At 73.0% G+C, this 53,766-nt stretch carries 49 protein-coding genes and 4 pseudogenes; 19 read left to right on the top strand and 34 right to left on the bottom strand.

Annotation, left to right across the window (positions count from 1 at the left end; translation table 11 throughout):
- The first annotated feature begins 223 nt into the window (after nucleotides 1–223).
- The gene (locus tag ACWERV_RS29665) at nucleotides 224–589 is read left to right on the top strand and encodes a hypothetical protein (protein ID WP_452938840.1); all 366 of its coding nucleotides are present in this window, start codon (nucleotides 224–226) and stop codon (nucleotides 587–589) included.
- Nucleotides 590–653: 64 nt separating this feature from the next.
- Here ACWERV_RS29665 and ACWERV_RS29660 read toward each other — a convergent pair whose 3' ends face one another.
- Entirely contained in the window at nucleotides 654–1,553 is a 900-nt protein-coding gene (locus ACWERV_RS29660) for a hypothetical protein (protein WP_452938838.1), read from the bottom strand.
- Nucleotides 1,554–1,678: 125 nt separating this feature from the next.
- Between ACWERV_RS29660 and ACWERV_RS29655 the strand changes: the two genes are divergently transcribed.
- Together ACWERV_RS29655 and ACWERV_RS29650 are read left to right on the top strand one after the other, a co-directional pair.
- Entirely contained in the window at nucleotides 1,679–2,095 is a 417-nt protein-coding gene (locus ACWERV_RS29655) for a VOC family protein (protein ID WP_452938835.1), read from the top strand.
- A 199-nt stretch (nucleotides 2,096–2,294) separates the two neighbouring features.
- Nucleotides 2,295–4,382: a protein kinase domain-containing protein gene (locus ACWERV_RS29650; RefSeq protein WP_452938832.1), complete on the top strand. Its 2,088-nt coding sequence runs from the start codon at nucleotides 2,295–2,297 to the stop codon at nucleotides 4,380–4,382.
- 101 nt (nucleotides 4,383–4,483) lie between these two features.
- Here ACWERV_RS29650 and ACWERV_RS29645 read toward each other — a convergent pair whose 3' ends face one another.
- The 7 genes and pseudogenes from ACWERV_RS29645 to ACWERV_RS29615 form a co-directional block, all read right to left on the bottom strand.
- A complete protein-coding gene (locus tag ACWERV_RS29645) occupies nucleotides 4,484–5,770 on the bottom strand; it encodes a geranylgeranyl reductase family protein (protein WP_031518812.1) in 1,287 nt (428 codons plus the stop codon).
- Nucleotides 5,771–5,911: 141 nt separating this feature from the next.
- On the bottom strand, nucleotides 5,912–6,484 hold the full coding sequence (locus ACWERV_RS29640; RefSeq protein WP_452938829.1) for a DinB family protein: 573 nt from the start codon (nucleotides 6,482–6,484) through the stop codon (nucleotides 5,912–5,914).
- Between the two features lie 113 nt (nucleotides 6,485–6,597).
- Nucleotides 6,598–8,400 carry a hypothetical protein gene (locus tag ACWERV_RS29635; protein WP_452938843.1) on the bottom strand — a complete coding sequence of 601 codons (1,803 nt, stop codon included), beginning with the start codon at nucleotides 8,398–8,400 and terminating at the stop codon, nucleotides 6,598–6,600.
- Nucleotides 8,401–8,586: 186 nt separating this feature from the next.
- Nucleotides 8,587–8,658 (bottom strand): annotated as a pseudogene (locus tag ACWERV_RS29630) (zinc-ribbon domain-containing protein); the annotation flags it as partial.
- A gap of 129 nt (nucleotides 8,659–8,787) precedes the next feature.
- Complete coding sequence (locus tag ACWERV_RS29625; protein WP_452938827.1) at nucleotides 8,788–9,486, bottom strand: demethylmenaquinone methyltransferase; 699 nt, start codon at nucleotides 9,484–9,486, stop codon at nucleotides 8,788–8,790.
- 49 nt (nucleotides 9,487–9,535) lie between these two features.
- Nucleotides 9,536–10,726: a cyclic dehypoxanthinyl futalosine synthase gene (gene mqnC / locus ACWERV_RS29620; protein ID WP_398192787.1), complete on the bottom strand. Its 1,191-nt coding sequence runs from the start codon at nucleotides 10,724–10,726 to the stop codon at nucleotides 9,536–9,538.
- Between the two features lie 81 nt (nucleotides 10,727–10,807).
- Nucleotides 10,808–11,668, bottom strand: a complete 861-nt coding sequence (locus ACWERV_RS29615; RefSeq protein WP_452938824.1) for a menaquinone biosynthetic enzyme MqnA/MqnD family protein — start codon at nucleotides 11,666–11,668, stop codon at nucleotides 10,808–10,810.
- A gap of 244 nt (nucleotides 11,669–11,912) precedes the next feature.
- Here ACWERV_RS29615 and ACWERV_RS29610 point away from each other — a divergent pair, with 244 nt between their 5' ends.
- Complete coding sequence (locus tag ACWERV_RS29610) at nucleotides 11,913–12,116, top strand: cold-shock protein (protein ID WP_452938822.1); 204 nt, start codon at nucleotides 11,913–11,915, stop codon at nucleotides 12,114–12,116.
- Nucleotides 12,117–12,235: 119 nt separating this feature from the next.
- On the opposite strand, the gene ACWERV_RS29605 is transcribed toward ACWERV_RS29610, so the two are convergent.
- The gene (locus ACWERV_RS29605) at nucleotides 12,236–14,131 is read right to left on the bottom strand and encodes an AMP-dependent synthetase/ligase (protein WP_452938819.1); all 1,896 of its coding nucleotides are present in this window, start codon (nucleotides 14,129–14,131) and stop codon (nucleotides 12,236–12,238) included.
- Nucleotides 14,132–14,250: 119 nt separating this feature from the next.
- Complete coding sequence (locus tag ACWERV_RS29600) at nucleotides 14,251–15,531, bottom strand: acetyl-CoA C-acetyltransferase (RefSeq protein ID WP_452938817.1); 1,281 nt, start codon at nucleotides 15,529–15,531, stop codon at nucleotides 14,251–14,253.
- A gap of 82 nt (nucleotides 15,532–15,613) precedes the next feature.
- Here ACWERV_RS29600 and ACWERV_RS29595 point away from each other — a divergent pair, with 82 nt between their 5' ends.
- Nucleotides 15,614–16,867, top strand: a complete 1,254-nt coding sequence (locus tag ACWERV_RS29595) for a 3-oxoacyl-ACP reductase (protein ID WP_452938814.1) — start codon at nucleotides 15,614–15,616, stop codon at nucleotides 16,865–16,867.
- A 1-nt stretch (nucleotide 16,868) separates the two neighbouring features.
- The gene (locus ACWERV_RS29590; RefSeq protein ID WP_452938812.1) at nucleotides 16,869–17,666 is read left to right on the top strand and encodes a MaoC family dehydratase; all 798 of its coding nucleotides are present in this window, start codon (nucleotides 16,869–16,871) and stop codon (nucleotides 17,664–17,666) included.
- Between the two features lie 234 nt (nucleotides 17,667–17,900).
- Here the strand turns inward: ACWERV_RS29590 and ACWERV_RS29585 are convergent, their stop codons facing one another.
- The gene (locus tag ACWERV_RS29585; protein ID WP_452938810.1) at nucleotides 17,901–18,359 is read right to left on the bottom strand and encodes a MarR family winged helix-turn-helix transcriptional regulator; all 459 of its coding nucleotides are present in this window, start codon (nucleotides 18,357–18,359) and stop codon (nucleotides 17,901–17,903) included.
- Between the two features lie 48 nt (nucleotides 18,360–18,407).
- Here ACWERV_RS29585 and ACWERV_RS29580 point away from each other — a divergent pair, with 48 nt between their 5' ends.
- Nucleotides 18,408–18,986, top strand: a complete 579-nt coding sequence (locus ACWERV_RS29580; protein WP_452938808.1) for a TIGR03086 family metal-binding protein — start codon at nucleotides 18,408–18,410, stop codon at nucleotides 18,984–18,986.
- Here ACWERV_RS29580 and ACWERV_RS29575 read toward each other — a convergent pair.
- Nucleotides 18,983–20,020 carry a saccharopine dehydrogenase family protein gene (locus tag ACWERV_RS29575; protein ID WP_452938805.1) on the bottom strand — a complete coding sequence of 346 codons (1,038 nt, stop codon included), beginning with the start codon at nucleotides 20,018–20,020 and terminating at the stop codon, nucleotides 18,983–18,985. The genes ACWERV_RS29580 and ACWERV_RS29575 overlap by 4 nt on opposite strands.
- Nucleotides 20,021–20,144: 124 nt before the next feature.
- On the opposite strand from ACWERV_RS29575, the gene ACWERV_RS29570 reads away from it, so the two are divergent.
- Complete coding sequence (locus ACWERV_RS29570) at nucleotides 20,145–21,095, top strand: helix-turn-helix domain-containing protein (RefSeq protein ID WP_452938802.1); 951 nt, start codon at nucleotides 20,145–20,147, stop codon at nucleotides 21,093–21,095.
- On the opposite strand, the gene ACWERV_RS29565 is transcribed toward ACWERV_RS29570, so the two are convergent.
- The 6 genes from ACWERV_RS29565 to ACWERV_RS29540 form a co-directional block, all read right to left on the bottom strand.
- Nucleotides 21,092–21,691 carry a TetR/AcrR family transcriptional regulator gene (locus tag ACWERV_RS29565; RefSeq protein ID WP_452938800.1) on the bottom strand — a complete coding sequence of 200 codons (600 nt, stop codon included), beginning with the start codon at nucleotides 21,689–21,691 and terminating at the stop codon, nucleotides 21,092–21,094. The genes ACWERV_RS29570 and ACWERV_RS29565 overlap by 4 nt on opposite strands.
- A complete protein-coding gene (locus ACWERV_RS29560; protein WP_452938797.1) occupies nucleotides 21,691–21,993 on the bottom strand; it encodes a DUF4229 domain-containing protein in 303 nt (100 codons plus the stop codon). The genes ACWERV_RS29565 and ACWERV_RS29560 overlap by 1 nt, the downstream gene beginning before the upstream one ends.
- Nucleotides 21,994–22,104: 111 nt before the next feature.
- Entirely contained in the window at nucleotides 22,105–22,626 is a 522-nt protein-coding gene (locus ACWERV_RS29555) for an N-acetyltransferase family protein (protein ID WP_452938793.1), read from the bottom strand.
- A gap of 46 nt (nucleotides 22,627–22,672) precedes the next feature.
- On the bottom strand, nucleotides 22,673–23,836 hold the full coding sequence (mqnE, locus tag ACWERV_RS29550; RefSeq protein ID WP_452938790.1) for an aminofutalosine synthase MqnE: 1,164 nt from the start codon (nucleotides 23,834–23,836) through the stop codon (nucleotides 22,673–22,675).
- A gap of 42 nt (nucleotides 23,837–23,878) precedes the next feature.
- On the bottom strand, nucleotides 23,879–24,340 hold the full coding sequence (locus ACWERV_RS29545) for an Lrp/AsnC family transcriptional regulator (RefSeq protein WP_452938787.1): 462 nt from the start codon (nucleotides 24,338–24,340) through the stop codon (nucleotides 23,879–23,881).
- A 50-nt stretch (nucleotides 24,341–24,390) separates the two neighbouring features.
- The gene (locus tag ACWERV_RS29540) at nucleotides 24,391–25,125 is read right to left on the bottom strand and encodes a UbiX family flavin prenyltransferase (protein WP_452938785.1); all 735 of its coding nucleotides are present in this window, start codon (nucleotides 25,123–25,125) and stop codon (nucleotides 24,391–24,393) included.
- 175 nt (nucleotides 25,126–25,300) lie between these two features.
- On the opposite strand from ACWERV_RS29540, the gene ACWERV_RS29535 reads away from it, so the two are divergent.
- Together ACWERV_RS29535 and ACWERV_RS29530 are read left to right on the top strand one after the other, a co-directional pair.
- Nucleotides 25,301–25,903 carry a rhomboid family intramembrane serine protease gene (locus ACWERV_RS29535; RefSeq protein ID WP_398192762.1) on the top strand — a complete coding sequence of 201 codons (603 nt, stop codon included), beginning with the start codon at nucleotides 25,301–25,303 and terminating at the stop codon, nucleotides 25,901–25,903.
- Nucleotides 25,904–26,011: 108 nt separating this feature from the next.
- Nucleotides 26,012–27,205, top strand: a complete 1,194-nt coding sequence (locus tag ACWERV_RS29530; RefSeq protein ID WP_452938782.1) for a hypothetical protein — start codon at nucleotides 26,012–26,014, stop codon at nucleotides 27,203–27,205.
- Nucleotides 27,206–27,241: 36 nt separating this feature from the next.
- On the opposite strand, the gene mqnP is transcribed toward ACWERV_RS29530, so the two are convergent.
- From mqnP to hemL, 9 genes are all read right to left on the bottom strand, one after another.
- Nucleotides 27,242–28,165: a menaquinone biosynthesis prenyltransferase MqnP gene (gene mqnP, locus ACWERV_RS29525; protein WP_398192760.1), complete on the bottom strand. Its 924-nt coding sequence runs from the start codon at nucleotides 28,163–28,165 to the stop codon at nucleotides 27,242–27,244.
- A complete protein-coding gene (locus ACWERV_RS29520) occupies nucleotides 28,162–29,613 on the bottom strand; it encodes a menaquinone biosynthesis decarboxylase (RefSeq protein WP_398192759.1) in 1,452 nt (483 codons plus the stop codon). Before ACWERV_RS29520 ends, mqnP begins: the two co-directional genes overlap by 4 nt.
- Nucleotides 29,614–29,649: 36 nt before the next feature.
- A complete protein-coding gene (gene ccsB, locus ACWERV_RS29515) occupies nucleotides 29,650–30,768 on the bottom strand; it encodes a c-type cytochrome biogenesis protein CcsB (RefSeq protein ID WP_452938779.1) in 1,119 nt (372 codons plus the stop codon).
- Entirely contained in the window at nucleotides 30,765–32,528 is a 1,764-nt protein-coding gene (resB, locus tag ACWERV_RS29510; RefSeq protein ID WP_452938776.1) for a cytochrome c biogenesis protein ResB, read from the bottom strand. The genes ccsB and resB overlap by 4 nt, the downstream gene beginning before the upstream one ends.
- A gap of 4 nt (nucleotides 32,529–32,532) precedes the next feature.
- Nucleotides 32,533–33,309 (bottom strand): cytochrome c biogenesis CcdA family protein, encoded by a 777-nt coding sequence (locus ACWERV_RS29505; RefSeq protein WP_452938773.1) that lies wholly within the window; start codon nucleotides 33,307–33,309, stop codon nucleotides 32,533–32,535.
- Nucleotide 33,310: 1 nt separating this feature from the next.
- On the bottom strand, nucleotides 33,311–33,922 hold the full coding sequence (locus ACWERV_RS29500) for a TlpA family protein disulfide reductase (protein WP_452938770.1): 612 nt from the start codon (nucleotides 33,920–33,922) through the stop codon (nucleotides 33,311–33,313).
- Nucleotides 33,923–34,028: 106 nt separating this feature from the next.
- On the bottom strand, nucleotides 34,029–35,321 hold the full coding sequence (locus ACWERV_RS29495) for a hypothetical protein (RefSeq protein WP_452938768.1): 1,293 nt from the start codon (nucleotides 35,319–35,321) through the stop codon (nucleotides 34,029–34,031).
- A gap of 461 nt (nucleotides 35,322–35,782) precedes the next feature.
- Complete coding sequence (locus ACWERV_RS29490) at nucleotides 35,783–36,472, bottom strand: histidine phosphatase family protein (RefSeq protein ID WP_398192753.1); 690 nt, start codon at nucleotides 36,470–36,472, stop codon at nucleotides 35,783–35,785.
- Nucleotides 36,469–37,776 (bottom strand): glutamate-1-semialdehyde 2,1-aminomutase, encoded by a 1,308-nt coding sequence (hemL, locus tag ACWERV_RS29485; protein ID WP_452938765.1) that lies wholly within the window; start codon nucleotides 37,774–37,776, stop codon nucleotides 36,469–36,471. The genes ACWERV_RS29490 and hemL overlap by 4 nt, the downstream gene beginning before the upstream one ends.
- 412 nt (nucleotides 37,777–38,188) lie before the next feature.
- On the opposite strand from hemL, the gene ACWERV_RS29480 reads away from it, so the two are divergent.
- A complete protein-coding gene (locus ACWERV_RS29480) occupies nucleotides 38,189–38,617 on the top strand; it encodes a hypothetical protein (protein WP_167987017.1) in 429 nt (142 codons plus the stop codon).
- A 91-nt stretch (nucleotides 38,618–38,708) separates the two neighbouring features.
- Here the strand turns inward: ACWERV_RS29480 and ACWERV_RS29475 are convergent, their stop codons facing one another.
- The 3 genes from ACWERV_RS29475 to ACWERV_RS29465 all read right to left on the bottom strand — a co-directional run bounded on the left by ACWERV_RS29475 (nucleotide 38,709) and on the right by ACWERV_RS29465 (nucleotide 40,662).
- Entirely contained in the window at nucleotides 38,709–38,972 is a 264-nt protein-coding gene (locus ACWERV_RS29475; protein WP_398192751.1) for a hypothetical protein, read from the bottom strand.
- Nucleotides 38,973–39,083: 111 nt separating this feature from the next.
- Complete coding sequence (locus ACWERV_RS29470) at nucleotides 39,084–39,938, bottom strand: SCO2400 family protein (protein ID WP_452938760.1); 855 nt, start codon at nucleotides 39,936–39,938, stop codon at nucleotides 39,084–39,086.
- Nucleotides 39,939–40,095: 157 nt separating this feature from the next.
- Nucleotides 40,096–40,662: a dihydrofolate reductase family protein gene (locus ACWERV_RS29465; protein ID WP_452938757.1), complete on the bottom strand. Its 567-nt coding sequence runs from the start codon at nucleotides 40,660–40,662 to the stop codon at nucleotides 40,096–40,098.
- A 219-nt stretch (nucleotides 40,663–40,881) separates the two neighbouring features.
- Here ACWERV_RS29465 and ACWERV_RS29460 point away from each other — a divergent pair, with 219 nt between their 5' ends.
- From ACWERV_RS29460 to ACWERV_RS29440, 5 genes are all read left to right on the top strand, one after another.
- Nucleotides 40,882–41,526 (top strand): cyclodeaminase/cyclohydrolase family protein, encoded by a 645-nt coding sequence (locus ACWERV_RS29460; protein ID WP_452938755.1) that lies wholly within the window; start codon nucleotides 40,882–40,884, stop codon nucleotides 41,524–41,526.
- 149 nt (nucleotides 41,527–41,675) lie between these two features.
- Nucleotides 41,676–42,560 (top strand): bifunctional 5,10-methylenetetrahydrofolate dehydrogenase/5,10-methenyltetrahydrofolate cyclohydrolase, encoded by an 885-nt coding sequence (locus ACWERV_RS29455; protein ID WP_452938753.1) that lies wholly within the window; start codon nucleotides 41,676–41,678, stop codon nucleotides 42,558–42,560.
- A gap of 75 nt (nucleotides 42,561–42,635) precedes the next feature.
- Complete coding sequence (locus tag ACWERV_RS29450; RefSeq protein WP_452938750.1) at nucleotides 42,636–43,139, top strand: hypothetical protein; 504 nt, start codon at nucleotides 42,636–42,638, stop codon at nucleotides 43,137–43,139.
- An 80-nt stretch (nucleotides 43,140–43,219) separates the two neighbouring features.
- Nucleotides 43,220–43,984, top strand: a complete 765-nt coding sequence (locus ACWERV_RS29445) for an SDR family NAD(P)-dependent oxidoreductase (protein ID WP_452938747.1) — start codon at nucleotides 43,220–43,222, stop codon at nucleotides 43,982–43,984.
- 256 nt (nucleotides 43,985–44,240) lie between these two features.
- On the top strand, nucleotides 44,241–44,726 hold the full coding sequence (locus ACWERV_RS29440) for a phospholipase (RefSeq protein WP_452938744.1): 486 nt from the start codon (nucleotides 44,241–44,243) through the stop codon (nucleotides 44,724–44,726).
- Nucleotides 44,727–44,781: 55 nt separating this feature from the next.
- Here ACWERV_RS29440 and ACWERV_RS29435 read toward each other — a convergent pair.
- Together ACWERV_RS29435 and ACWERV_RS29430 are read right to left on the bottom strand one after the other, a co-directional pair.
- Nucleotides 44,782–45,462 (bottom strand): annotated as a pseudogene (locus tag ACWERV_RS29435) (polysaccharide lyase family 7 protein); the annotation flags it as partial.
- 48 nt (nucleotides 45,463–45,510) lie between these two features.
- Nucleotides 45,511–45,966, bottom strand: a pseudogene (locus ACWERV_RS29430) (ricin-type beta-trefoil lectin domain protein); the annotation flags it as partial.
- 251 nt (nucleotides 45,967–46,217) lie between these two features.
- Between ACWERV_RS29430 and ACWERV_RS29425 the strand changes: the two are divergent.
- Genes ACWERV_RS29425 through ACWERV_RS29415 form a run of 3 tightly spaced genes read left to right on the top strand, consistent with a single transcriptional unit; the run spans nucleotide 46,218 to nucleotide 51,793 of the window.
- Entirely contained in the window at nucleotides 46,218–48,923 is a 2,706-nt protein-coding gene (locus ACWERV_RS29425) for an HYR domain-containing protein (RefSeq protein WP_452938741.1), read from the top strand.
- Nucleotides 48,924–48,962: 39 nt separating this feature from the next.
- A complete protein-coding gene (locus ACWERV_RS29420; protein WP_452938739.1) occupies nucleotides 48,963–49,700 on the top strand; it encodes a DUF4255 domain-containing protein in 738 nt (245 codons plus the stop codon).
- Nucleotides 49,697–51,793 carry an ATP-binding protein gene (locus ACWERV_RS29415; protein WP_452938736.1) on the top strand — a complete coding sequence of 699 codons (2,097 nt, stop codon included), beginning with the start codon at nucleotides 49,697–49,699 and terminating at the stop codon, nucleotides 51,791–51,793. The genes ACWERV_RS29420 and ACWERV_RS29415 overlap by 4 nt, the downstream gene beginning before the upstream one ends.
- Nucleotides 51,794–51,811: 18 nt before the next feature.
- Here ACWERV_RS29415 and ACWERV_RS29410 read toward each other — a convergent pair whose 3' ends face one another.
- Nucleotides 51,812–52,237 carry a hypothetical protein gene (locus tag ACWERV_RS29410; protein WP_452938733.1) on the bottom strand — a complete coding sequence of 142 codons (426 nt, stop codon included), beginning with the start codon at nucleotides 52,235–52,237 and terminating at the stop codon, nucleotides 51,812–51,814.
- Between the two features lie 46 nt (nucleotides 52,238–52,283).
- Nucleotides 52,284–53,766, bottom strand: a pseudogene (locus tag ACWERV_RS29405) (hypothetical protein); the annotation flags it as partial.

Below are 53,766 nucleotides of genomic sequence, written 5' to 3'. Positions count from 1 at the left end.
TCGAGCCGCACGAACCGCATGAGCCGCACGAGCCGTAGGGGCGCCTGGGCGCGGACCGGCCCCGGATCCGTACCCCGCGCATGGTCCGCAACCGGCCATCGGGGCGAGGGACGGTGCCCCCGGACGGGGCGTGATCGTTTGGGAGGGTGACGGCCGCGGGCGCTCGCGGCCGGGGTCCCCCGCGGGAGGCGGTGGGGGGAGCACGCGAGGAGGGCGGCGCCGCATGACCTCGACCGAAGTCCGTGTCATCTGCGGGGAGCGGGTCGGACTGCCCGCCGCCCTGGTGGGCGCCGCCCGGCGGCTCGCGCCCTTCGCCAGCACGGTGCCCGACGACGTGGAGAGGCAGTTGCGCTGCACGCTGGAACGGCACTCGCTGGGCGACCACCACGCCTTCGTCATGGAGCTGCCGGGCCGCGCGCACGGCGCGGTGTGGACGCGCTGGATCCGCGGACGGCGGCCCGCGACCGTCTTCGTCCTGCCCGACTGCACGGGCACCGGCCCGCCGCCCGCGTACGAGCCGTGCTGCGAGTTCGCCGCCCATCCGGGCGCGCACAGCTGGGAGTTGCGGGACGGGCGGGACTTCCGCTGACCGTGCGGCGGACCCCGGAAGGAGCGCCGGGCCCGCCGTCGACCCCCGCCGCGAGGTACCCGGTTCAGGCCCCCGCCAGCTCCGCCAGCCGCCGCGCCCGGTCCTCCGTCAGCGCCCGCGGCGGCTGCCCCGCCGCGACCTCGCGGTGCGCCTTCCAGCCGCGCGCCCACAGGCCCGCCGCCCAGGCCGCCGCGCGCTCGTCCGGGGTGAACTCCCGTTCCGCCGCGGCCTCGTACGCCGTGAGGAAGGCGGCGGTATCCTCGACGGAGGGGGCCACGTCCGCCGCCGCGAACCCGGCGAGCACCGCCTCGGGCGCCAGGACGAGGCTGTCCCAGTCGTAGGCGACGTACAGTTCCTCGCCGCGCCAGCGGAAGTTCTCTGGCAGCCATTCGCCGTGGCCGACGACGTACGGCTCCCGGCACGCCGCGAGGCGCTCACGGGCGCGGCGGCCCGCGTGTTCCAGCCAGTCGGGGCCGGTCACCGGGCCGCGGGCGGGGTCGGCGTCCTCGGCGGTCGGCCACACGCCGGGCTCGTCGTGGTCCCAGCGGTTCCAGGACGGCTTCGGGTCGAGGTCGGCGCGGGCGGCCGACGGGGCGGCGAGCCGCACCATCCGCGCGAGCGCGGCGGCGTACGGGCGGGGGTCGCGGCCCGAGGTCGGGGTGCGGCCACCGCCCTCGACGAGCGCCTCGACCGTGGCCGTCCACCGTCCGAGCGGGGTGGGCGGCAGGATCGGCTCGGGGGCCGGGAAGCCCGCGGCGTACAGCGCGCTCTGCACGGCGAAGCAGTGCGCGACGCGCGGGGCGGTCTCGCGGACCTTCACCACGACCTGCCGACCGTCGGCGAGTCCGGCGCCGACCACGACGGACAGCCGCCCGCCGCGGAACCGCTCGGCGGCGACCGGCGACGCGAGGTGGCGCGCGCACCACTGCGCGAGCAGCGCCGCGTCGACCCGGGGAAGCTCCATGGCGCGCCACCCTACTCACGCGGCGGCCCCCCGCGGGCCGGAAACGGAACGCGGCGGCGGAGGGTGCGGGGGGGCTCCGCCGCGCAGCGGGCGGATTGTCAGTGGTGGCGCGTAGCGTCGTCGGCATGGGTGCTCGTATCGATCTCACGCTCGACGCCGACGACGTCGCCGTGCTCACCGCTTTCTGGAAGACCGCGCTCGGTTACGTGGACGAGCCGCCGCCCGCGCCGTTCGCGACGCGTGACGAGTGGCTGGCCTCCTTCGGTATCGACCCGGCGGACGCCGCCAGCGAGGGGGCCTGGCTGTGCGACCCGGACGGGGCGGGCCCGCGGCTGTCGATCCTGCGCGTTCCGGAACCGAAGACGGCGAAGAACCGGCTGCACGTCGACATACGCGTGGCGGGCGGCCAGGCCGGGGTCGAGGCGGAGAAGGCCCGCCTGGTCGCCGCGGGGGCACGCGTGGTGAGGCAGGACGAGGACCACTGCGTGCTCGGCGACCCGGAGGGCAACGAGTTCTGCGTCGCGCCTGACCGCCGGCGCTGACCGGCGCGGCGGCCGACCCGTAGGGGGGAGGTCCGGACGGGCGGGGTCGGGACGGGGCGCGGCCCGTGCGGGAGCCGTGCGGTCCGTCACCGCTGAGTGCCTGTCAGGGCACAACTGGGAGACGGAGCACGGCTACCGGCCCCGTGGCCGGTAGTCTCCATGCCGCCAGGAGCAACTTCGGGGACGAGGCGGTCAGAGGATGAGCGGGGCGGGCGGGGCCGGAGGGTCCGGCGAGGTTTTCCAGCCACTCGAGGCGGACGATCCGGCGTCGGTGGGGGCGTATCGGCTGGCGGCGCGGCTCGGCGCGGGCGGGATGGGCAAGGTCTACCTGTCCCACACGCCCGCTGGGCGGCCCGTCGCCGTCAAGGTGATCCGGCCGGAATTCGCGGAGGACGCGGAATTCCGCCGCCGGTTCAAGCAGGAGGTGCAGGCCGCGCAGCGCGTGCAGGGCCTGTACACCGCGCCGGTCATCGACAGCGACGCGGACGGTACGCGGCCGTGGCTGGCCACCGCCTTCGTGCCGGGGCCGACGCTGGCGTCCGCGGTCGCCGAGCACGGGCCGCTGCCGGTGCCGACGGTGCTGCTGCTGGTCGCCGGGATCGCGGAGGCGCTGGAGGCCGTGCACGGCGCCGGGCTCGTGCACCGCGACCTGAAGCCGTCCAACGTGCTGCTGGCCTCCGACGGCCCGCGCGTCATCGATTTCGGCATCGCCCGCGCCGCCGACGCCACCGCGCTGACCGGCAGCGGCGTCACGATCGGCACGCCCGCCTTCATGGCGCCCGAGCAGGCCTCCGGGCGGGAGATCACGCCCGCCACGGACATCTTCGCGCTCGGCCAGGTCGCCGCCTACGCCGCACTCGGCGCGCCCGCGTACGGGGACGGCCCCTCGCACGCCGTGCTCTACCGGATCGTGCACGAGGAGCCGGACCTGGCGACGCTGCCGGAGGAGCTGCGCCCGCTGGTGCACCGCTGCCTGGCGAAGGACCCGGCGGAACGGCCCTCGCTGGCCGACGTCGTGGGGATGTGCCGGGCGGCCTCGCAGCAGACGGAGCTGCGCCGCCCCGAGCAGTGGCTGCCGGTCGCGCTGGCCGCGGAGATCCCGGCGCGGCACGTCGCGCCCGAGTCGCCCGCCACGCCCCCGGCCCCGTCGGCCCCGCCCGCGTCCGCCCCGGCGGCAGCGGCCCCCGCCACCCCGCCGCCGGCCGCGCCCACCGCGCCGCCCGCCCCGGCCACTCCGCCGCCGCCCGCCGCGTCCCCGGCGGACGCCGTCCCGCAGACGCCCCCGCCGACGCCGACCCGGCCGGACGTGGCACCGACCCCGCCCCCGGTCCAGGCCCCGGCGCCTCAGACCCCGGCTCCGGCCGCGCAGCCCCCGGTCGAGCCCGCGCAGCCGGTCCAGCACGCGCAGCCCGCCGCCTACGCCTCCCCGCAGCCGCAGGCCCAGCCGGGCGGCGAGCAGGGTGTCCCGGCGGCCTACGCCTACCCGGCCACGCACCCCGCCGGTCCCGGCGGCGCCCCGGCGTACGGCTATCCGCAGGGCGGCTCCCCGTACGCGCCCCAGGGTCAGTTCGGCGCCCCGAACGGCCCGACCGCGCCGACCCCGGCCGGCAGCGGCGCGGGCGCCCCGCCGCCCCGGCGCATGGGGCGCGGCAAGCGGGTGGCCATCGCCGTCGGCGTCGCGGTCGTCGTCATCGCGGCGGCGGTCGGCGCCGCCGTCGCGCTGAACGGCGGCGGCAAGAGCGACGACCAGGCCGACAAGCCGACGACGCACACCTCCGCGCCCGTCACCACCGCGGCGCCGACGACCGAGCCGGAGCCGACCGACGCGGCCGACAGCGGCGGCGACACCGGCACCCCGGACGACCAGCCGTCCAGCCAGGCCGACCCCAACCCGCAGCCGGAGCCGCACAACGGCATCCAGCTGCCCGCCGGTTACCACCTGAGCTTCGCCGACAGCGAGCTGACCCCGCAGAACGACACGGACGACGACTTCTCCTACAGCTGCGCGAACGACCCGTGCAGCCTGAAGGCCTACGACACCAAGCTCGTGCTGCTCGACACCGGCGAGGAGGGCTCGCTCGCCACGTGCCTGCACGACACCCGCTTCACCCAGGAGATCAGCGTGGCCCGGGTGTCCCCCGGCAGCCAGATCTGCGCCCGCACCCCCGAGGGCACGGTCGCGCTGATCACCTACAAGAGCGCTTCGAAGGCCACCGAGACCAGCACCTACGTGGTGCTGGACATCACCTTGTGGCGCAACGCGCTGCCGCCGCAGGAAGAGAGCTGAGCCACGCGAAGCGCCCCGGCCCCGCAGTCGCCTGCGGGGCCGGGGCGCTTCGTCGTCCGCACGCGCAAACAGCGCGTGAACGGATCAGGCGCGGGAACGGATCAGGCGCGGGGGGTGATCTTCGTCAGGCCGTTGATGATGCGGTCCATCGCGTCGCCGCCCGTCGGGTCGGTGAGGTTGGCGAGCAGCTTGAGGGCGAAGCGCATCAGCATCGGGTGGGTCAGGCCGCGTTCCGTGCACAGCTGGAGGACCTTCGGGTTGCCGATGAGCTTCACGAAGGCGCGGCCGAGCGTGTAGTAGCCGCCGTAGGTGTCCTTGAGGATCTTCGGGTAGCGCTGGAGGGCGAGTTCGCGCTGCGCCGGGGTGGTGCGGGCGTGTGCCTGCGTGATGACGTCGGCGGCGAGCTGGCCGGATTCCATCGCGTAGGCGATGCCCTCGCCGTTGAACGGGTTGACGAGGCCGCCCGCGTCGCCGACGAGCAGCAGGCCGCGGGTGTAGTGCGGCTGGCGGTTGAAGGCCATCGGGAGGGCGGCGCCGCGGATGGGCTGCGTCATGTTCTCCTCGGTGTAGCCCCAGTCCTCGGGCATGCCGGCGACCCAGGCCTTGAGGACCTCGCGCCAGTCCAGCTCGCGGAAGGCCGCGGAGGAGTTGAGGATGCCGAGGCCGACGTTGGAGGTGCCGTCGCCGAGGCCGAAGATCCAGCCGTAGCCGGGCAGTTGGCGCGGGACGGAGCCGCGCCGGTCCCACAGCTCCAGCCACGATTCGAGGTAGTCGTCCTCGTGCCGCGGGGAGGTGAAGTAGGTGCGCACCGCGACGCCCATCGGGCGGTCCTCGCGGCGGTGCAGGCCCATCGCGAGGGAGAGCCGGGTGGAGTTGCCGTCGGCGGCGACGACGAGGGGGGCGTTGAAGGCCAGCGGGGTCTTCTCGACGCCGAGCTTGGCGGTCACGCCGGTGATACGGCCGGTGCGCTCGTCGATGATCGGGCCGGAGACGTTGCAGCGCTCGTAGAGCCGCGCGCCCGCCTTCACGGCCTGCTGGGCGAGGAGTTCGTCGAAGTCCTCGCGGCGGCGGACGAGCCCGTAGTCCGGGTAGGCGGCCAGGTCCGGCCAGTCCATCTCCAGGCGCAGGCCGCCGCTGATGATGCGCAGGCCCTTGTTGCGCAGCCAGCCCGCCTCTTCGGAGATGTCGATGCCCATCGACACGAGCTGTTTGGTGGCGCGCGGGGTGAGGCCGTCGCCGCACACCTTCTCGCGCGGGAAGGACGTCTTCTCCAGCAGCAGGACGTCGAGCCCCGCCTTCGCCAGGTAGTACGCGGTCGTCGAACCGGCGGGGCCGGCGCCGACGACGATCACGTCGGCGGTGCGCTCGGACAGGGCGGTGTCGGGCACGGTGGCTCTCCCGTAGTGCGGCGAGGGACGGCATGACGGCGCCGGGCCGCGGGCCCGGTTGCCCCCGAGTCTATGAGCCCCCGCCGCGGTCGGGCGGCGGCGGGGGCGTACGGACCGGCCGGGTCCGCCGTTCGCCGGGCCTCAGCCCATGGTCTTCGCCCCGTCCAGGGCCTCGCGGATGATGTCCGCGTGCCCGGCGTGCTGCGCGGTCTCGGCGACGATGTGCAGGAAGGTGCGGCGGGCGCTCCACCGCGCGTCGCCCTCGTGCCACGGCGCCTTGGGCAGCAGGTGGGAGGCGTCGAGGTCCGGCAGTGACGCGACCAGCTCGTCCGTGCGGCGCGCGGCCTCGTCGTACGCGGCGAGGACGCCCGCGAGCGTCTCGCCGGGCTGCATGCGGAACTCGGCGGCGCGCGCGGCGAAGTCGGCCTCCGTCATGGCCGTGAAGTCGGGCATCGCGGAGGCGCCCTCGACGACGAAGTTCGCCCAGGAGCTTTCGACCGAGGTCACGTGCTTGATGAGGCCGCCGATGCACAGCTCGCTCACGGTGGTCCGCTGCCCGGCCTGCTCGTCGGTGAGGTCGCGGGCGGTGAAGCGCAGGAAGTGGCGGTGCTTGCCGAGCACTTCCAGCAGGTCGGCGCGCTCCCCGGTGGGTGCGGGGGCGGCGGCCGCCGGGTCGCCGTTCTGCTGCTGGTCGAGGGTGCCGGTCCCGGTCATGGTGGTCCGCCTTCCGCTGTCCGCAAGGGCTCTCCTTGGGGTGCGACACCCACGCTAGAAGCCCTTGCGGACAGCTTCGGTCCGCAAAGGGGACCGGTGACCGGGACCGTTTGTCACGCCTGCGGCGGCGTGCCCTCCCCCTCGTCGCGCTGGGCCGCCTCGCGCTTGGTCAGCCGGTCGGGCTGGACCACCCCGAGGTCGTGCACCTCCTGCGTGGGCGTGGGCGTGGGCGGCTGCGGCGCGGGAGCCGGAGCGGGCTCAGGAGCCGGGGCCGGGGCCGGTGCCGCGCCCTGCCCGGGGGCGGGCTGCGTCGGCACGTACGCCCCGCCCTGCGGCTGCCCGTAGCCCTGCGCGGCGCCGTGCGGCGCAGGCGGCGCGTACGGGGACGGGCCCGCGTACGCCGGGGTGCCGGGCTCGTCCCCGCGGCCGAAGACGTGCCGGAGGAACGGGGCGACCAGGACACCGCCGAAGGACCACAGCAGCGCGAACAGCAGCGCCTGCCCCGCGTCGGTGCCGACGTGCTCGTGCCCGTTGGTGCCCTCCGCGAGGCTGAAGGTGTAGAGGCCGCTCACACCGATCCCGCCGATCACGACCAGCACCCAGAACATCAGGGTGAAGGCGCCCGCGACCGCGAACTGCTGGGCCCGGTCCCGCACCCGGCTCGACGCGATCAGGCCGATGGCCAGCGCGCACAGCGCCCCGCCGAGGACGGCGAGCGGCGTGGCCGAGCCGTCCCAGTAGTCGTTGAGCTTGCTCAGGCCGAAGGACACGCTGTGCGAGCTGCGCCCGCTGCCGCCGGTCGCGGTGACCTTGAAGGGGGCGCCCCAGCCGAGGCCGAGACCGGCGAGCCCGAGGTTCGGCAGCAGCAGCGCGGCCGCGATCAGGCCGGGGGTCTCCAGCTCGTGGTGGTAGCCGATGCCGATCGCGTAGACGACGGCACCGGCGAACAGCACGGTGACGACGAGCGCGAGCAGCGCCGTGCTCAGCACGCGGTAGACGGTGCCGAACCGGGTCCGCAGCGCGGGCCCGTCGAGGACCACCAGCGAGGTCACCAGGGCGAGCAGGAAGGACCACAGCAGGACGCGCCAGGGGCCCGAGTGCAGTTCGATGCCGTTGAGGGACGGCTGCGCGTAGAAGGCCAGGGCCGTCGACACGACGCCGGTCAGCAGCGCGACGCGCGCGGCCGTCTCCGGGCCGGGGCTGCGCAGCCGCACCGAGCGCAGGCAGAGGATCAGCGCGAGCAGCCAGACGAGCGTGACGCCGAGGGGGACGACGGACAGATGGGCGCTGCGGGTCGTCGTCAGGCAGTCGTCGGCCGCGAGGTGGTCGCTGTAGGTCCGGGGGGAGCTGTCGGTGCGGTAGCTGCCGAAGGTGCTGCCGTCGCTGCTGTCGCCGTAGTAGTCGCTGCCGTCGTCGCCGCTGCTGTCACCGTAGTAGTCGCCGCTGCTGTCGCCGAAGTCCCCGCTGCTGTCGCCGAAATCGCCGCTGCTGTCGCCGTAGTCGCCGCCGCCGCTGCTGAAGTCGTCGCCGTTGTCGTAACCGTCGCTGCCGTCGTCGCCGCTGCTGTCGCCGTAGTCGCCGCCGCTGCTGCTGAAGTCGTCGCCGTTGTCACCGCCGTCCGAGAAGCCGGAGCCGGAGTCGCCGCCGTCCGAGCACCTGTCGCCGTACAGGCTGGGCACGTTGGCGTGGCCGCCGAGGCCCTGGACGGTCAGCGCGAGGGCTATCCGGGTGCGGGTCTGCCAGCTGACCTCGTCGCTCTTCAGGGAGTGCTGCGACCAGGTGCCGAGCCCGGCCGCGATGACGAACAGCACCACCGCCGGGACGACCGCGGCCATCACCGCCGGGCCCCAGCCGCCGGAGAAGACCCGGCGGACGAACAGCGCGGCCGGCGACGGCGGTACGGGCGGGCCCGGCACCCCCGGCGCGGCCGGCGGCGGTCCGCCGGCCCCCGGGAAGGTCGCCGTGGGTGCGGCGTACGCGGGCGGCGGGGGTGGCGGTGGCGGTACGGGGGTGACCTGCGTGGGCGTCGGTGGGACGGGCGGAGCGGGAGGCGGGGTCGCTGGCGCCGGACCGGCCGCGGGCGGTGCGGCCGCGGGAAGTTCGCGGCCGCACTTCATGCAGAAGCGGGCGGAGGCGTCCGAGACAGGGTTCCCACACGTGGGGCAGTACGACATACGGGGCTACTCCGTCGGTCGGGGGGATACGCGCTCCCCAGCACAGACACCGCAGCCTAGGGGTCAGTTCCCTTCCCGGACACCCGAATGGCCCAGTCCCCGGGGCCGTTGGACGGGCTGTCGGACGGCTCAGGCCGCCGGGCGTGTCGCGCGGTGCAGCGCGACGATGCCGCCCGTCAGGTTGCGCCACGCGACCTTGCCCCAGCCCGCCTTCTGCAACCGCCCGGCGAGCGCGCGCTGGTCGGGCCACTCGCGGATCGACTCGGCGAGGTAGACGTACGCGTCGGGGTTGCTGCTCACGGCCTTCGCGACCGGCGGCAGCGCCCGCATCAGGTACTCGGTGTAGACGGTGGCGAACGGCCGGAACGTCGGCTGGCTGAACTCGCAGATCACCAGCCGCCCGCCGGGCCTGGCCACCCGCAGCATCTCGCGCAGCGCGGCATCCGTCTCCTGCACGTTGCGCAGCGCGAAGGAGATCGTCACGGCGTCGAACACCCCGTCCGCGAACGGCAGCCGCGTCGCGTCCCCGGCGGTGAGCGGCAGTTCGGGATGCCGCTTCTTGCCCTCGCGCAGCATCCCCAGCGAGAAGTCGCACGGGACGACGCTCGCCCCGGCGGCGGCGAACGGCAGCGACGACGTCGCCGTCCCCGCCCCCAGGTCGAGCACCCGCTCCCCCGGCCGGACGTCCAGCGCCTGCGCCACGGCCTTGCGCCACAGCCTGCTCTGCCCCAGCGACAGCACGTCGTTGGTCAGGTCGTACCGCGCCGCGACGTCGTCGAACATCCCGGCGACGTCCTGCGGCTGCTTCTCCAGCGATGCGCGCGTCACGTTCCCACCTTAATCTCCGTGCGGGGCAGGCCCCTTCGGTGCCCTGGGGTCACGCCGGGGTGATCTGGAGCTCGGGGTGGGCGGTGCCGCCCGGGATCGCGGTGGAGGACAGGTGGGAGACCACGTGGTCGTCCACCGGGTCGTTCGCGGGGTCGGTGTGGACGACGAGGTGCTCGTACGTCGTGGCGCGCTGGGCGGGGACGCGGCCCGCGGCGCGGATGAGGTGGATCAGCTCCATGCGGTTGGAGCGGTGCTTGGCGCCCGCGGAGGAGACGACGTTCTCCTCCAGCATGACCGAGCCGAGGTCGTCGGCGCCGTAGTGCAGGGAGAGCTGGCCGACCTCCTTGCCGGTGGTGAGCCAGGAGCCCTGGATGTGGGCGACGTTGTCGAGGAACAGCCGGGCGATGGCGATCATCCGCAGGTACTCGAAGAGCGTGGCCTGCGTCTGGCCCTTCAGGTGGTTGTTCTCCGGCTGGTAGGTGTAGGGGATGAACGCGCGGAAGCCGCCCGTGCGGTCCTGGACGTCGCGGATCATCCGCAGGTGCTCGATGCGCTCGGCGTTGGTCTCGCCGGTGCCCATGAGCATCGTGGTGGTGGACTCCACACCGAGGCGGTGCGCGGTCTCCATGATCTCCAGCCAGCGCTCGCCGGACTCCTTGAGCGGCGCGATGGCCTTGCGCGGGCGTTCGGGGAGCAGTTCGGCGCCCGCCCCGGCGAAGGAGTCGAGACCGGCGGCGTGGATCCGGCGGATGGCCTCCTCGGCGCTGACGCCGGAGATCCGGGCCATGTGGTCGACCTCGGAGGCACCCAGCGAGTGGATCACCAGCTGCGGGAACTCCCGCTTGATCGCGGCGAAGTGCTCCTCGTAGTACTCCACCCCGTAGTCCGGGTGGTGCCCGCCCTGGAACATGATCTGCGTGCCGCCCAGCTCGACGGTCTCGGCGCAGCGCCGCAGGATGTCGTCGAGGCCGCGGCTCCAGCCCTTCGCGGTGTCCTTGGGGGCCGCGTAGAAGGCGCAGAACTTGCAGGCCGTGACGCACACGTTGGTGTAGTTGATGTTCCGCTCGATGATGTACGTCGCGATGTGCTCGGTGCCCGCGAAGCGGCGGCGGCGTACGGCGTCGGCGGCGGCGCCGAGCGCGTGCAGGGGGGCGTCGCGGTAGAGCGCGAGCGCCTCCTCGGCGGTGATGCGGCCGCCGGCGGCGGCGCGTTCGAGGACGGCTGCGTGGTCGCTCACCAGGGAGTCCCTTCCGGAAAGGCGCAGGCGGGGGGCCGCCGACGGCACGGGCACGACACGGGCCAGCGTACGCCGCCCGCGCGGTCAGCTCGGGGGCAGGAGGGTGACCTCGGCCTCGCGGGGGAAGCCCACCCGGCGGGCGAACTCCGCGATGCCCGCCAACTGCTCGGCGCCCAGCGAGAAGTCGAGGGTCGTGAAGTAGCGGCGCAGCAGGTCGGCGTCGAAGGACTCCCAGCGGGCGGCCTGCTCGGCGACCTTCTCGACCTCCTCCAGCGACAGGTCGCGGGAGGAGAGGAAGGCGCGGTGGACGTCGTGGACGGCCTCCGGGTGCGCGGCCAGGTAGTCGCGGCGGGCGGCCCAGATCGCGAAGACGAAAGGCAGCCCCGTCCAGTCCTTCCACATCTGCCCCAGGTCGTGGACCTCCAGGCCGAGTCGCGGCGCGTCGTGCAGCGAGGCCCGCAGCGCCGCGTCGCCGATCAGGACGGCGGCCTGCGCCTCCTGCATCATCAGCGACAGGTCGGGCGGGCAGCGGTAGTAGTCGGGCGTCACTCCGTACCGCTCGGTGAGCAGCAGCTCGGCCAGCCGGACGGAGGTGCGGCTGGTGGAGCCGAGCGCCACCCGCTGGCCGTCGAGGCGGTCGAGCGGGAGCTGGCTGACGATGACGCACGACATGACCGGGCCGTCGCAGCCGACCGCGATGTCGGGGAGGGCGACCAGCTCGTCGGCGTGCCGCAGGTACTCCATGAGCGTGACCGGGCCGATGTCCAGGTCACCGGCCACGAGCTGGGCGCTGAGCTTCTCCGGGGTGTCCTTGGTGAGCTGGAGGTCCAGCAGCGCGCCGGTTCTGGCCAGGCCCCAGTAGAGGGGGACGCAGTTGAGGAACTGGATGTGTCCGACCCTCGGGCGGAGGGGTCCGGGGCCGTCGGTGTGCGCTGAAGTGTCCACCTGGTGGACGCTACTCCTCGTGTCGCCGCGCCCCGCGCAGGGCCCCCCGCGCGTGCCGGAGAATCGATCTTGGATCCCTTCCGTCGCCACGAGGGGTCATGCTAGGCTCCTCGCAAGTTGCAGTTTGGTTTCCCTTGCAGTACAGAGCCTGCGGAGCATGTAACCCGCAGGCTCTTGTCGTTTTCAGACTTCGCAGTTGCAGGTTCTGGAGCAGGGCGACCCTTTGGCCCAAGGAGGGCTTTAAATGGCTACCGGAACCGTCAAGTGGTTCAACGCTGAAAAGGGCTTCGGCTTCATCGCCCAGGACGGCGGCGGCCCGGATGTCTTCGTTCACTACTCCGCGATCAACGCCACCGGCTTCCGCTCCCTCGAGGAGAACCAGGCGGTGTCCTTCGACGTCACGCAGGGCCCGAAGGGCCCGCAGGCGGAGAACGTCACCCCCGCCTAGTCGGTCGCCTGACCTTCTAGTCAGTCCGGCGGCGCATGTCCGCGCCCAGAACCTGTAGTACCAAGGGGCCGCCTCACTCCGGTGAGGCGGCCCCTGCCTTTACCCGCGGCCGGGGGGCCTCATCCGGCACGGCGGGCGTACAGCGCGTCGATGTCCGCGGCGAAGTCCCGGGCGACCGCCGCCCGGCGGATCTTCAGGGACGGGGTGAGGTGCCCGCCGTCCTCGGTGAAGTCGACCGCCAGCACCCGGAAGCGGCGGATGGACTCCGCGCGCGACACCGTCGCGTTGGCCTCGTCCACCGCCTTCTGCAGCTCCGCCAGCAGCTCCGCGTCCTCGGCCAGCTCCGCCGGGCCCAGGCCCTCCTTGTGCCGCATCCGCTGCCAGTGCGCGAGCCCGTCCGGCTCCAGGGTGAGCAGCGCGCCGACGTACGGGCGGTTGTCGCCCACCACCATGCACTGGCCGACCAGCGGATGGGCCCGCAGCCGGTCCTCCAGCGGGGCCGGGGCGACGTTCTTGCCGCCCGCGGTGATGATGATCTCCTTCTTCCGCCCGGTGATCGTCAGATAGCCCTCGGCGTCCAGCTCACCGACGTCCCCCGTCGGGAACCACCCCTCAAGGGCAGGGAAGGGCCCCTCGTCGTTCCAGTACCCGGCGAAGACCTGCCCGCCGCGCAGCAGCACCTCGCCGTCCGCGCCGATCCGGACCGCCGTGCCCGGCAGCGGCCAGCCCACCGTGCCCAGCCGCGGGTGCAGCGGCGGGGTGACAGTGGCGGCCGCGGTGGTCTCCGTCAGGCCGTAGCCCTCGAAGACCATCACCCCGGCGCCCGCGTAGAAGGCCGCGAGGCGCGCGCCCAGCGGGGAGCCGCCGCAGATCGCGTACCGCACCTTGCCGCCCAGCGCCGCCCGGATCCGCCGGTAGACCAGCGGGTCGTAGAGCGCGTGCGCGAGCCGCAGCCCCAGACCCGGCCCGTCGCCCGTACCCGTCTGCCGGGCGACCTGCGCCCGCCCGTACGCCTGCGCGATCCGCGCGGCCCGGTCGAAGGACGCCGCCCGGCCGATCTTCTCGGCGGTCGCCCGGCCGGTGTTGTAGACCTTCTCCAGCACGTACGGGATCGCCAGCAGGAAGGTCGGCCGGAAGCCCGCCAGATCCGCGAGCAGGTCCTCGGTCGCGATGCTCGGCGCGTGCCCCAGCCGCACCCGGGCCCGCAGGCAGCCCACCGCGACCATCCGCCCGAACACGTGCGACAGCGGCAGGAAGAGCAGGGTGGACGCGGGCTCGCTGCTCACCGACTTGAACACCGGGTGCAGCAGCTCGATCGCGTTGTCGACCTCGGCGAAGAAGTTGCCGTGCGTGAGGATGCAGCCCTTGGGCCGGCCCGTCGTCCCCGAGGTGTAGATGAGCGTCGCGACGGTGTCCGGCGCCATCGACTGCCGCCGCGAGGTGACCAGCGCGTCCGGCAGCGTACGGCCGTCCGCCGCGATCTGGTCCAGCACGCCGGTGTCGAGCTGCCACAGCTCCCGCAGCTCCGGCAGCCGCCCGCGCACCGCGCTGACCATACGGGCCTGGTCCACGCTCTCCACCGCGCAGGCCGCGGCGCCCGAGTCCGCAAGGATCCACTCCGTCTGCGACGCGGAGGACGTCGGATAGACCGGCACGGTGACCAGACCCGCGGCCCACGCCGCGAAGTCCAGCAGCGTCCACGCGTACGAGGTCCGCGCCATGACCGCGAGCCGGTCACCGGGCCTGAGCCCGGCGGCGATCAGCCCCTTCGCGAGCCCCAGCACCTCCCGGCGGAAGTCCTCCGCCGTGACGTCGTGCCAGGCGCCGTCCGGCGCTTTGCGGCTGAGGACGACGTCGTCGGGGGCCTCGTCGGCGTTCGTGAACGGGATGTCGGCGAGGGAGCCCCGCTTCGGCGGGTCCACCAGCGGTCTGACGGAGGCGGTGACGACCCGGCCGTTCTCGACCCGGACCTCGGGCCTTTCCCCCGGCGGGGGGAGCGTCTTGCGTATGGGCATACGTACGGCTCCTTGAGGGTGAGGGTTCCGCTACCGCGGAGGGTGAGCGTTTTCAGGGGCGTGGGAGGTACCTCCCACGCCCCTGAAAAACGGGGCACCGCCCTACGCAGCAGGGGCGCTCAGGGGCGGGTGAGGACCGCGGTGACGCCCTGGCCGCCCGCGGCGCAGATGGAGACGAGCCCCCGCGCGGGCGAGGCCTCACCGGCGAGGTGGTGGGCCAGCGTGGCGACGATCCGCGCACCCGTCGCGGCGAACGGGTGCCCCGTGGCGAGGGAGGACCCGGCGACGTTGAGCCGGGCGCGGTCCAGGGAGCCCAGCGCGGCGTCGAGCCCCAGCCGGGACACGCAGTAGTCCTTGTCCTCCCACGCGGCGAGCGTGGCCAGCACCTGGGAGGCGAAGGCCTCGTGGATCTCGTAGTGGGTGAAGTCGTCGAGCCCGAGCCCGGCACGGGAGAGCATGCGCGGCACCGCGTAGGCGGGGGCCATGAGCAGCCCCTCCGCTCCGGAGACGAAGTCGACCGCGGCCGTCTCGTAGGCGGTGAGGAAGGCGAGGGGTTCGAGGCCGTGGGCGGCGGCCCATTCCTCGGAGGCGAGCAGGACGACGGCGGCGCCGTCGGTGAGCGGGGTGGAGTTGCCCGCGGTCATCGTGCCGTCGGGGCCGCCGTAGACGGGGCGGAGCCGGGCGAGTTTCTCGGGCGTGGAGTCGGGGCGGAGGTTCTGGTCGCGGGCGAGTCCGCGGAAGGGGGTGACGAGCGGCTCGAAGAAGCCCCGGTCGTAGGCGGCGGCGAGCCGCTGGTGGCTGGCGGCGGCGAGTTCGTCCTGGGCCTCGCGGGTGATGCCCCACTGCGCGGCGGTGAGCGCGGCGTGCTCGCCCATGGAAAGGCCGGTGCGCGGTTCGGCGTTGCGCGGGATGTCGGGGACGAGGTGCCGGGGGCGTACGGCGGCGAGCGCGCGGGCCCGGCCGCCGAGGGTCCTGGCGCGGCGGGCGGCGAGGAGGGTGCGGCGCAGCTGGTCGTTGACGCCGAGGGGCGCGTCGCTGGTGGTGTCGGCGCCGCCCGCGATGCCGCTGTCGATGACGCCGAGGGCGATCTTCGCGGCGACGGCGAAGACGGCCTGGAGGCCGGTGCCACAGGCCTGCTGGACGTCGTAGGCGGGGGTGTCGGGGGCGAGGACGGAGCCGAGGACGGTCTCGCGGGCGAGGTTGAAGTCGCGGCTGTGCTTGAGGACGGCGCCCGCGGTGAACTCCCCCACCCGCTCGCCCGCCAGGCCGGTGCGTTCGGCCAGGCCGTTCAGCGCGGCCGTGAGCATGTCCTGGTTGGACGCGGTGGCGTAGGGGCCGTCTGCGCGTGCGAAGGGGATGCGGTTGCCGGCGATGACGGCGACGCGGCGGACGGTCTGCATGCGGTCTCCCGATCTTCCGATCTGCGTGACTCACCAGTAGCCTTACCGCCGGTAAACTTACTCCAGAGTAAGGAGAAGGCCAATGGCCGATCGCTATCTCCGCGCCACCGGCACCGCACCCGGCCGCTTCCTCGCCCGCCGCCTGGGCCTTCCCCTGCCCGTCCCGCTGCGCCGCTACTCGGCGCGGACACCGGAACTGCCCGGCCCCGTCCTGCGGATCGCCGCGGGCGAGGCACCACCCGCGGCGGGCGGGACGCCGTACGGCGGGATCGTCGTCGACGCCTGCGGGATCGACGAGCCCGGCGCGCTCGGCGGCCTGCACGCCGCCCTGCACCCGCTCGCCCGCTCGCTCGCCCCCTGCGGACGCGTCGTCGTGCTCGGCGGACGGCCGCAGGACGGCGACATCGCGCACGCGGCCGCGCAGCAGGCGCTGGAGGGCTTCGTCCGGTCGTTCGGCAAGGAGATCGGGCGGGGCAGCACCGTCAACCTCGTCCGGCTCGCCCCCGGCGCCGAGCCGGACGCGGCGCTGGACTTCCTGCTCTCGCCGCGCTCGGCGTACGTCAGCGGCCAGGTCGTCGAGGTCGGCCCGGCGGCCCCCCGGCCCGAGGGACCGCGCACCGCGCTCGTCACCGGGGCCGCGCGCGGCATCGGCGCGGCCGTCGCCGAGACGCTGGCCCGCGACGGGGCGAACGTCGTCCTGCTCGACGTGCCGCAGGCGGGCGACGCGCTCGCCCAGGTCGCCGCGCGTCTCGGCGGCAAGGCCCTCACGCTCGACATCACCGCGCCCGACGCGGGCGAGCGCATCGCCGCGGCCCTGCCCGGCGGCGGCCTCGACGTCCTCGTCCACAACGCGGGCATCACCCGCGACCGCAAGCTCGCCAACATGGCCGCCGACCGCTGGAACACCGTCGTCGACGTCAACCTCGGCAGCGTCCTGCGCACCACCGCCGCGCTCCTCAAGGCAGGTGCCGTCGCCGACCACGCGCGCATCGTCGGCACCGCGTCCATCGCGGGCATCGCCGGTAACGTCGGCCAGACCAACTACGCCGCCTCCAAGGCCGGGATCATCGGCTGGGTACGCGCCCTCGCCGCCGACGCGGAACTGCGCGAACGCGGCATCACCGCCAACGCGGTCGCGCCCGGCTTCATCGAGACCGCGATGACCGCGGCCGTCCCCCTGGTCATCCGCGAGGCCGGCCGCCGGATGAACTCCCTCGGCCAGGGCGGGCACCCCGAGGACGTCGCCGAGACCGTCAACTGGCTCGCGGCGGGGGCCTCCGGCGGGATCAACGGGCAGGTCGTCCGCGTCTGCGGCCAGTCGCTGCTGGGCGCCTGACATGGCGCCACTGCTCCTGACACTCGGCCGCGGCGCGCTCACCGGGCTCACCAAGCGCCCCTCCGCCGCCTCCCGCCTCACCCCCGCCCGGCTCACCCGCGAGGCCGTCCGCGTCGGCCCCGCGCGGGCCGCCGCGTACGCCCGCGTCTGCGGGTACGAGCCAGGGCCCGTCCTCCCCCTCACCTACCCGCACATCCTCGGCTTCCCGCTCGCCGCGCGGCTCATGGCCGCCCGCGCGTTCCCGCTGCCGCTGCTCGGGCTCGTCCACACGTCGATCACGGTGCGGCGGCTGCACGCCCTGACCGTCACCGACCGGCCCGACCTCACCGTCCGCACGGAGGGCCTGCGGCCGCACCGGCGCGGTACGGAGGTCGTCGTCGTGACCGAGGCGCACCTCTCGGGCCGACTGGTGTGGCAGGACGCCAGCACGTACCTGGCCAGGCACCGGGTGCCGGACCAGGACGCCTCGGGGGCCGCCGCCCCCGGCCCCCGCCTCCCCCTCGTCGAGACCTGGCAACTGCCCGGCGACCTCGGGCGCCGGCACGCCCGGGTGAGCGGCGACTACAACCCCATCCACCTCTCGGCCCCCACCGCCCGCCCCTTCGGCTTCCCCCGCGCGATCGTCCACGGCATGTGGACGGTGGCGCGGTGCGGGGCGCTCGCCGCTGAGGCGAACGTTCTTGAGGCCGAGTTCCGCCGGCCCGTCCTGCTGCCCTCGACCGTCGAGTTCGCCGCGTCCGGCTCCGCCTTCGAGGTCCGCTCCCCCTCCGGCGTCCACGTGGTGGGCACGATGAGCTGACCTCGCCGGTCGGGCATCTCGCACTGCCGCGCGGGGCGAGCGTTCTGCGCTGCCGCGCGGGGCACCCGTTTTTAGGGGCGCGGGAAACTGCGCGCTCAGCCCACCACCGTGGTGCGGGTCGTCACCGGACCGAGGGGGCGATTCGGTTCGCGCCGGACCACCGGCCGGTGAGTGGTTGCTCGCGCAGTTCCCCGCGCCCCTAAAAACGGGCGCGGCCCCCTGCGCAGGGCGGACTCACCGTTCCCCCAGGGCCTCCGCCGGAAGCGCGGAGAGGGTGGCGAGGGCGGCCAGGAGGGTGGAGGCCTGGGCCTCCGTCAGGTGGCGGGACAGGAGGGCGTTCTCGCGGGACTGGATCGCGCCCTGCGCGGCATCGCGGAGGCGGAGGCCTTCCGGGGTGAGGGCGAGGAGGCGGACGCGGCGGTCGGAGGGGTCCGGCGTGCGGGTGATGAGGCCGCGGGCCTCCAGATCGGCGAGGACCTCGATGATGCGGGTCTTGTCGGCGCCGATGGCCTCCGCGAGAGCGGCCTGGCTGCGCAGGGGTTCGGGGTCGAGCCCGAGGAGGACGGAGTAGGCCCACATGGTGAGCCCGTGCTCGCGCAGCACGGGGAGTTCCGCCGCGGTGAGCGCGCGGCCGAGGGGGACGATCATCGCGGCGAGGTCCTTGCGGGGCGGGCGGCGGCGATCGGCGGACATCGCAGGAACTCCCTTGACAGATAATAAGCTCTCGCAGACGATAAGCACATGCCTACCGTTATGGAGCGGCTCCGTGACCTCGACGCACGCGCGGTGCGCCTGAGCACCGGGCTCGTCCGGGAATCGACCGTAGCCGATCTGCGCCGCCCCACCCCCTGCGAGGGCTGGGACCTCGCGGATCTGCTGGGGCACATGACGGCCCAGCACCGTGGTTTCGCCGCCGCCGCACGGGGGGCGGGCGGCGAGGCCGCGGTCTGGGCCGTCGCACAGGACGCGGACCCGGCGGCCGCGTACGAGGCCGCCGCTGCGGACGTCGTCGCCGCTTTCGCCGCCGTGGACGACCCCGAACAGCCGTTCACCCTGGCCGAGTTCAGCACCGGCCCGGACTTCCCCGCCCGCCTGGCGGTGGGCTTCCACTTCCTGGACTACGTGGTGCACGCCTGGGACGTCGCGGTGACCCTCGGCGTCCCCTTCACCCCCGACGCCGACCTGGTCGAGGCCGCGCTCCCGATCGCCCTCGCCGTACCGCCCGCCTCCCCCGTCTTCGCCGACCCGCTGCCCGCGGCGCCGGACGCCGACGCGCTGACCCGCGTCCTGACCTGGCTGGGCCGCAGCCCGCGGGACTAAGGCAGCGCCACCGTCACGTGCGGTGCGAGGGCGCGCAGCAGGTCGGCCGCGTCGAACATCTCGCCCGCCGGGGCGACGCCGACCGTGGCCGTACGCCCGTCGAGGATCCGTGCCACCGCCTCGACGGCGAGGGGCGCGCTCACCGCGTAGATGTCCCGGCCGCTCGCGGTGGCCCGGCGGCGTTCCGTTCCGCGGCGCAGTTCGACGTCCACGACGAAGGTCTGCTCCGAGCGGCCGTCCGCGCCGGGGGCGGGCGGCGGGGTGTCGGGGGACGACAGTTCCTCGACCGCCTCGACCGTCATGTAGCCGCGCACCTCGGGCACGGGCAGGTGGCGCGGGATGGTGACGGAGTCGGCCATGGTGAAGTCGGCGACGACCGCGCGGCGGCCGAGCGGGCCGGGGAAGTGCCATTCCTCGGTCGGCAGCGGGTCGTCGTGGTAGGTGAGCCGTCCGCCGCTGAAGCGGACCCGGCGGCCGCCGCGCCGCTCGTGCGAGACGGCACCGGAGGCACGCGTGCCCGGTGTGGGGTGCCAGCCGCTCAGCCCGTAGGCGACATGGGCCTCGTCGGCGGACGTCCAGTCGCCCATCGCGGCGGTGGCCAGCAGGTCGCCGAGGCCGCCGTAGAAGGCCATGGCGGGGACGACGACCGCGCCCGCGGCCTTCGCGCGGTCCGCGTAGCGCTCGAAGGTGTCGTGGTTGGCCTCGATCTCGGCGGCCACGTCCACGTACGGGATCCCGGCGCGCAGCGCGGCCTCGACCACCGGGCCCGCGGTCGCCGCGAAGGGGCCCGCGCAGTTGACGACGGCCGCGGTCCCGGCGAGGGCCCGGTCCAGGGCCGCCGGGTCGTCCGCCGACGCCGGGCGGACGTCGTGAAGGCCCCGCTCGGCCGCGAGTTCCGCCAGCCGCCCCGCGTCCCGCCCGGCGGGCACGGGCACGAAGCCCCGGCGGGCCAGTTCCGCCACCACGAAACGCCCCGTGTGCCCGTAGGCCCCGAACACCGCGACCTTCCGCCCCGTCCCCGTCCCCGCGTCCATCAGCTCTCCCGTTCCGTACGCCGTCCCCGCGCGGTGGTGTCCGCCGCGATCCGTACGGCCATCCTGGCGGGCGGGCCGGACGGCGACGAGTGTCCGGAACGACAGCACCCGTACACTTCCGGACATGACCACGGTCGCGCTCGCCGTCAGCGAGGGAATGCTGCACTTCGAACTGTCCCTGGCCACCGAGGTCTTCGGCGCCAAGCCGGACGCCGTCCCGGGGCCCTGGTACGACCTGGAGACGTGCGGTACGGCCCCGGTACGGGTCGGCCGCTTCCTGCTGGAGCCCGAGCACGGGCTCGACCGGCTCGCGTCCGCCCACACCGTGATCGTCCCCGGCTGGGCGGATCCGGACGTCACCCCGCCCGCGGACCTGGTCGACGCCGTACGGGCCGCCCACGACGCGGGCGCCCGGGTGGCCTCGCTCTGCACGGGCGCCTTCGTGCTCGCCGCGGCCGGGCTGCTGGACGGCCTGCGCGCCACCACGCACTGGGCCCACACCCGCGAACTGGCCGCGCTGCACCCGCGCGTCGAGGTCGACCCCGACGTCCTCTACGTCGACAACGGCCGGGTGCTGACCTCCGCGGGCAAGGCCGCCGCCATGGACCTGTGCCTGCACCTCGTCCGCCTCGACCGCGGCTCGTCCGTCGCCAACGCCGTCGCCCGGCGACTGGTCGTACCCCCGCACCGGGAAGGCGGCCAGGCCCAGTTCGTCCACACCCCCGTCGCCGCCCCCGGCCGCCACCCCCTCGCCGAACTGCTGCCCTGGGCACTGCGGCACCTCGACCGGCCGCTGACGGTCGAAGACCTCGCCCGGCAGGCCCGGATGAGCTCACGCCACCTCGGCCGGCACTTCCGGTCCGTGACGGGCACGACGCCGCTCCAGTGGCTGCTCGCCCAGCGCGTCCGGCGCGCACAGGAACTGCTGGAGACCACCGACCGCGGCATCGACGCGGTCGCCGCCGCGACCGGCCTGGGCTCGGCCGCCACCCTGCGCCGCCACTTCCACCGCGTGGTCGGCGTCCCGCCCGACACCTACCGCCGCACCTTCCGCGCGGAGGCACGCGAGGGCTAGACGGTCTGGGCCAGGCCCGTCCAGGCGAAGGTCATGAGGGAGGCGGCCAGATCGTGCGGGGGCGGCGGTTCGGACGTCGCCGACGCCCACGCCGCGAGCGACTCCGCGGCCCCCACCAGCGCGTACGCGTACGGTGCGACGGTCCGGGTGTCGGGGGCGCCGCACGCCGCCGCGATGAGTTCCGCGACGAAGTCGACGATCCGCGCCCGCAGCCCCGCCACCTGCGCGGCGAACGGCTCACCGACCGTACGGGCCTGCGCGTAGAGCACCGTCCAGCCGTCGGGGTGCGCCGCGGTGTGCTCGAAGAAGCCGAGCAGCCCGCTCCACAACTGCCGCTCCGGCGGCGCGTCCGCCGCGACCGCGTCGCGTACGGCCGCGGTCAGCGCGTCCGCCTCACGCCGGATGCACGCGGTGAACAGGGCGTCCTTGGACTCCAGGTACAGATACACCAGCGGCTTGCTGACGCCCGCCGCCTCCGCGATCTCGTCCATCGACGCGGCACGGAAACCGCGGCGCGCGAACACCGCGACGGCGGCGTCGAGCATCTGCCGCTCGCGTTCGGCCCGCGGGACCCGCTTGCCCCCCGCCGCGGGCATCAGGCGGTGCGCGCGGCGCCGTCCCGCGCGGCGTCGTCCGCCGCGTCCTCCTGCTGCTGGTTCGCGATGAGGTTCTGCCGGGTGCGCTCGACCTTGTCGGACACCTGGGTCGCCGCCTGCTCGCGCACATTGCGCAGCAGGACGAAGCTCAGCGGGGCGGACACGATGAGGGCCAGCAGGGCGACCCACAGGTAGTTCGAGTCACCGAGCCCGGCCGGCAGGACACGCAGCCGGACCAGCCCCCAGATGACACCGAAGCTCGCGACGATGAGGCCGAAGCGCATGGCGGTGTACCTAAGCATGTTCCCAGTGAAGCACGCCGCCCCCTCCCCACCGGGGGCGGCCCCCCGAACCCCGCCCTTGCGCAGGGCCCGCGCCCCTGAATACGCGCACCGCCCTATGGGGCTGGGGAGCTACAGGGTCAGGAGCATCATGATGTCGTCGCGGTCGTCGCCCGGGGCCACCCGGATCGCGTCGGGGACGCGCCCGACCTCCTTGTAGCCGCATCCCGCGTAGAAGGAGTCGACCCCGGTGCCGCCCCGGCACGTGAGGCGGATCGCCTCGATGCCGGGGAGGGTGCGGGCGGTCGCCTCCGCCGCGGACATCAGGGTGCGGCCGTAGCCGCGGCCCTGGTGGCGGGGGTGGACCATCACCGTGTAGAGCCACAGCCAGTGGGTCATGAGCCGGTGCTCGTTGAAGGCGAGGAAGACCGTCCCGGCCACCGCGCCGTCCTCGTCGCGGCCGACGAGCAGCCTGCGGCTGCCGTCCGCGACCGCGGCGAGGGACGCGTCGAGGGTGGGGCGGATGTCCTCGGGGGTGACGGGGGGCACGAAGCCGACCGCGCCGTCCGCGTTGGTGACGTCCGTCCAGAGCGCGAGGATGCCCTCGCGGAGCGCGTCGTCCAGCACGGGGTCCAGCTCGCACGTAAGGGTCATACCTTCAGAGTAGCCATTACGTGGAGCCGGGTCCCCATGAGGCGGGTCACACCCGCATGGGCTGCGGGGCGTCGCGGCGGGAGTCGTCCGGGCCCGGGTACTCACGGATGATCTCGTAGCGCGTGTTGCGCTCGACCGGGCGGAAGCCCGCGTCGCGGATGAGGTCGAGGATGTCGTCGCGGGTGAGCTTGTTGGGGGTGCCGTAGTCGTCCGCGTCGTGGGTGATCTTGTACTCGACGACCGAGCCGTCCATGTCGTCGGCGCCGTGGTTGAGGGCGAGCTGCGCGGTGGACAGGCCGTGCATGACCCAGAAGACCTTGACGTGCGGCACGTTGTCGAAGAGCAGCCGGGAGACGGCGAAGGTCTTGAGCGCCTCCGCGCCGGTGGCCATCGTGGTGCGGGCCTGGAGGGTGTTGCGGACCTTGCCGTCCTTCATGTCCACGAAGTCGTGCTGGTAGCGCAGCGGGATGAAGACCTGGAAGCCGCCGGTCTCGTCCTGCAGCTCACGCAGCCGCAGCACGTGGTCGACGCGGTGCCGGGGCTCCTCGATGTGGCCGTAGAGCATGGTGCAGGGGGTCTTGAGGCCCTTGGAGTGCGCCAGCCGGTGGATGCGGGACCAGTCCTCCCAGTGGGTGCGGTGGTCCACGATGTGCTGGCGCACCTCCCAGTCGAAGATCTCCGCGCCGCCACCGGTGAGGGATTCCAGGCCCGCGTCGATCAGCTCGTCGAGGATGTCGGAGGCGGACATCCCCGAGATGGTCTCGAAGTGGTGGATCTCGGTGGCGGTGAAGGCCTTGAGCGAGACCTGCGGCAGCGCCTCCTTGAGGGCCTTGAGCGAGCGCGGGTAGTAGCGCCAGGGCAGCGTGGGGTGCAGGCCGTTGACGATGTGCAGCTCGGTGAGGTTGTCGCCCTCCATGGCCTTGGCCAGCCGGACGGCCTCCTCGATGCGCATGGTGTACGCGTCCTTCTCGCCCGGCTTGCGCTGGAAGGAGCAGTACGCGCACGAGGCGGTGCACACGTTCGTCATGTTGAGGTGGCGGTTGACGTTGAAGTGGACGACGTCGCCGTTCTTCTGCGTGCGCACGTGGTGCGCGAGGCCGCCGAGCCACGCCAGGTCGTCGGACTCGTAGAGGGCGATGCCGTCCTCACGCGTCAGCCGCTCGCCCGCGTAGACCTTCTCTTCCAGCTCCCGCTTGAGCCCCGCGTCCATGTGCTTCTCCTCCTGCCGGGATCGACCGCCCGGCGTCCGACACTACGCTCCGCTTTCCTCGGGCAGCGCGCCGACCCGGTTCTCCCACTTCGTCGACAGCACGATCGTGGTACGGGTGCGGGCCACGCCCTTGGTGCCGGACAGCCGGCGGATGGTGGCCTCCAGGCCGTCCACGTCGTTGACCCGGACCTTGAGCATGTACGAGTCGTCCCCGGCGATGAACCAGCAGTCCTCGATCTCGTCGAGGGCGCGCAGCCGCTCGGCGACGTCCTCGTGGTCGGCGGCGTCACTGAGCTGGAGGCCGACGAGCGCGGTCACCCCGAGGCCGAGCGCGGCGGGGGCGACCGTGGCGCGGTAGCCGGTGATCACCCCGGCCTGCTCCAGGCGGTTGATGCGGTCGGTGACGCTGGGGCCGGACAGGCCCACCAGCCGGCCCAGTTCGGCGTACGACGCCCGGCCGTTCTCCCGCAACGCCTGGATGAGCTGTCTGTCCACCGCGTCCATCAGGGGGGACCCTCCTGTTCGTACCGCGACTGCGCTGTCTGGACACGAATCTAAGGCATGGCGGGGCCTGCGCCCTGCGCATCTGCCCGTCCGAGGCCGCCTTGCCAGCGGCGGTACAGGGTGTGCGGGACCCCGGCGGCGTCCAGGGCGCGCCCGGCGACGAAGTCGACGAGGTCCTGGATGTGGGTGGCGCCGGTGTAGAAGGCCGGTGAGGCGGGCAGGACGGCGGCCCCGGCGTCGTCCAGGGCGACCAGGTGGCGCAGCGTCTGGCCGCTCAGCGGGGTCTCGCGCACGGCGACGACGAGCGGGCGGCGCTCCTTGAGGGTCACGCTCGCGGCGCGTTGCAGCAGGTCCTTGGACAGCCCGAGCGCCACCCCGGCCACGCACGCGGTGCTGGCCGGCACGATGAGCATGCCGCGGGCCGGGTACGAGCCGGAGGACGGCCCGGCGGCCAGGTCGCCGGCCGGCCAGTGGCGTACCCGGTCCAGGTCGGGCACGGGGTAGGCGGCCGGGTCGCCGTCGGCGCCGCGGGCGAGCAGCCGGGCGAGGTCGGTCCGCCAGTGGGCGTCGCGGAAGGGTCCGCCGGTCTCGTCCAGCAGGGTGAGCCGGGCCGCGCGGCTCACGACGAGGTCGACGTCCTGGCCCGCGGCCAGCAGCGCGCGCAGCACCGCGGCGGCGTACGGGGTGCCCGAGGCGCCGGAGACGCCCACCACCCACGGGGTGCGGGGCGGCCCGGCCTGCGGTTTCGCGTCCTCCTGGGGCTCCCCGTGCTGTGCGTCGTCCACGCCGACGAGGGTAACCGGCGGCGCCGGAGGCCGCCGCGGAGGGAACCCCGCGGGGGCGATCGGCGTCTTCCAGGAGTAAAGGGAGTGGCGGGGCCGGTCGCCGTCGGGAGACGGCCGGGGGATTCAGGGGGTTGGCCGTGGGTCACGGACACACCGCGCACGGCGGGAGGCGGTCATGAGCGTGTCGGGCACGCTGCTCGCCCCGGTGCGGGCCGGCGGCCGGGTGGCCGCGGCGGGCATCCTGATGGGCGGCTGGCTGGCGCTGCTGTGGGGCATCGAGGCGGTCAACGCGCTGAGCGGTCAGCGGTTGGACACCTACGGGATCTCCCCCCGGCAGGGCAGCGAGCTGCTGGACATCGTGCCGGCCGCCTTCCTGCACGTCGGCTTCTCCCATCTGGCGTCCAACAGCCTGCCGTTGCTCGTGCTGGGCTTCATCGCCGCGCTCAGCGGCATAGCCCGCTACCTCGCGGTGGCCCTGACGGTCATGGTGGTCAGCGGGCTCGGCGTGTGGCTGACGGCGCCCGCGCACAGTGTCACGCTCGGCGCGTCCGGGCTCATCTTCGGCCTGTTCGGGTACCTGGTGGTGCGCGGTTTCGTGGACCACCGGGCGCTGGACGTGATCGTGGGCCTCATCGTCGGCGTGCTCTACGGGTCGATCCTGTGGGGTGTGCTGCCGACGGCCACCGGGGTGTCCTGGCAGGCGCATCTGTTCGGTCTGGTCGGCGGTGTCGTGGCGGCGTTCCTCTTCCGCGACCGCTCGGTGGCGCAGGCCTCCTGACGGAGCGGCTGCTTCCGCTGCCGGATCCCGGCAGCGGGCGGCCCGCACGTCGGCAGACATATCCCGTCGAAAGCACAGCGCCTGCACAGGTAACCTTCAGTCAAGATTGTGCAAAGTCCGCGGGTACGGAAGTGCTCGGCGGCGAACGAGGAGTTCGACATCAACAGCATCCGCAAGGGTCTTGCCGCCGCCGCAGTCGTGGCACTGATAACCGCGGGCGCCGCCGCCTGCGGCGACGACGAGCCCAGCACCCCGCAGGGCAAGGTCACCAACGCGTTCACCAACCTGGGCGACCAGAAGGCCGTCACCGTCGGCCTGTCCTTCGACGGCACGGCGCAGCAGATCTACGCGGCGATGAAGGACCAGGACGACTTCGACCTGTCCGACGCCAAGGTGCTCGCGGGGCTGAGGATCAGCGCCGCGCTCAGCTCCCCCAAGCCCTTCGCCCAGCTCAAGCAGGGCGACAAGGGCGGCAACGTCGGCTTCACCGTCGCCTCGGACGCCTCCGGCGGCAAGGACGGCAGCACGCTCGTCGGCCTGCGCGCGGTGGACGAGAAGGTCTACCTCAAGGTGGACCTCAAGGCCATCGCCGGGCTCGACCCGTCCGACAAGGACCTCCAGGAACTCAACGGCATGCTCGGCTCGGTCGACCAGATGCCGTCCTCCTTCGCCTCCGTCAAGACGCTCGTCAAGGGCGGCTGGGTGTCGCTGGACCCGAAGGGCTTCGAGGACTTCTTCAAGTCCCTGGGCTCGCAGGGCGACGCGGCCTCCGGCGACTCCGGCAGCGACGACCCGCTGTCCGGCCTCGGCCTGCCCACCGGCCTGCCGACCGCGCTGCCCACCGACCTCGCGAACAAGAGCCTCACGCAGCTCATCGACCCGCTGCGCACCTCGCTCACCCGCGACGCCAAGCTCACCGACCTCGGCACGAAGGACGGCGCGGACCACATCCAGGCGTCCATCCCGGCCCGCACCCTCGCCAAGGACCTGCAGAACGGCCTCGGCTCGCTCTCCAAGTCGCTGCCCGGTGACGTCACCAAGAACCTCGACGACGTCCCGAACAAGACGGTCAACGTGGACCTGGCCATCAAGGGCGGCAAGCTCACCCACATCACCGTGGACCTCGCGCAGCTCGACGACACGATCCACGGCAAGCTGCCGCTGGACCTGTCGATCGACGGCGACGCCGCCCCGGTCAGCGCGCCCTCCGGCGCCCAGCAGCTCAACCCGCAGGACCTCATGGGCCTGGTGATGTCGCAGCTCGGCGGCTCGGACGACGGTTCCGACCCGAGCGATTTCTGAGCCGTACGGCTCGGGACCGCGCGCGGCCCCGGTGGTTCAGCCGCCGAGGCCGCGCGCGAGCAGGTCGCACAGCGCGAAGACGAAGAGCGTGATGCCGATGACTCCGTTGACGGTGAAGAACGCCCGGTTGAGCCGGCTCAGGTCGTGCGGCCGGACGATGGAGTGCTCGTAGAGGAAGGCCCCGGCGACGACCGCCAGGCCCGTCCACCACAGGCCGCCCGCGTCGGTCAGCACGCCGTACCAGACCAGCAGCGCGGTGGTCACGACGTGGCTGGCGCGGGCGCCGTGCAGGGCCGCCGGGATGCCGAAGCGCGCGGGCACGGACTTGACGCCGTGCGCCCGGTCGGCGGCCACGTCCTGGCAGCCGAAGATGAGGTCGAAACCGCCGATCCACACCCCGACCGCCAGGCCGAGCACGACCGGGGGCCAGGACCACGAGCCGGTCACCGCGAGCCACGCCCCGACCGGGCCCATCGCCTGGGCCAGGCCCAGGATGGCGTGCGGGAAGTTCGTGAAGCGCTTGCCGTAGGGGTAGACGACCATCGGCACCACCGCGACCGGCGCGAGCACCAGGCACAGCGTGTTGAGCAGCGCGGCCGCGCCCAGGAAGACCGCGAGCGCCACGAGCGCGCCGGTCCACGCGGTGCGCACCGACAGGGCGCCGGTGACGAGTTCGCGGGTGGCGGTGCGCGGGTTGCGGGCGTCGATCTCCCGGTCGATGATCCGGTTGCAGGCCATCGCGAAGGTCCGCAGGCCCACCATCGCCACGGTGACCAGCAGCAGTTCGCCCCAGTGCACATGCCCGTCGTCCCGGAACATCGCGGTGAGCGCCGCGATGTAGGCGAAGGGCAGGGCGAAGACCGAGTGCTCGATCATCACCAGCCGCAGGAAGGCCCGCACCCGGCTCTCGGGCCGGGGACCGCGTCCGACGAGGTCCGGGGTGGCTGTGTCGGCACTCACAGGCCGTACTCCCTCCATCGGCGGTCGACCTTCGCCGCCGTCTCCGGGTCGGAGAGCACCATCTCCGGCCAGCCCCCGTCCCGCGTGTAGCCCTCCTCGGGCAGCTTGCGGGTTGCGTCGATCCCGGCCTTGCCGCCCCAGAACTGCTGGTAGGAGGCGTGGTCCAGATGGTCGACGGGTCCTTCCACGACGGTGAGGTCGCGGGAGTAGTCGGTGTTGCCGAGGGCCCGCCAGGCGACCTCGTGCAGGTCGTGGACGTCGCAGTCGGCGTCCACCACGATGATCAGCTTGGTCAGCGACATCATGTGGGCGCCCCACACCGCGTGCATGACCTTCTGGGCGTGCTTCGGGTACTTCTTGTCGATCGAGACGATCGCGCAGTTGTGGAAGCCGCCCGCCTCCGGCAGGTGGTAGTCCACGATGTCCGGGACGATGACCTTCAACAGCGGCAGGAAGAAGCGCTCGGTCGCGCGGCCCAGCGGCCCGTCCTCGGTCGGCGGCCGGCCCACCACGATCGACTGGAGGACCGGCTTCCTGCGCATCGTCACACAGTCGATGGTGAGCGCCGGGAAGGGCTCCTGCGGGGTGTAGAAGCCGGTGTGGTCGCCGAACGGGCCCTCCGGCAGCGTCTTCCCGGGCTCCAGCCAGCCCTCGATGACGACCTCGGCCTGCGCGGGCACCTGGAGCGGCACCGTCTTGCAGTCGACCAGCTCGATCCGCTTGCCCTGCACGAAGCCCGCGAAGAGGTATTCGTCGATGTCGCCGGGCAGCGGCGCGGTCGCCGCGTACGTCACGGCGGGCGGGCAGCCGAAGGCGATCGCGACGGGCAGCCTCTCGCCGCGCCGCTGGGCGGCCTGGTAATGGTTGCGGCTGTCCTTGTGGATCTGCCAGTGCATACCGATGGTGCGCCGGTCGTGCCGCTGCAACCGGTAGAGGCCGAGGTTGCGGACGCCCGTCTCGGGGTCCTTGGTGTGGGTCAGGCCCAGGTTGAAGAAGGAGCCGCCGTCCTGCGGCCAGGTGAAGAGCGCGGGGAGCGCGTCGAGATCGACGTCGTCCCCGGTCAGCACGACCTCCTGGACGGGCCCGTCCTTGACCTTCTTCGGCGGCACGTGGAGCATCCCGGACAGCTTGCCGAAGGCCTCCCGGACACCGACGAAGCCGTGCGGCAGCTCGGGCTTGAGCAGCCCGGCGATCTTCTCGCTGATCTCCGCGTAGGACTTCAGGCCGAGCGCCTTGAGCAGCCGCCGGTCGGTGCCGTAGACGTTCATCGCGAGCGGCGCGGCCGAGCCCCGCACGTTCTCGAAGAGCAGTGCGGGGCCGCCGGCCTTGTTGACCCGGTCGGTGATCTCGCCGACCTCCAGGTACGGGTCGACCTCGGCGGTGATCCGCCGCAGGTCGCCCTCCTTCTCCAGTGCCCGGAGGAACGAGCGGAGATCGTCGTAAGCCATGGGCCCCAGTCTCGCATCCCGCCGGGCGGCGCCGGGTCAGACCCCGGCGTAGGAGTGTTTGCCGCCGACGAAGATGTTCACGCCGTAGTAGTTGAACAGGAAGCACGCGAAGGCGGCGAGCGCCAGGTAGGCGGCCTTGCGGCCCTTCCAGCCCGCGGTGGCGCGCGCGTGCAGGTAGCAGGCGTAGGCGACCCAGGTGATGAACGCCCAGGTCTCCTTGGGGTCCCAGCCCCAGTAGCGGCCCCAGGCGGCCTGCGCCCAGATCGCGCCCGCGATGATGGTGAACGTCCACAGCGGGAAGACCAGCGCGTTCATCCGGTACGCGAACTTGTCCAGGGTCGCCGCCGCGGGCAGCCGCCGCATGATGTCGCCCCAGCGACCGGTGCTCGCCCTGCCCGCGGCGACCGCGACCTCGTAGTGGTCGCGGAAGAGGAACAGCAGCGTGCCGACGGCCGCGAGGTAGAACACCGCGCCGGAGATGATCGCGCACGACACGTGGATCCACAGCCAGTACGAGTGCAGCGCCGGGACGAGCTGCTCGCTGTTGGTGTAGAGGACGGTCAGTGCCAGACCCAGGTCCAGCAGCACCGTGGTGGTCAGGAACAGCCCGATCCAGCGGACGTTCTTGCGCAGCGCGAGCAGCAGCAGGTACGTGCCGACGGCGACCGCGCCGAAGGTGGTGGAGAACTCGTACATGTTGCCCCACGGGGCGCGCTCCACCGAGGCGGCGCGGAAGGCGACGCCGCCGACGTGCAGCAGCCACGCGAGCACCGTGAAGGAGACGGCGATCCGCCCGTAGAGGTCGCCCTTCTCGTCGCCGCCCGCGGCGCCGGGGCCGTCCTCCATGCCGCGGTCGCTCGCCGAGGCGCGCGTCACGACGGTCGGGCGCTCCAGCGTGACGGTGCCGCCCGCGGTCTTCACCGTGACCTGCTGCGCCGCCTTCTTGCGGGCGGCCTCGGCCGCCTCGGCGGCGGCCAGCTCGGCACGCCCCTCCTCGGTGAGCGCGGCGGACTGCACCGCGATCTTGCTGCGCCCGCCGAAGACCCACTCGGCCAGGTGCGCGAGGAAGGCGAGCGTGTACACGAACATCGCCGAGCGGATCATGTAGTTGCTGTAGTTCGCGAAGTTCTCGTTGACCGCGGCAGCGATGTTCACGCGCGCGCTCCTTCGTCGTCGGTCGCTGTGGTGTCAGGTCCTGACCCGGACTCGGGTGGTGCCGCGTCGTCCCCGTCACTGCCGGGGTCGGGCGTGACGGGTGCGTCGGGGAGCATCTGTACGGCGACGTCGCCCAGCTCGTCGGCGATCCGCGCGGACTCGCTGCGGCCCAGGCCGCCCAGCTCCACGACCGTCCCGCCGCCCTTGCCTGCGCTCGCCCGCACCCAGATCCGGCGGCGCTGGATGAACAGCGAACCGGCCAGGCCGAGGATCGCGCCGATACCGCTGACCAGGGCGCCGAGGTTGCCGGACTGGTGGGAGACGGTGAAGCTGGCCCAGGTCGCGATGCCGTCCAGCCGCAGGGTGCCCGCGCCGTTCGGCAGCGTCATGGTGTCGCCCACGCCGAGCAGGTCGGACAGCGGGGAGCCGTCGGGGTTGGTGAACTGCTTCAGGTGCGTCTCGTCGAGCTTGTAGACGTTCTGCTGGAGCCCGGCGTCCAGGCCCAGGTCGCCGTGGAAGGCGTTGAGGGCCAGCCGCGGGTTCTGGAGCGTCGGGAAGGTCGAGTACATGCCGAGCGTCTTGCTCGTGGCGAAGGTCGGGGCGAGGATGCCGCGGAAGCCGAGCTGGTCCTCCTTGCCGTCCTTGCCGATCGCGTCCGGGGCCTTGATGACGCCGACCGAGGTGAGCGCCGAGTCCTGCGGCAGGAACGGCACGGTGGTGTGCACCACGTTGCCCTGGCCGTCGGTGACGGTGACCTTGACCGCGTAGCCGTGCGAGATGAGGTAGACCTTCTCGCCGCCGATGCTCAGCGGGTGGTTGACCGAGATCGTGCCCTTGGTCGTCTTCGAGTCGTCGGTGCCGGAGTAGTAGCGGATGTTCGCCTGGAACTTCAGGGCGGTGCCCTTCTCCGGGCCGCTCGTGGCGTACCTCGACTCGAAGTTGTCGAGCTTGAAGCCGAAGGGCTGGAGGTCGTCGGCGCCGTACCAGGTGCCGCCGCTGAAGTCGTCGTACGAGGTCAGGTTGTTGACGAAGCCGTCGCCCTCGACGATCAGCTTGCCGCCCTCGGCCTTCTCCAGCGACGTCAGCGCGAAGGCGATCAGCAGGCCGAACAGCGAGACATGGAAGAGCAGATTGCCGAACTCGCGCAGGTAGCCCTTCTCGCCCGCGACCGAGGTGCCCGTCACGCTGGTGCGGAAGCGGCGTCCGCGCAGCACCGTGCGGGCCGCCTCGGTGACCTGCTCCGGGCTCGCGTCGGTGTGCCAGGTGCTGTACGCGGGCAGCCGGGTCAGGTTGCGCGGCGCGGCCGGCGGGCGGGCCCGCAGCTGGCCGACGAACTGCCAGGTGCGCGGCACGATGCAGCCCGCGAGCGACACGAACAGCAGGATGTAGATCGCCGCGAACCACGGCGAGCTGTAGACGTGGAAGAGGCCGAACCGCTCGTACAGCGGTGCCAGCACGGTGTGCCGCGCCTTGAAGGCGTCGACCTTGAGCTGGTCGTTGTGCTGCGGGATGAGCGAGCCGGGGATCGCCGCGAGCGACAGCAGGAAGAGCAGGATCAGCGCGATCCGCATCGAGGTCAGCTGCCGCCACATCCAGCGCAGCCAGCCCAGCACCCCGAGCCCCGGCACCTCGTTCAGGCTGTCGGCGGGGGCGGTGCTCAGCTGCGCGCCGGCCGCGCCCAGGTCGTCGCGGTCGGGCTGCCCGGCGCCGGGCGCGGTCCCGTCCGTCCCGGCGTTCCCGGGTTTCTCCGTGATGCTCATGGGTTCAGACCCCTGAAGTGAAGCCGCTCGACCAGATCTGCATCTGGTAGGTGATGTGTTCCCACACTCCGGTGACCAGCAGGACGCCGACCGCCACGAGCATGACTCCGCCGGTCCGTATGACCCACGCGTAATGCCGCTTGACCCAGGCGAAGGCGCCCAGCGTACGGCGGAAAGCTATGGCCGCCACGATGAACGGCACACCGAGCCCGGCGCAGTAGAAGGCCATCAGCACCGCGCCGCGCACCGCGCTCGCGTCGCTGAAGGCCAGCGTGTTGACGGCCGTCAGGGTCGGTCCGACGCAGGGCGTCCAGCCGAGCCCGAACAGCACACCGAGCAGCGGCGCCCCGGCCAGGCCCATCGTGGGCCGGACGTGGAAGCGGAACTCGCGCTGCGTGACCCCGCCGACCATGCCCATGAAGGCCAGGCCCAGCACGATGGTCAGCGACCCGAAGATCTTGGTCAGGACGTCCTTGTGGACCAGCAGCGTCTGCCCGAAGTTGCCGAACAGCGCCCCGCCGGACACGAAGACCGCGCTGAAGCCGAGCACGAACAGCGCCGCGCCCGCGAGCGTCCGCCCGCGCCGGGCCTCGCCCAGGTCGGTGCCGGTGACACCGGTCACGTACGACAGGTAGCCGGGCACGAGCGGCAGCACGCAGGGCGAGAAGAACGAGATGAGGCCGGCGAACATCGCGACCGGTATGGCGGCGAGCAGCGCGCCGGTCAGGACCGTGTGCGTCTGGTCGAACGCCAGCACGGTCAGCGTGCCGTTCCCGGCCACGTCACTTCTCCGCGACGATCTTGTCGACCATCTCGTTGAGACCGTCCTCGGTGAGCGCGCCGAGGACCCGGGCGGCGATCTTCCCGTGCCGGTCGACGACCAGCGTGGCGGGCAGCGACGCCGGGTTGATGTTGCCCTTGGGGAACTTCAGGATCAGGTTCCCGGCCGGGTCGTACAGGCTCGGGTACGGGATCTTGTAGTGGTCCACGAACCGCTGGGCGGGCGACCGGTCGAGGTCGCGGGTGTTGATGCCGAGGAACTGCACACCCTTGGACACGTCGGCCTGCGACACCGACGCCATGTGCGGCGCCTCCGCGCGGCAGGGCGCGCACCACGAGCCCCAGATGTTGATGACGACGACCTTGCCCTTGTAGGCCGCCAGGTCCGCGTGCCCGCCGTCCACGGTCTCGCCCGCCAGCTCGGGCGCCGCCTTGCGGTCGCCGGCCTTGACGTACGTGATCGTGCCGGCGCCCCCGACGTAGTTCGAGCCGTCGGACGACGTGGACCCGCTCGACGACGAGCACGCGCTCAGCAGCGACGCCACGGCCGCGACACAGGCGAGCGCCGCGGCACGGCGCGGCATACGGCGCCGGGGGGCGCGGGTAGGACTCATGTGAAAAGTTTCGCATGGGCCCCGGAGCGATCTTCCACACCCCCGACACCGGCACCAAAAGCGGCAATCGCCCCAAGTAAGGACCAGGTGATGGCCGCGGGCGCGCCTAGACGACCGGGGCGGGCGGCGAGGCGGTGGTGCCCGCGGGCTTGGGCGCGGGCAGCGTCATGAACTCCTTCCAGCCCTGCGACGGCTTCTCCCCGACCTCCAGCCCGCGCAGCCGCTCCAGCACCGCCGGGTCCTGCGCGTCCAGCCAGTCCGCGAGCTGCCGGAAGGACACCATCCGCACGTCGTCGTGCCCCGCGGCCGCGATGTACGTGAACGCCGCCTCGACCGCGTCCATGTAGATCCCGCCGTTCCACTCCTCGAAGTGGTTGCCGATGTAGAACGGCGCCCGGTTCGTCTGGTACGCCCGCTCGAAGCCCGCGATGTACGACTGCGTGGCCTGCTCGCGCCAGTACGGGTAGTTGCGCGGGTCGGACTGCGTCGCGGCGTGCGACTGGTTGGCCAGCATGTTGTAGTCCATCGACAGCACCTCGAAGGTGTGCCCGGGGAACGGGATGAGCTGGAGCGGGAAGTCCCACAGGCCCAGCTTCTTCGAGGGCCACACCTGGTTGCCGCCCGGCGAGCTGGCGTCGTACCGCCAGCCCAGCGCCGACGCCGTCGGGAGCAGGCTGTTCTGCCCGAGCAGGCACGGGGTGCGGCCGCCGACCAGCTCCTTCTCGTAGTCGAAGGGCAGCGGCTCCTCGCCGTGCCAGCCGGTCTGCGTCTTCCAGGTGGTCACGAAGCTCTTGGCCTGGTCGATCTCGGACTTCCAGTCCGCCGGGGTCCACCGCCCGACGCTGCCGGTGCCGGTGCAGAAGTGGCCGTTGAAGTGCGTGCCGATCTCGTGGCCCTCCAGCCACGCCTGCCGGACGTTGTCGAGCGTCATCTGCAGGTGGTCGTCCGCGAGGTAGCCGATGTCGGAGGCGCCGAGCGGGCTGTTGGGCGGGGCGTAGTTCAGCTTCTTGTCCTCCGGGAGCAGATAGAGCCCGCTCAGGAAGAACGTCATGGACACGCCGTGGTCCGAGGCGAGCTTGCGGAACCGCGGGAAGAGCCCGTTGCCGACCTCGCCCGCGCCGTCCCACGAGAAGACCACGAACTGCGGCGGCGTCTGCCCCGGCTCCAGCCGGTCGACCACCGGCTGGTACGGCTGCGCGCCCGTGTGCGCGGTCGACCCGTCCCCGATGAGGGTCACCGTCCGCGTCGGCGCGTGCGCCCCGCTCGCCCCCGACGGCTCCCCCGTCCGCCGGGCAGCACCCTCCTTGCCGCCCTTCCCCGCCCCGCACCCCGCGACGGCCAGCCCGGCCGCCGCCCCCGCGGTTGTCGCCAGCAGACTCCTTCGGCTCATTCCACTCATGCGTGGGTCCCGTCTCTCGGCACGATGCACTTGCCGTGCGGCTCCGGGGCGGGTGCTCGTGTGGACAGCCCGCCTTGCTGTCCACACGTTCCTCACGCTTTATGTGATTGTGGTCAAATCCTATTAATTACCCCCACATGGTGGACCCCCCTTCCCCCTCCCGGGGGTGCCGGCTCCGCCGGGGGGCTGCGGCCGCGCCGCCGGGCACGCGTTTCGCGCTGCCGAGCGGGGGTCCGCGCTGCCGCGCCGGGCACGCGTTTTTAGGGGCGCGGGGAACTGCGCGAGCAACCCACCACCGGCCGGTGGTCCGGATCGGACCGAAGCGACCCCTTGGGTCGGTATCCGACCCGCGCCCCGGTGGGGGCTGAGCGCGCAGTTCTCCCCCAGAGCTTCGCCTGGGGGTACCCCCACGCGCCCCTGAAAAACGGGTGCCGCCCCCCGCGAAGGGGGCTCTCAGGGGCCTACGCCCCGAACGCCTTGCTCGCCCCCTTCGGGGCCTTCGCCCCGCCCCCACGCAAGTGCACGGGCACAAGATCGATCGCCGGCTCCGAATAGCCGACGGACACGATCTCGTCCCCCCGATACGTAAAGCTCGTGAGGCTCGCCAGCGTGCACTGCCGCCTGCGCGGGTCGTGCCACAGGCGCCTGCGCTCGGCCCATGAGCGCACGACCCAGATCGGCAGCTGGTGGCTGACGGCCACCGCCTCGTGCCCGCGCGCACCGTCCCGCGCGGCGGCCAGCGCCGCGCTCATCCGGACGACCTGGTCGACGTACGGCTCGCCCCAGCTGGGGCGGAAGGGGTTGGTCAGGTACTTCCAGTTCGCGGGGCGGCGCAGCGCGCCGTCGCCGATGCCGAAGGTCTTGCCCTCGAAGATGTTCTGCGCCTCGATGAGGCGGTCGTCGGTGGCGAGCTCCAGGCCGTGCGCCGCGGCGACCGGTGTCGCCGTCTCCTGCGCGCGTTCCAGCGGCGAGGCGACGACGTAGGTGATGTCGCGGTCGGCGAGGTGCTCGGCGACCCGGTCGGCCATCTTGCGGCCCAGCTCGGAGAGGTGGTAACCCGGCGCGCGGCCGTACAGCACCCCGTCGGGGTTGTGGACCTCGCCGTGGCGCATCAGGTGCACCACGGTCAGCTCGTCGGTCCCGGAACTCATGCGCGCGCCTCCGCTGCGGCTCGTGCGGCGGCCGGCAGTGCCGCGGCGACGCGCTCCACGGCCCGCTCGTGGTGCGTGGTGGACACGAACCAGGACTCGAACGCGGACGGGGGCAGGTAGACGCCCTGCGCCAGCATCGAGTGGAAGAACGGGGTGAAGCGGTACGCCTCCTGGCGCTTGGCCGCCTCGAAGTCACGGACGTCGTCGTCCGTGAAGAAGACGGAGAACATACTGCCCGCCGTCTGGATCCGGTGCGCGACCCCCTCCTTGGCCAGGGCCTCGGTGACCAGCGAGCGGATCTGCGCGGAGACGGCGTCGAGGTGCGCGTAGGCCGCGTCGTCCAGCAGCCGCAGCTGGGCGAGACCGGCGGCGGTGGCCACCGGGTTGCCGGACAGGGTGCCTGCCTGGTAGACGGGCCCGGCCGGGGCGAGCAGGGCCATGACGTCGGCGCGGCCGCCGAAGGCCGCCGCCGGAAAGCCGCCGCCCATGACCTTGCCGAAGGTCATGAGGTCGGGGCGGACGCCGTCCAGGCCGTACCAGCCGGCGGCGCTGACCCGGAAGCCCGTCATGACCTCGTCGGAGACGTAGAGGGCGCCGTCGGCGGCGCACAGCTCCTTGAGGGCGGCGTTGAAGCCGTCGCGGGGCGGGACGACGCCCATGTTGCCGGGCGAGGCCTCGGTGATGACGCAGGCGATCTGGCCGGGGTGGGCGGCGAAGGCGGCCCGTACCGCGTCCAGGTCGTTGTACGGGAGCACGATCGTGTCGCCGGTCTGCGCGCCGGTCACGCCGGGGGTGTCGGGCAGTCCGAAGGTCGCCACGCCCGAACCGGCGGCGGCCAGCAGCGCGTCGACGTGACCGTGGTAGCACCCGGCGAACTTCACCACCTTCGCGCGCCCCGTGAACCCGCGGGCGAGCCGGATCGCGGACATGGTCGCCTCGGTGCCGGACGACACCAGCCGCACCTGCTCCAGCGGCTCGACCCGGGCCACCATCGCCTCGGCGAGCTCGACCTCGCCCGCTCCCGGGGTGCCGAAGGACGTGCCGCGCGTCACGGCGTCCTGCACGGCCGCGACGACCTCGGGGTGGGCGTGGCCGAGGATCATCGGGCCCCATGAGCAGACGAGGTCGACGTACTCGCGTCCGTCGGCGTCGGTCAGGTACGGACCCTTGCCGGACACCATGAAACGGGGCGTACCGCCCACGGCGCGGAAGGCGCGGACCGGGGAGTTCACGCCTCCTGGGGTCACGGCCGCCGCGCGGTCGAACAGTTCCTGGGACACTGGTGCTTCGTACGGGTAGCTCACGGATACATGGTCTCAAACGCCGGGCGTTGCGCGACAACGTCTCAACCGTGCATCTGACACGATGATCGGGTTGCATGGTTGGGGCGGCAGATGGTCGGGTAGTGGAATGCAGCAACGGGGTGGCGGTCCGGGCGAAGAGCCGGGAGAGCACGTACCCGACCCCGAGGACGCCGGCCCGACCGGAAAACGCCGTCGCGCCCCGCAGGACCGGCGGAACGCACAGAATTCACAGAGCCCGCAGAACGCGCAGGATCCGCAGAACCGACACGCAGCAGAGCCGAGCAGTCCAGCACCACGCGATCCAGAACACCACGAGCAACAGCAACACCGCGAGCCGCGCGACGAGCGAGACCGGCGCGGGCGCGGACGCCGAACGACCGCAGAGGGCAGGAGCAGGGGTGGCCGAGTGGGGGTGACCTACAAGTACTTCGGCGCGCCCGACGGTGCGACCGCGGCGCGCGTGCCGATCTCCATGCGCCCCGAGGAGCTCGGCGGCGACGAACTCGGCCAGGGCATGTACACCAAGGTCAAGCCGGAGACGATGGCCGCGATGGTCCTCACGGGCATCGAGGGCATACCCCCGAACAAGGTCCCGCCGCTCGAACTCGTCGTCCTGCACCCCGACTACGCCGTGGTCCGGCTGCCCGCCTCCGTCGTGGAGCCGCTGCGCAACGCCAACGAGGAATCCCTCGGCGCCGCCGCCTTCATATGGTCCACGGTCCCCGACCGGCGCGGCCCGCGCGACGCGTTCGTCATCTACCAGATGCTGCACGAATGGCAGGACTTCGCCCGCCGCTGCCAGGAATCCGGCCACCAGCTCTACTGCCTGGTCTGGCCCTAGGTCCGGTCGTTCGGTCCGGCGCCCGGCCGTCCGGACCGTCGCCGGTCCCGTCGCCGGTCCCGGCCGCGTCCCGGAGGTCTCCGGGGTCTCCTCACCGCCCGCCCGCGCCGGCCGCCGTGCCCGGTGTCTCCTCCGCCGCGTCCCACGCGAGCGCCTTGAGCTGCATACGGGCCGCGGGCCCGCAGTCGGGCACGGTCGCCCAGAACGGGTGCGCGGTCACCAGCACGGACAGCCGCACCAGGCGGCGGCGCAGCACCGTGGTCCGAGTGCCTGCGGATGCGGCGAGTTGGCGATAGGTGACGTACCACTCGCGCTGCGCCTGGACGAGGTCGGCGGGAAAGGTGTGGTGGTGCATGCCCGGGATTCAACCACACGGTCGAACGTTTGTACGAGACGCGTGGCCCACATGACCGCAGCGTGTCGCGCACACCACCCGGACCGCGCAATCCGCGGCCCGGCCGCCGGCTCACAGGCAGAGGACCAGGACGCAGATCTCGTGCGGCGGCGTCGTCGGGTCGGTCCCGGCCGGGGGCGTCGAGGTGGCGGGCGGCGGGGTCGCGGAGTCGGTCGGCGCGGGCGTGGTCGCCGTCGGCTGCGGGGCCGCGCTCGTGGGAGCCGGCCGGGCCGCGGACGCCGACGGGGCAGGCTGCGACTGCTGCGCGCCGTCCGCCGCCTGCCGCGGGGCCCGCGTGCGCGGCACGAGCGGGACGGAGCGGGTGTGGCCGGGCGTCGAGGTGGCCGCCGGGTGCGGGGGCGCCGGGGTGCCGGTACGGGACGGGGCCGCGGTAGCGGGCGGCGCGGTGGTGGCGGGCGAGGTCACGGTGGGCAGGGCGTCGCCGACCGGGGTGTCGGGGGCCGCGGCGGCGTTCGTCGTACCGCCGGAGCCGCCGCCGGTCGGCATCGCGGCGATGGTCAGGCCGCCGCCCGCCAGCGCGACCGCGGTCGCCGCGACCGCGCGGCGGCGGTTCCGCCGCCAGCGGGCCTGCGCGTGCCGCCGGGCCGCCCGTCCGCCGCCCGCGCCCGCCGCGGGCAGCGCCCCGGGCAGTGGCTCGGGCTGCGGCTCGGCTGCCGGAGGTCCGGGCGCGGGAAGCGGCCGCGGGCCGTCCGTCACCGGGGCCTCCGTCCGTATCGCGGACAGCGCCGACCTGGCCGGAGTCGTGTACGCCGCGGGACCCGTTTCGGATTCCGGTATCGGCCCGTCCGCGAAATGCGGCGCCCGGTAGGCGGACGCGGGCGGTGCGATATCAGGCGCATAGGCGCCGCAACCCGGGCATACCAGCGCCCCGTTGAGGTTGCGGCGGCATTGGTAGCAGTAGTCCATCGTCTGTTTCCTGCCATGGTTTTCTGTGCTGCCTCGGGTGACCACAAAACGCTAACAGCGGCACCGCGAGGCACTGCGGGGCAGTTGTGAGGCTTTCGAAAAGATCCCCCGCGCAATTCCGGCGAAGTCACCGTCAACCTCGCACCTGGCGTGGCGCTCAGCCGCGGTCGCGCGCATAGCGCAGCAGCACCACCCCGTTCCCGAACGTCCGGCTCTCGGTCAGCCGCAGCCGGGTGCGGTCGGCGGCGGCCGGGAAGAGCCGCTTGCCCGAGCCCAGCAGCACCGGGTGCACGTAGATCAGGTACTCGTCGATCAGGTCGTGCGCGGCGAACGCGGCGGCCAGTTCCGCGCCGCCCAGCGCGAGATCGCCGCCCGGACGCGCCTTGAGGGCCTCGATCTCGGCGGGCACCACCTCGTGCGCCACCGTCGCGTTCCACGCCGCCTCACGCAGCGTGCGGGAATACACGATCTTGGGCATCTCCCGCCAGATCCGGGCGAATTCCCGGACCGGGGCCGGGGCGTGCGGATCCTCGTCGGCGGTCGGCCAGTATTCGGCCATGAGTTCGTACGTGACGCGCCCGTCGAGAAATGCGCCCATGTCACGCAGCTGATCATTGAAGTACCCGTGCAGCTCGTCGTCCACGAGATGCCAGTCGATCTCCCGGTTCGGCCCCTCCATGAAACCGTCGAGCGAAACCGACATCGCCACTACGATTTTCCGCACCGTGCCGCACTCTCCTCTCCGTGTTCGCGTCCGCGCCCGAAGCCGCGGCTCGTCCGGGTGTTCGCACTCCCGGTATCCGGATACTCCTTCCCGGATTGTGCCGCGGGGGTCCGACAATGCGGTGTCACCAGCGCTTTCGGCACGCGCGATAGGCTGCGGACGTAAACCGGAGGACGTACCGCCGGAAGGCGGCAGCGAGACGGCGGGGAGGACGGCACGGTGGACGGGACGGCCCGGGGGGCGCGGATCCAGGACGACACGGTCGGCGGCTACCTGGAGCGGCTGGCCGCCCGCGTACCGGCCCCGGGCGGGGGCGCCGCCGCGGCGCTGCACGCCGCGCAGGGCGCCGCGCTGCTGGCCATGGTCGCCCGCTACTCGACCGGCGAGAAGTACGCCGCGCACGCCGCGGCGATCGGGCGGATCACCGCCGAGAGCGACGAGCTGCGCACGACCGCGCTGGACCTCGCCGCGGCCGACGCCGCCGCCTTCACGGCGGTGACGGACGCGTACGCGCTGCCGCGCGGCGACGACGCGCAGAAGGCCGCGCGCTCGGCGGCCGTCGCGCGGGCTCTCGTGGGCGCGGCCGAGCCGCCGGGCGCGGTCGTCGCGGTGGTCCGCCGGCTCGTCGCCCTCGCCGAGGAGCTGCTGCCGATCGGCAACCGCAACGTCGTCACGGACGTCGCCGCCGCCGCGGAGGCCGCGCGCGCCGCCGCGACCACCGCCCGCGTCAACGTCGAGATCAACCTCGGCGGCATCAAGGACCCCGACACCCGCGCCGCCCTGGCCGCGACCGTCGGGGACGTGGACGACCTCGCGGCCCGCGCCGCGGCGGTGACCGACTCCGTCCGCGCGTCCCTGGCCTGACGGCCGCCCCGCAGCACGTACCGTCGGCCCCCGCCACGTACCGCCGCGCCCCGCGGCACGTACCCCCGGCCCCGCGGCGTGCACCGCCGCAGCCCCCACCGCGTACCGCCCGCCCCGCACCACGTACCGCCCAGCGAGGAGTACCGCCCATGAGCGACAGCACCGCATCCCTCACCGGCGCCGAGTGCGCGGCCGGGTTCCGCGCGGAGGCGCGGGAGATCGCCGAGCGGCTGGTACGCGAGGGCGGGGCGGCGCCGCGGCTGGTGGTCGTGGTGGCGACGGAGGACGAGAGCAGCGCGTGGTACGTGCGCTCCATCACCCGGGCCGCCGCGAAGGCGGGCATCGTCTGCGACACCGTCACGCTGCCCCCGGACACCGAACCGGACCTGATCCGCGAGCAGTTGGCGACGCTGAGCGGCGACGCGACGGTGCACGGGATCATCCTCCAGACGCCGCTGCCGCCCGGCGCGTCCGCCGCCGACCTGGCCGGGGCCATCGCGCCGGGCAAGGACGTGGACGGCGCCAACCCGCTGAGCCTGGGGCGGCTCGCCGCCGGACTGCCCGCCTTCGCCCCGGCCACCGCCGAGGCCGTCGTCCGGCTGCTGGACGCGCACGGGCTCGCGCTCGCGGGGCGTACGGTCACGGTCGTCGGCCGCTCCACGGTCGTCGGCAAGCCGCTGGCCCACCTGCTGCTGGACCGCGACGCGACCGTGACCGTCTGCCACTCCAGGACCGCCGACCTGGCCGCGGTCACACGCGGCGCGGACGTCGTGGTGGCCGCCGCCGGGCGTCCCGGGCTCGTCACCGCCGAGCACCTCGCGCCCGGCGCGGTCGTGGTCGACGTCGGCACCAACCCCACCGAGGACGGCGGCCTGACCGGCGACGTGGACGCGGACTCCGTGCGGGATGTGGCCGCGGCCCTCTCCCCCGTGCCCGGCGGCGTCGGCCCGGTCACCACGGCGCTGCTGCTGCGGCACACCGCCCTGGCGGCGGAGGCGGCGCAGCAGCCGGGGAGCACACGCGTCACGCCGTAGCCGTGACATCTGTCATGGCCGGGTCCGGACGGACGGCTCTGCCGCCGGTACCCCGCCGGCCGCGATGCTCGTGTCATGACGATCACCGAGGCACTTCCCGCGACGGACACCCCTTCTGACGCCCCGTCGGCCGACGCCGCCGCTCCCGTGGAAACCGCGCGGGCGGCGGGGGGCGCCGCGGACTTCCGGCCCGTCCCGGTGTGGTTCTTCGCCTTCGAGGGGCTCATGGGCGCGTCCTTCGACATCCTCAAGGCGCATCCGGACGGCTGGATGGTCATCGCCGCGTGCGCGGCCGTGAACCTGGTGCTGGCCTCCACCGTGCTGCGCGGGCGGCTGAAGATGGCCAAGGCGATGCTCAAGGGCAAGCGCACCCGCAAGATCGCGCTCGGGCTGATCGCGCTGCGGCTCGGCCTGCACGTCCTGCTCGGCGCGGTCGGCATGCACGCGACGTCCGGCTGGGCGCACCTGGCCCTCGCCGCCGGGATGTGCGGCGCCACGGTGGGGCTGCTGGCCTTCGACCAGCGGGTCATGCTGCGGGCCCTGTGCGCGGAGCAGGCGGCCGCGTCCACCGCGCGCTGACCCCCCGGGGCGCGGCCGGGCCCGCCGGAGCCGCCGCATATGCTGCGGGGCAGGACGCCCGCACCCCGAGAGGCAGCAGCATGAGCACCCGTACCGCAGTGGTCACCGGCGCGAGCAGCGGAATCGGTGCCGCCACCGCCCGCAGGCTGGCCGGGGCCGGTTTCCACGTGGTGCTCACCGCGCGCCGCACCGACCGCCTCGACGCGCTCGCGGCGGAGCTGGGGGCCGCGGGTCACAGCGTGTCCGTGCACGCCCTGGACGTGACGGACCGGGCGGCGGTCGACGCCTTCGCGGCGGATCTGGCGGAGCTGCCCCCCGTGCACGTCCTGGTCAACAACGCGGGCGGCGCCCTCGGCACCGACCCGGTCGCGACCGCGGACCCGGCCGACTGGCGGGCGATGTACGAGGTCAACGTCCTGGGTGTGCTGAACGTCACGCAGGCCCTGCTGCCCGCCCTCAGCGCCTCCGGTGACGGCACGATCGTGGTGCTGTCCTCGACCGCGGGCCTGGCGACGTACGAGGGCGGCGGCGGTTACGTGGCCGCCAAGCACGGCGCGCACGTCATCGCCGAGACGCTGCGGCTGGAGCTGAACGGCCACCCGGTGCGGATCATCGAGATCGCGCCCGGCATGGTCAGGACCGAGGAGTTCGCCCTCACCCGCTTCCGCGGCGACACCGACCGCGCCGACGCCGTGTACGCGGGCGTCGCCGAGCCGCTGACCGCGGACGACGTCGCCGACACCGTCTGCTGGGCCGTCACCCGCCCCTCGCACGTCAACGTGGATCTGCTGGTGCTGCGCCCGCGCGCGCAGGCGTCCAACTACAAGGTCCACCGGGAGCAGTAGCCGCTCCCGCCTCCGGAAGGCCCGGCGCACACCGCGCCGGGCGGGCGCGCACGGGCGCGTGCACCGGCTCCTGACGGCACGTCACTTTCCTTCGGGTTCACCCGCACCGGGCGGTTACCGGCGCGTAGATGACGGGAACCATTTCCGCGCGGCTCTTCGCGCGTAGACCCGTACGTCACTCCGACCCCGTTGACTCGTTGGCTCGTGCGAAGAACCGGACACCCCGTCAGTGCCCCACCACCGCCCGGAGGTTCACATGCGCCGCTCCCGCCGTCTGGCCTTACCGCTGGCCGCCGCGTCCCTCGCCCTGCCCGCCGTCCTGACCGCCGCGTCCCCCGCGGGCGCCGCCCCCGCCGACAAGCCGCAGGTGCTCAGCAGCTGGACGCAGACCAGCGCCGCGAGCTACAACGCCTGGCTCGCCGCCCGCAACAACCAGGCCGCCTGGTCGGCGTACGGCTTCGACTGGTCGACGGATTACTGCTCCGACTCCCCCGACAACCCGCTCGGCTTCCCCTTCAAACTCTCCTGCGCCCGCCACGACTTCGGCTACCGCAACTACAAGAAGGCGGGCACCTTCACCGCCAACAAGGCCCGGCTGGACAACATGCTCTACGCCGACCTCAAGCGCGTCTGCGCCGCCTACTCCGGTGTGACCAAGTCCGCGTGCGACTCGACGGCGTGGACGTACTACCACGCCGTCGACATCTTCGGCAGCGCCACGCCTGCCGCGCGGCGCGGCTGAACCACCCGGCGGGCCGGGGCCGTTGTCCCCTCCGGCCCCGGCCCGCCGGTCCCCGTCAGCTGTGGGCGACGGTGAGCGCGTAGAAGGCGACGCGCGCGCCGTTGGTCGTGCTGTCCGAGGAGGACTGGTTGTACGAACCCGCCTTGAAGTACTGCTTGTAGGCGTTGAACGACGACGGGATCGGGTAGTGCGTGACGCTCCCGTTGACCGTCAGGTCGATCGTGTTGCCGCCCGAGACGGCGATCGTGTAGCTCCACTTCGTCCCGACGGCGACATGGCCGACCGTGTGCGTCGTCTGGCCGCCGTCCGGGGAGTTCTCCACGCCCGCGACGATGTCGCCGTTGGAGTGGTAGTACAGCTCGATGAGCGGCTTGGTGGAGGTGCCGCCCGACCCCAGGTGGATCTGCCCGACGCACACGTTGGACGTCACCGACACCACGCGCAGCGTCGCGTCCATCCGGTGCGACCCGGCGAGCGACCAGTCGGCGGCGCTGCCGCTGCGGTTCATCTCGCGCAGCTCGGAGCGCGCGTAGTTGGAGTTGGGCGTGGTGACGCCCTTCTCCGGCGCCCAGAAGGTCATCGCACCGTCGGAGCCGTCGGTGAAGAAGTACGTGTCCTGGTAGCCGCCCGCGCCCTGGAGGCGGGAGGAGGAGATCGTCGTCGGCGAGCCGGGCGAGCCGACCGGCTCCTGGAGCTCCCACACCCCGAGGTCGAAGTTGCCGCCGGGCGCGACGCCGGTGTTCAGCCCGCCGCCGGGGGACGTCGAACCCCCCACCGTCCACTGCTGGTTGGACGCGCCCGTGCACGTCCAGATCTGCAGCCGGTTGCCGTTGGCGCTGGACTTGTCCGTGGCGTCCAGGCACTTGCCCGAGCCGCCGTTGACCAACTGGCCACCGCTGTACGTCCACGCCTGCGCCGCCGTGCCGTTGCAGTCGTAGAGCTGCACCTTCGCGCCACTGGCCGTCGAACCGCCCGTGACGTCCAGGCACTTGCCGAGGGCCCGCACGGTGCTGTCGGAACCGCCGGTCGTCCAGCTCTGCGCGGAGGTGCCGTTGCAGTCGTAGAGCTGCACGGCCGTGCCGTTGGCGGTCGACGCGGCGGCGACGTCCACACACTTGCCGCCGAGCCCGGTGATCGGCCCGGACGTCGCCGCGACGGCCGCGGGCGACACGAGCACTCCGGCGGCCGCGGCCACACCCGCGGCGCTGACGGCCGCGAGCAGTTTCGGGAGGTATGCCATGGGTGGGGGTCCTTTGCCTAGATGGTCTAGTCCAAAGGGTGCGCCCCAGTTGAATAACACGCCCACGTCAGAGGCGTCAACGCCACGCGCCGCGCCAGGCGTTGGCGGCCGGTGGTCCGGCGGGCCCGAGCACCGGGTGTCCGATGAGGCAGCCCTTTCGTACCCGATGGTTTGACCCGCTCCGCGCTGCCCTTTCCGGCCCCCGCACGCGACGGTGTCGGCTGGTGCGATTTCCGGGAACGGGGGGTTCGGTGCGCAAGCGTCAGCACGTCGGCGGTGTCGGCGGCCACGAAGCCGGGACCGGTGCCGGTGCCGGTGCCGGTGCCCCGGGGGTGCGGCCCGGCCGGTCCGCGAGCCGCGCGCTGCGGCTCGGCACCCTGGTCGCCGGGCTCGTCCTCGTCGCCGGAGCCGCCCCCGGCCTGGCCGCGGGCCCGTCCACGTCCCCGGCGGCCGCCAACCAGCCCGTCCAGCCCCAGGTGGTGGACCAGGCGCTCGCGCCCGGGGAGTCCACGCACGTGGCGAAGACCGTGCAGACGCCGACGATCCCGCCGCGGCCGGACGTCGTGCTGATGATCGACGACACCGGCAGCATGAAGGACAGCATCAGCAACGTCGCCGGATCGATGCAGACCGTCGCCACGAACGTCCTCGCCCAGCAGCCCGGCGCACGCTTCGCGCTCACCGCGTACGGCGACGTGACGGACGGCGCGAAGGTCTTCACCGTGGAGCACCGACTGACCTCGGACGTCAGCGATGTGAGCGGGTGGTTCGACGACCTCGACGCGGAGCGCGGCTACGACAGCCCCGGACCCGCCGAGGACTGGATCAACGGGCTCTGGCAGATCGCCAACGGTGCGGACGGGCGGATCACCTTCCGCCCGGAGGCCAGCCCCATCGTCGTCCTCATCGGGGACGCCTCCAGCCACGACCCCAGCGTGGACCACTCGCTCGACTCCACCATCGGCGCCCTCAAGAACGCGGGCGTACGCGTCCTCGCCATCGACATCACGACCGACCTCGGCGACGGCCTCGACGGCGACGGCGACACCCCCGAGAACCACGAGGGCACCCACGACCCCGACGAGGCCACCAAGGTCGTGAACGCCACCGGCGGCAAGCTCATGTCGGGCGTGAACGAGAACGCCGTCGCCCAGGCCATCAGCGACGGCCTGGTCAACCTCCCCACCACCGTCACGTACCAGACCGTCGGCTGCGACCCCGCCCTCACCGTCAGCCTCGACCCCGCCACCAGGACGGTCACCAGCGGCGAGACCGCGTCCTTCGACGAGACGATCGCCGTCGCCCCCGACGCACCGCAGGGCGCCGAACTGACCTGCGCCGTGCAGTTCCTGCTCGACGGCAAGGTGCCCGGCGGCCAGGCCCCGGACGTCGTGACCGCGGCAGCCGTCCGGGGCAGATCCGGTACGAGCCCGGCCCGTACGCCGCCGTCCGGCACGGACGGCGTGACGGGCACACCCGCGGCCCCGCAGCGCGCGTCGGCGGACAGCCCGGCCGGCACCACCGGCGGAACGGGCCTCACGGCGGGCGCGGGCGGCGGCGGCGACGCGGCCTGCGGCCGGGGCCTGGTGGCCGGACTCGGCACCGGCCTGATCGCCGGCCCGGACGGCCTCGTGGCGGGCGCGGGCGCGGGCCTGCTCGGCGGCGTCACGGGCTGCGCCGCCGCGACGGGCGGCACGGACACGGACACCGGTACGTCCACGGGTACGACGACGACCGGGATCTCTGCGGGTACGTCGTCCGGGACGACGACCGGGACGACGACGGGCACGACCTCCGGGACCTCGTCCGGCACCACGACCGGCACCACCACGGGTACGTCCACGGGTACGACGACCGGGACGTCGTCCGGCACGACCACCGGCACCACGACGGGAACCACCACGGGCACCACCGCCGAGACCAGCGCGGGCACGTCAACCGGCACGTCGACCGGCACGTCAACGGGCACCACCACCGGCACCACCGGTGGGCCAGGGACGCCCTTGCCGGAGCCCGCCAACGACTACCAGGAGATCATCGGCATCGCCGTCCGCGACGTCACCGCCCCCGTCGTGACCGTCGACAACCGGTCCGTCGAGGCGCAGGGCTCCCAGGGCGCGCGCATCAGCTACACCGCGACCGCCGTGGACGGCGTGGACGGCCCGCTGCCCGTCACCTGCACGCCCGCCTCCGGGTCGCTCTTCCCGCTCGGCTCGACCACCGTCACGTGCACGGCGACCGACAGCGCGGGCAACACCGGCAGCGCGCAGGCGACGTTCACGGTGCTGCCGAAGCCCATCCCCGACCAGGCGGACCTGACCGTCCGCATCGGCGTCGGGCCCGCGCCGACGTACACGGGCGCGCGTACCGTCGCGCAGGTCACGATCAGCAACGCGGGGCCGCGCGCCGCGACCGGCGTGGTCGTGTCGTCGGTGTGGCCGGCGACCGCCGCGGGCGGGAGCAGCGTCGGGGCGCCGACGGCGTGCACGCCCGCGAAGCCGTGCACGATCCCGCCCGGCGGCCGGGTCACGCTGCTCCAGCAGGGCGTCTTCCACGTGCCGCTCACGGGCACGGTGCGGGTGAGCGTGCACGGCTCGCCCGCCGACCCGCGGACGGCGGACAACACCGCGACCGCGCCGATCCGCGTCCTCCAGCCGAAGCTGACGGTCAGCCCGTCGGTCGTCCGGCCCGGCGACGTGGTCGTGGTGCGCGGCACGGACTTCCCGCCCGGCACGGCCGTGCCGCTGGCGTGGAGCCGCGGGATCACCGCCCGGACCGATCCGGCGCTCGTCGCGCCGGACGGCACGTTCGCCGCGCAGGTGGTGGTCCTGCCGCGCGACCTGCTGGGCTCGCGGGACGTGACGGCCACGCCGGCCGGTTACGACCCGCCGGTGCCGCAGCCGGTGCTGGTCGTGCAACAGACCGTGCAGCCACCGGACTTCGCGGCCCGCAGCTGAACCCCGTCCGTACGAGCCGGCACGGCAGGAGGCACGCCCATGATCCATGAGGTCGACGAGGCCCTGCGCGCCCTCTTCCGCGCGGACCCGCTCGCGGGCGGCCAGGTCGCGGTCGTCTTCGACGCGCCCACCCGGGACTGGGCGGCCAAGGTCAACGCCCCCACCGTCAACCTCTACCTGTACGACATCCGCGAGGACATGCGGCGGCGCGAGCGCGGCCTGCTCAACGAGTACGACGAGCACGGCACCGTCACGGCCCGGCGCCGCCCGCCGCGCTACTTCAAGCTGTCGTACCTGATCACCGCCTGGACGCGCCGCCCGGAGGACGAACACCGGCTGCTGTCCTCGCTGTTGCTGTGCCTGCTGCGCTACGAGGCGCTGTCGCCCGAGCGGTTCAGCGGCACGCTGTCCGAACTCGGCATCTCCGTACCGATGAGCGTCGCCCTGCCGCCGCCGGAGGACCGGTCGTTCGCGGACGTGTGGAGCGCGCTCGGCGGCGAGTTGAAGCCGTCGCTCGACCTGGTGATCAGCGTGCCCGTGACGGAGTCGCCGGTGTACGCGGCGGGTCCGCCGGTCGGCGAGGACGGGCTGCGGCTCGGCTTCTCCGAGGGCGTCCCGCCGCCCGGGGCGTCAGCGGAGCACCCGCCCGCCCGGATGCCGTCCGGGGCCGAACTCCCCGTCTACGGCAGCAGGCCGAACGTCCCCCCGGCGCCGCCCCGCGAGCCGCGCGAGCCCCGCCGGTCGGGCATCACGTCCCGTGTGGCGGAGGACACGTGACGCCGGAGCCGTACGGCGTCGGCGCCGGGTCCGCCGACCTCAGCCTGCGGCACCTGCTCGCGCGGGCCGCGCTCGTCGAGGAGCGGGTGCGGCGCGCGGTGACCGCCCGGCAGGCGGTGGACCCGCAGCCGGACGACGCCTTCCGCGGGCTCTACCTCAGCGACGAGACGGTACGGCGGCTGCTGGACGAGGGCCGCTCGCTCGCCGGACCCGACCACACCGACGCCGAACGCCTCGCGGAGGCGGAGGCGCTGGCGGACGCGTCCGAGCACACCGGGCGCGACACGTCCCGGTTGCGGCACCTCGCCCGCACCTTCGGCCTCACCCCGCTCGACGTCGAGATCCTGCTCATCGCGCTCGTCCCCGACCTGGACGACCGCTTCGAGCAGTTCTACGGCTACCTCAACGACCATGTCGCGCGCTGCCGCCCCACCGTCGGACTCGCCCTCGGGCTGTGCGGGAGGGCGGCCGCCGATCCACGGGCGCGGGCCCGGCTCGCGCCGCAGGCGCCACTGCGGGCGGGCGGGCTGCTGGTCGTCGAGGAGGCCGAACGCCCTTTCCTGGGACGGTCGTTGCGCGTGCCCGACCGTGTCGCGGGCCATCTGCTCGGGGACGACACCCCCGACCCGCGGCTCGCCGACCTGCTCACGTCCTGGCACGACGTCCCCGGCGTCGGCGACCCGGACGTCCTCGCCCGCGCCCTCACCCACGGTGTCCGGCTGGCCCACCTGCGCGAGGACCAGGGCGGCGCCGGAACCGCGCTGGCCGCGGCGGCGCTGCCGCGCTCGGGCCACCCCGTCCTCGGTGTCGACCTCACCCGCCTGGCCCAGGACCCGCACCCCGCGGAAGCCGTCCGCGCCCTGGCCCGCGAGGCGCGGCTCACCGGCGCGGGCCTGGTGTGCGCGCCCCTCGAAGCGCTCACGCCCGAGCACACGGAGGCGCTGCGACTGCTGGCCGACACCGCGCCGCTCACCGTCCTGGTCGGGCGCACCCCCTGGGACGCCGCCTGGTCCGCGCGCCCTCCGCTGCTGCTGCACGCCCCCCGGGTGGACCCGGCGACCCGGGCCGCACTGTGGGCCCGCACCTACCAGGCCCCGGTGCCGGACGACCTCGACATACGGCGCACCCTCGCGCCCTTCCTCCTCACCCCGGACCAGATCACCCGCGCCGCCCGCTCCACCGCGCAGGCCGCGCTGCTCACGGACGGCCCGCTGGACGCCGACCACGTACGGGCCGGGGCCCGCGCCCAGAACGCGGCGGGCCTGGACCGGCTGGCCCGGCGCATCGAACCCGCCGTGGGCTGGGACGACCTCGTCCTGCCCGCCGACCCCCTCGCCCAGCTCCACGAACTGGCCGCCCGCGCACGGCACCGCGACCTCGTCCTCGGCGCGTGGGGCATGCGGCCGGGCGGCGGGCGCGGCCGCGGTGTCACCGCCCTGTTCGCCGGTGACTCCGGCACGGGCAAGACGATGTCCGCGGAGGTCGTCGCGAAGGACCTGGGGCTCGACCTCTACACGGTCGACCTGGCGACCGTCATCGACAAGTACATCGGCGAGACCGAGAAGAACCTCGAACGCATCTTCAGCGAAGCCGCGGGCGTCAACGGCGTCCTCCTCTTCGACGAGGCCGACGCGATCTTCGGCAAACGCTCGGAGGTCAAGGACGCGCACGACCGCTACGCCAACGTCGAGAGCGCGTACCTGCTCCAGCGGATGGAGACCTTCGACGGCCTGGCCATCCTCGCGACGAACCTGCGCGCCAACCTCGACGACGCCTTCACCCGCCGCCTCGACCTCGTCGTCGACTTCCCCCTCCCCGACGCGGACCAACGCCACCTCCTCTGGCACCGCGCCCTCCACCCCGTCCTCCCCCCGTCGTCCCCCCTCGACCTCGCCTTCTGCGCCGAATCCTTCGAGCTGGCCGGCGGCAACATCCGCTCCGTCGCCGTGACCGCCGCCTACCTCGCGGCAGAAGCCGGCACCCCCCTGACGATGCCGATGCTCATCCACGCGGTGCAGCGCGAATACCAGAAGCTCGGCCGCCTGACCCTCCCCTCCGAATTCGGCGAGTACGCGCACCTGCTCACGACGTGAGCCCAGGGTGCAAAGCCCTCAGGCCCAGGGGGGCGCACCTTCGTCGTCGGCGATCTGCCGATCGAGCTCGTCTCCGTACGCCCGGTCCTCGATCAGATCCGCCTCGGTGGCGACACGCCATCGGACGGGTCCGAGGGTAGTGAGCATGTCCGCGAAAGCCTCACTGACGCGCACTACTTCCAGCGGCTTCCTCTCGGCCGCCTCCAGGAATCTGACGTCCTCGATCCTGCTCTCCAACAGGTAGGACTCGCCCCACTTGAAGAGTCCGATATGCATTCCGAGCGAGTTCGCCACCAGAGCAGGAACGTCCTCGAATTCTCCCTCTTCGAAGGTGAGATTCAGCGCCTGCTCAACCGCATTCCGCACACGTCCGAACGACTCGCTCGCGTTCGCCCGGACCGAGAATTCAAGAACTTTCACCACGACACCCTCCAAGGCGCGCACCCGTCATCCGCGATGATCCTAGCCCACTCGATGGGGATGGAGCAGTTCATTGCCCGGGTTCGCTCCGGCGCAGGATCACCTTGGAATCGCCGATCCCCTTGACTTCCGGAAATGCGCCCTGCAGCGCCTGTGCGACTCGAAGACTGAGCCTGAGAAGTTCTGGCGCGTAGACAGCGTCGCCCTTGATCCATTTCGTCCGCTGCCCGAGCCCCTTACGTTCCGCAATTCTTTCAAAATCCTCGGGGTCGATCACGTACATATCAACGTCGAAGTCCTTCGGATCGTAATGGGTCTTCCCCTTCTGCGGGCCACGCCAGCCGGACTCCATGCTGCCCCGATACTGGATCGGATTTCCCCGGTACCGGAAGCCCCCGACAACCGACTCGATGAGCTGCTTCTTCCTGTCGAACTCCTCCTTCCAGATCTCTACACCCTTGACATTGATCGTTCTGTTGATCGCCTCGGGCTCGAGGTCAGGTATACCGGTCTTCGCAGCCCACTCCTTGAGATTCTGCAGAGCCTGCTCCGCCTGCGAGGTCATCCGGCTGATTCTGTCCGTGGCAGCCGACGGGCGGTTCGGCTCCCCACGCGCCGGATACCATTCCTTGTAGATGCTCCTGAACGTGGCCACATTGTCCCGAGTGAACGACTCCAGCCAGGGAAGTATCTGAGCCTCATAGCCCGCCTTCACCTTCGGATCCTCAATGGATTCGATGTAGTGCCTGAAGTAGTCGATCCTGGCGTGCGCCGTACTGAACTTCTCCGTAAGGTCCCTGGGATTGACGGACGCCATGACGACATCGACGTCGCCCCCCTTGGGGGTGAAGGTGAGGGAATGGGAATCACCGACCATGTCGAACGGCACCCGGACGACGGGCCGATCACCTGAGGCCGGTGCGTCCTTTCCATCACCCTTGCCCCTGCCCTCGTTCTTCTTCTTGCCGAACTTCGACTTGAGCTTCGCCCAGATCTTCTTGCCGATCTTGGCGATGAAGCCGACGATTTTGTCGATGACGCGGTTGACGGGTCTGGCGACGGCGTGGAAGACGGATTTGACTTTGGATGCGAGGTTGCCGATGCCGAGGAGGGAGGCGAGGAGGCCGAGGAGGGTGGGGATGGCGGCGGCGAGGGCTGTTTCGACCATTTTGGGGACGCCGGCGGTGCCGCCGTTCGCGATGGCGATGACGGCGTCGAGGACGGCTTGCACGAACTCGACGACCTGGGCGCCCTGGTTGATGACGAAGGAGACGATGTCGACGATGGCTTTGACGGCGCGGACGAACGCGGAGGCGGGGTTGAGGAGGGAGAGGATCCAGGTGATGCCGGCGATGATGACGGTGGGGATCAGGTAGGTGGTGAGTTTGCCGAGGATGGTGGCTTTGAGGTCGCCGGTCTCCTTGACGATCTCCTGCTCGACCCCGGCCGGGCCTTCCCTGGCGAGTTTCTGGGCGACGGGCACGGATTTCTCGACCTCGGTCATGGCCTGGTCGGGGATGCCCTTGGCGGTGATGCGGGCGCGGATGTTGGCC

This window comes from Streptomyces sp. NPDC004031 (genome assembly GCF_053604375.1).
Note: the sequence above shows the minus strand (reverse complement) of the source record. Positions and strands in the feature narration are given on the sequence as shown.

Bases quoted from the DNA above. Each gene is read 5' to 3' on its own strand.
- ACWERV_RS29665 (WP_452938840.1), top strand. From the start codon at position 224: ATGACCTCGACCGAAGTCCGTGTCATCTGCGGGGAGCGGGTCGGACTG.
- ACWERV_RS29660 (WP_452938838.1), bottom strand. From the start codon at position 1,553: ATGGAGCTTCCCCGGGTCGACGCGGCGCTGCTCGCGCAGTGGTGCGCG.
- ACWERV_RS29655 (WP_452938835.1), top strand. From the start codon at position 1,679: ATGGGTGCTCGTATCGATCTCACGCTCGACGCCGACGACGTCGCCGTG.
- ACWERV_RS29650 (WP_452938832.1), top strand. From the start codon at position 2,295: ATGAGCGGGGCGGGCGGGGCCGGAGGGTCCGGCGAGGTTTTCCAGCCA.
- ACWERV_RS29640 (WP_452938829.1), bottom strand. From the start codon at position 6,484: ATGACCGGGACCGGCACCCTCGACCAGCAGCAGAACGGCGACCCGGCG.
- ACWERV_RS29610 (WP_452938822.1), top strand. From the start codon at position 11,913: ATGGCTACCGGAACCGTCAAGTGGTTCAACGCTGAAAAGGGCTTCGGC.
- ACWERV_RS29605 (WP_452938819.1), bottom strand. From the start codon at position 14,131: ATGCCCATACGCAAGACGCTCCCCCCGCCGGGGGAAAGGCCCGAGGTC.
- ACWERV_RS29600 (WP_452938817.1), bottom strand. From the start codon at position 15,531: ATGCAGACCGTCCGCCGCGTCGCCGTCATCGCCGGCAACCGCATCCCC.
- ACWERV_RS29595 (WP_452938814.1), top strand. From the start codon at position 15,614: ATGGCCGATCGCTATCTCCGCGCCACCGGCACCGCACCCGGCCGCTTC.
- ACWERV_RS29590 (WP_452938812.1), top strand. From the start codon at position 16,869: ATGGCGCCACTGCTCCTGACACTCGGCCGCGGCGCGCTCACCGGGCTC.
- ACWERV_RS29585 (WP_452938810.1), bottom strand. From the start codon at position 18,359: ATGTCCGCCGATCGCCGCCGCCCGCCCCGCAAGGACCTCGCCGCGATG.
- ACWERV_RS29580 (WP_452938808.1), top strand. From the start codon at position 18,408: ATGCCTACCGTTATGGAGCGGCTCCGTGACCTCGACGCACGCGCGGTG.
- ACWERV_RS29575 (WP_452938805.1), bottom strand. From the start codon at position 20,020: ATGGACGCGGGGACGGGGACGGGGCGGAAGGTCGCGGTGTTCGGGGCC.
- ACWERV_RS29570 (WP_452938802.1), top strand. From the start codon at position 20,145: ATGACCACGGTCGCGCTCGCCGTCAGCGAGGGAATGCTGCACTTCGAA.
- ACWERV_RS29565 (WP_452938800.1), bottom strand. From the start codon at position 21,691: ATGCCCGCGGCGGGGGGCAAGCGGGTCCCGCGGGCCGAACGCGAGCGG.
- ACWERV_RS29560 (WP_452938797.1), bottom strand. From the start codon at position 21,993: ATGCTTAGGTACACCGCCATGCGCTTCGGCCTCATCGTCGCGAGCTTC.
- ACWERV_RS29555 (WP_452938793.1), bottom strand. From the start codon at position 22,626: ATGACCCTTACGTGCGAGCTGGACCCCGTGCTGGACGACGCGCTCCGC.
- mqnE (WP_452938790.1), bottom strand. From the start codon at position 23,836: ATGGACGCGGGGCTCAAGCGGGAGCTGGAAGAGAAGGTCTACGCGGGC.
- ACWERV_RS29545 (WP_452938787.1), bottom strand. From the start codon at position 24,340: ATGGACGCGGTGGACAGACAGCTCATCCAGGCGTTGCGGGAGAACGGC.
- ACWERV_RS29535 (WP_398192762.1), top strand. From the start codon at position 25,301: ATGAGCGTGTCGGGCACGCTGCTCGCCCCGGTGCGGGCCGGCGGCCGG.
- ACWERV_RS29520 (WP_398192759.1), bottom strand. From the start codon at position 29,613: ATGGCTTACGACGATCTCCGCTCGTTCCTCCGGGCACTGGAGAAGGAG.
- resB (WP_452938776.1), bottom strand. From the start codon at position 32,528: ATGAGCATCACGGAGAAACCCGGGAACGCCGGGACGGACGGGACCGCG.
- ACWERV_RS29500 (WP_452938770.1), bottom strand. From the start codon at position 33,922: ATGAGTCCTACCCGCGCCCCCCGGCGCCGTATGCCGCGCCGTGCCGCG.
- ACWERV_RS29495 (WP_452938768.1), bottom strand. From the start codon at position 35,321: ATGAGTGGAATGAGCCGAAGGAGTCTGCTGGCGACAACCGCGGGGGCG.
- ACWERV_RS29490 (WP_398192753.1), bottom strand. From the start codon at position 36,472: ATGAGTTCCGGGACCGACGAGCTGACCGTGGTGCACCTGATGCGCCAC.
- ACWERV_RS29475 (WP_398192751.1), bottom strand. From the start codon at position 38,972: ATGCACCACCACACCTTTCCCGCCGACCTCGTCCAGGCGCAGCGCGAG.
- ACWERV_RS29470 (WP_452938760.1), bottom strand. From the start codon at position 39,938: ATGGACTACTGCTACCAATGCCGCCGCAACCTCAACGGGGCGCTGGTA.
- ACWERV_RS29455 (WP_452938753.1), top strand. From the start codon at position 41,676: ATGAGCGACAGCACCGCATCCCTCACCGGCGCCGAGTGCGCGGCCGGG.
- ACWERV_RS29450 (WP_452938750.1), top strand. From the start codon at position 42,636: ATGACGATCACCGAGGCACTTCCCGCGACGGACACCCCTTCTGACGCC.
- ACWERV_RS29445 (WP_452938747.1), top strand. From the start codon at position 43,220: ATGAGCACCCGTACCGCAGTGGTCACCGGCGCGAGCAGCGGAATCGGT.
- ACWERV_RS29440 (WP_452938744.1), top strand. From the start codon at position 44,241: ATGCGCCGCTCCCGCCGTCTGGCCTTACCGCTGGCCGCCGCGTCCCTC.
- ACWERV_RS29420 (WP_452938739.1), top strand. From the start codon at position 48,963: ATGATCCATGAGGTCGACGAGGCCCTGCGCGCCCTCTTCCGCGCGGAC.